Source organism: Niabella digestorum (assembly GCF_036409055.1).
Classification (GTDB): Bacteria; Bacteroidota; Bacteroidia; order Chitinophagales; family Chitinophagaceae; genus Niabella; species Niabella composti.
Genome location: NZ_JAZGLY010000001.1, coordinates 576714 through 627584, shown reverse-complemented (window position 1 = coordinate 627584; position 50871 = coordinate 576714). Strand labels below are relative to the sequence as shown.

Genomic DNA, 50871 nt, shown 5'->3' with positions numbered 1-50871 from the left:
TTGCCGGTCGTCAGCAGGAGCAAGCTCCCCTGTTACCCCTCGACTTGCATGTATTAGGCCTGCCGCTAGCGTTCATCCTGAGCCAGGATCAAACTCTCCGTTGTAAATCTCTTCTGATCTGATTTAACACCAGACCAATTATTTTCGCTTTGACCTACCTGGTCCAAACTGTTACATTTGAACTCGGTGCTATTGTTTCCAACCTTTCAAAGAACTTCACAAATGACAGAACTATAAAGCTCAGCATCTGTCTTCTTGCCGATATCAGTGGACTTGAACCACCAGCGCGCCTATAACGCTATATCTAAAATTGAACTAACTTGAAGAACTTCGGTAACCCTCTCAGTCACCCCCTCCGAATCGGGGTTGCAAAAGTATAACCTTTTTGCAAACCACCAAACTTTTTAAGAAAAAAATTATCTCAAATATCGTCTAAAGAACTGTGCTCGTTTTTTAAAAGCGGACTGCAAAGATACGTTGATTTTTAGCTAATAAAAAAATTATTTTTAAAAATAACTGCTCATAAGAATGAAGTGTAGATCGCTATTTATATCACTTCTTCCAGCGGCATCTTTGCTTCTTTAAACTATTGGTATGCTCAGAGAACTATGCGTTTTTCAAAACGCGGGTGCAAATATACGAGCCTTTTTGAAGGCACAAAGTTTTTATGCTGTTTTTTTCAAAAAAATAAAAAGAGATGATTGTAATCATGCTTATAGAATACAAATTATTGCCTTAACCACATGGGCTTAAGCTTTAGTATCTTCTTATACACCGGGCAGCTTTCATCATGGGCACCTTTTAGATAACCAATGCTCAGCAGAAACTCATTTACGATTTCACCACCCGTGAAGCGAAATGTCTTTTTAAATAACCTCACCCACTCTTCTTTGGTTTTGGGATGATGATACTCGAGCCAGCTTTGAAACGAACCGTACTCTTGTTGCAAGGCCAGAATGGTTTGGGCATTCTCGATGGCGGCATTAATCTTTAATCTATTGCGAATAATACCTGCATCTGCCAAAAGACGTTCTCTATCTGCATCGGTGTAAGCTGCCACCTTTTTAATATTGAAATTGCTGTAAGCTTTACGAAAAGCTGCTTCCTTTTTTAAAATTGTTTCCCAACTCAATCCGGCCTGATTGATTTCCATAATCAGTCTGCCGAATAATTCATTATCGTCATGAATGGGATATCCATAATGATGGTCATGATAGTGTTGATGCAGTGCTTTCCTTTCCGCCGGCTGCATTTTTTCTATAGCTGTACAATACGACATATTGATGATCGAATAGCGTTGGTAATAAAACAAATTGCTGAAACGCGTTCCTAATCCAAAGCATACGGATAATACACTTGCACCAATGTCAAACCATGAGCAGGTGTATCAAAGTAAGCCCGGGTGCAGTCCTTTGCTTCGATGATCGCACGAAACTCATCCAATGTTATAATGGAGCGGCCCACTTTGAGCATAGTAGCCGTTAATGCACGTACCATTCCCCGTAAAAAGCGATTGGCTGCTACTTCGTACACGATACGATCGCCATCCGTAAACCAGTGGCTGCTAATAATATCACAGATAAAGGTTTTTACCTGGGTATTGCGTTTTGAAAACGAAGTAAAGTCACTATACTCCTTTATAATAGCCGCTGCAGCTTTTAGTTTTTCAATATCCAGTGTGTAAGGATAATAATATGCAACGTCTTGCAGAAATGGGTTTTTAAACTGATAGATGCTGTACTGATAGCGCCGCCCGGTAGCATCAAATCTGCAGTGCGCCTCATCGTGCACCTTAAATACATTGGTAACCACTATATCATCGGGAAGTATCGCATTCAAGTTGTAAATCCATCTATGCTCGAAATAATCTTCCCAATCGAAATGATAAAAGTTTTGTCGGGCATGTACACCTGCATCGGTACGTGAGGAACCCGTTAGTTTTATTTCATCTGGTTGCAGCCGAAAGAAGATACGAAAAGCTCTTTCGATCTCTCCCTGAATAGTGGGCGCATTATGCTGAGTTTGGGATCCCTTATAAAGTGTTCCCCTGTATGCAACTTCAAGAAAGTAACGCAAACCCTAAACTTTTAAACTAACGATTAAAACCTAATTCTCCTTAACCTTATTGCAGCAAACTATTGAATTTTTCGATATAAGATGGCTCTTTGATTTCGGATGCTAGTGAAGCAAAATTTTCCCGATCCGCTACATAAGGATACGCCGCGGCATAAAAATTATACTTACCAGCATTAGAAAGGAACATACTGCTCAGATATTTGATCTGTGCGGTAGTATAGCATTTGGCTTTGAAAGCCTTTACAGCCTGAGCTATCATGCTGTCATCGTTAGTTTCCGCAGCCATCACACGACGCAGTTTCAAGAAATCGTCTTCGCCGGCAACGGCTTTACAAGCTGCGTTGGTAGGCTTGACAACTTCTGGTTGGGCAGCTACCTCTGTTTGAGGAGCAGGTTGATTTGCTGTCGCCGACAATACATTTCCCGCATTGGGGGCTTCCTGAGCCGGTGCCTTATTCTCGGTATTTTCTGAAGAAGGAGCTTGTGTATTGGCTGCAGACGTTCCCTGCGAGGTGGCCGGTGCAGGAATAAATATGGTAATAGGATCTACTTTTCCAAATTCATCGCGATCATCATACACCAATGTCACACCTTCGCCAGAAGATACCGGAGCCGAGGGTAGCCCCACATTTGAGGTTTGTTCTTCGGCAGGCTTTGCCTCTACAACTACAGGAGCTTCTTCAGGCTCCTCTTTGGGTTTCTCCAACAAACTAGGATCATTGGCTGCCTGAGATAAAATTTTTGTAAAGTCCGATACATCTTCCGCTAGTTCTGATTGCTTTTCATGTGCGGTAGACACTGGTGGTGTTTGATTGGCGACAGGTGTAGTGGTAGGCGTTGTAGTGGACGGCCTTGTAGGAGGGACCTGCTGAGCGGGCCTTCTACCTTTAATAGCCGCTTCGGCTTCCTCGCCTGTTAGGGCTTTTTGCACCGCCATGGTTTGGAGATCAAACAGTCCCCATCCTTCTTCGCCATAATCCTTAATCAAATAACCTTTGTCCTTGGAGTCGATACGGAAATTGAATGCCTGCTCTGGGGTTTTACCTTCGGGAAAACCTACAATAAGTTTATAATCACCATCGCGGAGCTGAGGCAGAATTAAATATCCGGAAGCGTTTGCTGTTATTTTCTGACCATTAATTCTGATATAGAAAGGCTGTGCCGGCTCTATTTGCAGGTATACGAAATAATTCGATTGTACCTGATACCCCTGCCCTGAGGACCACACAAATGACAAAACCAATAAAGCCAATAAAATAAATCGCCTGTTCATGAGTTTTTATTTCCTTGGGGCAAATTTAGCTAATAGTTAATTAGTAATTGGGCTCAATATTAAGATTAACAACTTCATTAAGATTGATCCCAAAAGCTTACCAGCTGCCTCCGGCACCGCCGCCGCCAAAGCTTCCTCCCCCAAAGCCTCCGAAGCCTCTGCCACCACCCGACCAGCCACCACCTCCGGACCAGCCTCTACCCCCGCCCGACCAGTCTTGGGGAAAGATAATGGGGCCACCCCAGTCGTCGCGATATCCTCTGCGAGAAACATATCCCCCGCCACCACCGCCTTTGCGACTGATAATAACGAGTATAATAAAGAGAATAAAGGCTACAAACAAAAGCCCGAGGATACTACCACCGCCTTTATTGGCTCGATAGTTAGCAGGAGCTTTGTACTTTCCTGCGGCAGCCTGCATGATTTCGGTAGTAGCAATATCTAAGCCCCTATAATAATTGCCTGCTTTAAAATGCGGCAGCAAAGTATGTTGCACAATTTGATCAGCGACCAAATCAGTTACCGAACTTTCCAGTCCGTATCCTGTAGCTATAAATACACCACGCTGTCCACCCTTCTCTCCGGTATTTACCAGAATCACAATACCATTGCTAAACTCTTTTTGGCCACCAACACCCCATTTGCGCCCCAATGCAATGGCGAATTCATCGCGCGAATATCCTTTCAGATCATCTACAATTACTATGGCAATCTGATTAGACGTACTATCATCATAAGCCACTAGTTTATCCTCCAGCGCCTGCACCTGATCTTTTGTTAAAAAATGACCGGTAAAATCATTCACCAATCGGGGAGGATTAGGCACCGGGGGGAGCACAGCATCTATTTGCGCTTGAACAAAAAGAGTAAAAAACAGACTGATGTATAGTAATAAGAATTTCTTCATTGATATTATTAGTGAAACGATATTGCCGGCCCTTTTACCGGAATCAGTACGTTGATGATGTGCATTAATGCCCAAATACAATTTCATCGGGCAGCTCATTATGATCAGTCTCTTTGTCGTAAGGGAAGAACTTGCGCAACCCCTCTCCTATTTCGTGTACATATTCACAAATACCCTCTACAAAATTTTCTTTATTGAAATATTGAAGGATGCGGTTGACAAGATTTTCCCAATACTCACGCCCTGTTTTTTTGTAGATACCTTCATCACCAAATATTGCCATTTGATGATCTTTTACGGCAATGTACAACAGTACGGCATTGCGATCCTTTGTCTGATCCATTTTCAGGCTGAAAAAAATTTCAGCAGCACGGTCGAGAGGATTCACATATCTACAGTGTCGTTCTATATATACTCGTATTTCGCCGCTAGTACGAGTTTCTGCCTGACGGATTGCGTTCACTACCTGCTCTTTCTCTGCATCTGTCAGGAAGTTGGCGGGCTTCTTATTTAAGAACGAGAACATTAAAGCTTAAAATTTTATTTCAACATTTTTATCGGCTCCGGCATCGGCCTGAAAACCTTGCTTTTCCTTAAATCCGAAAATTTTGGCTACAATGTTTTTAGGAAAGCTACGCACAGCCTGATTATAATCGGCTACTGCAGCATTAAAATCTGCACGCGCTACCTTTATCCTGCGCTCATTGCCTTCCAGTTGGGTTTGCAGTCCTCTGTACGCATCGGTACCTTTGAGTACCGGATATCTCTCCACCGTAGCAATAAGCCGGTTGGTATACATAGCCAGTTCATCCTGTACTTGCGTCTGCTGTTTATAGGTATCAGCATTAATCTCTGTTACTGAAACAGAGAGTGCTTTACTCCGGGCTTCGGCGATTTTGGTAAGCGTTTCCTGCTCAAAACCAGATATCCCTTTTACTGTATTGACAAGATTAGGGGTAAGATCGAGTCTACGCTGATAAGTGTTTTGCACCTCAGCCCACATCTGCTCCATTTTTTCCTCTTTCGCTACCAAAGAATTATAGGCCACCGCGGTGTAAAGCACCAGTAATACAATCAATACACCGAAGAGTACACCCGATAGTTTTTTCTGCTGCATCACTAATCAAAATTAAACTCAACTTTTGGAGCTTGATCTGCACCCGGATCAGCCTTGAAAGGTTCTTTTGCTCTAAAACCAAAGATACCTCCCAAGATGTTCATTGGGAAGGAACGCACTTTAGTATTATATACGTTTATTGCACTATTAAAAGCATTACGAGAAGCTCTAATATCGTTTTCGATACTTTCCAATTGTCCCTGCAATTGCAGGAAATTTTGGTTAGCCTTTAGCTCAGGATAACTTTCTACCACTGCCAGCAATCTGCTGAGCGCACTACTTACTTCGCCCTGCGCAGCTTGAAATTTTTCCAGATTTTCAGGAGTCAGCTGGTCAGCAGAGATATTTACCGAGGTAGCTTTGGAACGTGCCTCCACTACTCTAGTTAATGTTTCTTGTTCAAACTTAGCGGCACCTTTTACCGTATTCACTAGGTTCCCTACCAAATCATTCCGTCTTTGATAATCAGACTGTACGTTTGCCCATGCTTTTTTCACGGCTTCATCCTGTTGTACAAGACTATTATATCCGTTACAACCCATAAAGCCAAAGATGACCAATACTATCAGTACAATAAGTCCTAATCCTTTTTTCATGTTTTCGGTTTTAATGTTAACAAAACAAATTTAACATAATTCATTTATGTAGGAGACGAATTCCTAATATATTCGGTAAAACAGTTTTTTGAATCGGTAAAGCCTTGAAGAATGGGATGTTTTTCAATAAAACTAAGCATATACACCAGTTGCTTACACTCATTAAATGGGTTTGAGCATGATTTTTCCCCTGATACCATTTATCAACATTAAAAACATCAGGTACCAGCACTCGGTTACGCTACCCAAAATATCTAGTTAAGTTACTCTTTACTCCCGATACTATTTGTGGTAAAATCTTTTGATTAATAAATAAGAGCAACGGAGTTGCTGTGCATCAGCAAATAGTGTTCCGGTACAAATATTTAATCTGTAGAATGTAGCATTATGCCTACTCTTTTAAGTCCATCTTTATTTCTTTATTTTCTTCTTAACAGCCTTTGAAGGAGATGGCTCTAACAAAGGATTGGATACTATAAAGGGCTTGGGCTTAGTAGCATTGCGACTTTTTTCAATTTCCACTTCGTTGATGATCATCGATTGGGGAGCAATAATACTTAAATCAGCATAGTTCCTTAACATGGTCTTATCCGATGCTACAATAAATCGTCTTAAGGATCTTATATTTAATGGCAGTACTTCACATTCGTTAATCATCTCTTCTTCGCCTGTAGCTACATTAACCCTATAAATCTCTGTATCGTTTCCATAACGGCGAAGTCCCTTAATGATGTAAGCATAAGGCAGCCCTTCTTCTTTGGCCAGTTGCAATAATCGGCTTTTCATAGAATCCGCGGGAGCGATGCTATCGGAAGTAAGTCGTAGTACCCCGGGAGAATACGTATTACTGCCAAACACTGATGCCGAAAATCCCTGAGAAACCGGAAACTTATGCGTAGGAGTACGCCCATTGAGCAGTGATCTCAACACACCATGCTGAATGAGCACCAGCGAATCTGGAGGTCTCACCCCTTCATTATCTACTTCATAAGCGCCTGTTGTTTTTTTGCCTTCAAATACTTTTAAAGAAGGTATAGCAGTTACTGTAAGCGCCGAAGCAACCAGTTTCTGTCCGAGTTTTTCCTCATAGTCTACATCAGGCATACCATACCCTATTATAGGTTTTCTTTTTACTTGCAAGTTAGAAGTAAAGCAACTTTGAATAATACCATGAACAGCATCTCCCTCTAAAAGTACCGGACCGATATACGAGCCTTCGAAGGGTTTTGCTTTTTGCTTATTGCGCAGGGTTGAGATAAGTTGTTTTACAGCTGTTTCCAGTGAGTCAAATGATGGAAGCTCATGAATATTCTTTACAATTAGCGAGTACGTGTGGCTAATGCTGCTACCATCTTCCTGCATTAAAGCGCCGTAAGCTGTAAAAGTCACATGCCCCTTGGGTTTTCTAATAGTAGTTCCTTCGCTGGTAACTAGGTACTCTTCCGCACTATTCATCGAAAGGCGGCAGTAAGATGTAGTAATATCAGCATGTTCATTAAACAAAGTAGACAATCGCTTTAAACGCTCTTTCCATTTATCGGTATCGATTACGATAGGTGTTGCTGCACCAAAATCTTGCGTCAGTGGTGTGATGATGGACAAATCGTCCAAGGCCAGCTCCTTAGGATCTACATTTACTCTTTTCAAAGAAGACATAAAGGCAGTATACTGACGGGCATTATTCTTATATGCTTTATCGGTTTCGAGCCATATCAACCTTCTGTACTCATCAGCATCTTCTTCATGGGGTAATAATACTGAGTATACGTCGTTAATCATGTAATCGAAATTGCGATGATAATCTCCCACCCGTAGTTTCACTGCAAATACTTTTCTGTTTACGGGCTCACTTACAGTTGAAGTAATAATACCACGCTCAGCATTTAGCTCCAGGTTGTAATGATTACTGAGGTTGTACGCAATGAAAAACGGCCTCTCCAGGTCTGGCAACTTTAGTCTTTTAATATTACGCTGCAGCTCCTCATGCAATACTTTTACATAGAAATTATCTTGCAAAGGCTGGGCCGATGCGTACATAACAGCCACCAGTAACATCAGCATTATCCAGCCTGTCTTCGTTTTCATGTTCATTAATTATAATTTCTTTCAGAATACTAATACAGCTTCGTTATTACTCATGATCCAAGTCGGGGCGAGGTAATACCGGCGGCCTCTCGGATGATTTACTCTTCTTCTGTGTTTCGATAAGGTCTACAAATATGGCCGGAGAAGATGCCGATACCGGTACCCAGCCTGAGCCCGCCCCACAGGAGCCGTTGAAGGTATCCATTTCCTTACTGCAGGCGGCAATGCGCATAAACATAGAAAGCGGTGTACCAATCAAGTCTACACCTCTTACCAACTCATCTGGTCTTCCATCTGCATATACTCGATACACCTCCGTAGGAATAACATTAAACGCATTGGGTGTTGTTCTGCCTACATTAGTAAAGCCCCCCTGCACATCAGCAAAATAATAACCGAAAGGTTTACCCTGTTTCTTACACTCCTCGATGAGCATGCTTCTCAGGTCTGCTTCAGTTTTATCTGTTTTACCTGTAACAATAAGATTGCTTTGTCTGCTTTCGGGAATACCACCCGGTGCCGTACGGGCATGACCATTACTACCCGACACGCCATTGATGGGCGTTCGCGTCATCAGAAAATTTTTAAGAATACCATTTTCTACTACATCTACTTTTTGTCCCATTACACCTTCATCATCGAAACGATAATAGCCGTTTACATCCACTCCGTTCACCTGCTTTGCAGTGGGGTCCATGGTAATGCTTAGAAAAGAAGGTAGCACTTCGGTGCCAATTTTATTTTTGAAGGTTTGGCCATCATGCTCATTCTTCATGCGCTTGCCTTCGAGGCGATGGCCGAAAATTTCATGAAAGAAAACACCTGAGGCGCGGCCAGAAAGAATAGCCGGTCCTACATAGGGGTCGGCCAGCGGGGCAGTACGCAGCTTGCTAAGCTTTTCACTGATGATTACTGCATCCGCAATAATACTGTCTCTCGAAGGTAACCTCGCGGGCTCAAATGCGAAATATAGCTTCGTTAATGGCAATTCCATGCCGTCATCCGCCTTAGTGTTACCAAAAATATACAACCATACACCAGTGGCGTTCTCAATAATCTCCGAGCCATCGGTATCTACAAAATATTTGCGCGTGATTTTAAACTCATAATTACAACTGCCCGTCAGCAAATCCGGATTTTGTTTAAATACCTTCGTAATGGCTTTCAGATCTTCGGCAACACGTAACAAATCAGGTTTTAATGCCGCATAGTGCACCGGAGGGTCGTAATAAACTTCTTTCTTAGCGGCCGAGAAATCTGCAGCCGTATCTTCTTCTGCTACTCTTACACGTTTATTGGTAAGCAGCTGTTCATAAATCTGAGCTGCATTCTTATAAGCAGCATCGGTATTTTTCCAGATAGCCAATTTGATTAATGCTTCATCATCTACCAAAGCTAGCCGGCCCGATGTATTGCCAAACTGCATATTATGCGTATTATCCAACTGATACGTACCCAATCGCACCGAAGGCGTAAATACACGCACACGACTGGAATCAATAGCATTCACTACACCGAAAGTGGCACTTACCCGATAAGTAGTGATATCATCTACTCTGTAGCTAATGTAGTAAACATTGGAATCGGCATTTCTTAACTGCTCATATTCGCGTTGAAGTTCTGATTTCAGAATCTGCAAAAGCTTATCCTGGGCGTTTCCGGTAATAGAGAACAATATAACACCAACAAGCAGAAAGATACGGGTTGCACTTTTTATCATATTATAAAGATAAATGCAGACGCACAACAGTACACGCGAACTTTCATAATAGTTCGCTAATATTTAAAGCATTAGAATACCATTAAGGAAGCTGCTATATGCACTACAGTTGAACGGAGCGTCGCAAATACGATGCTATAGGTTCCCCAGCTGATACCAATAAGAGCGATTATTTGGGATTTACATAATTCTGCACATCGTCGGCAGTGATGGTTTTACCACTAAGAATTACCAGACGTTCTACAACGTTGCGCAATTCGCGAATATTTCCGGTCCAGTTGTATTCCTTCAATAGCTTCATAGCGGCATTATCGATGCTTTTTTTCGCAATACCGTAGTCGGAGCAAATGTCCTCAAGGAACTTGTCGACAAGCTGTGGAATATCATCGCGCCGTTCATTTAAAGATGGTACATGAATTAGGATCACGCTTAAACGGTGGTATAAATCCAACCTGAAGTTTTTCTCTTCAACCTCTTTTAATAAGTCTTTATTGGTGGCAGCAATTACGCGTACATCTACGTTGATATCCTTATCGGCACCTACCCTTGTAATTTTTCCTTCCTGCAGGGCACGGAGTACTTTGGCCTGTGCGCTCAGGCTCATGTCGCCTATTTCGTCCAGAAAAAGCGTACCGCCATTAGCCTGTTCAAACTTTCCGATACGCTGCTTTACTGCAGAGGTAAAGGAACCCTTCTCGTGACCAAAAAGTTCGGACTCGATAAGGTCTGTAGGAATCGCTGCACAGTTTACTTCCACCAGTGGTTGATTGCATCGATGACTTTTTTCGTGTAGCCAACGGGCAACCAGCTCTTTACCTACACCGTTTTCGCCGGTAATCAATACACGTGCTTCAGTGGGAGCAACTTTTTCTATAGTTTCCTTGATTTTACGGATAGGTTCTGAGTCGCCGATAATTTCCTGAACACCCGAAATTTTTTTTCGAAGTACTTTGGTTTCGGTAACCAGATTCTTTTTGTCCAGAGCGTTTTTGATGGTAATCAGCAGGCGGTTCAAATCCGGGGGTTTGGAGATAAAGTCAAAAGCTCCTTTTTTCACCGCCTCCACAGCCGTTTCGATAGTTCCGTGACCGGAAATCATGATAACGGGGATATCCGGGGCGAATTCCATCACTTTGTTGAGGAATTCAATCCCATCCATTTTGGGCATTTTGATATCGCACAAAATGGCATCAAACTTATTGTTTTCTTTAAGAATTTTTAGCCCCTGTTCGCCATCAGCAGCCTCATGGGTTTTGTAGCCTTCGTAAGAAAGGATTTCTACCAGTGTTTTTCTGATAGCTGCTTCATCATCGATGACTAATATTGTGTGGCCGTTATCTGTTTTTGTTCTGTGAGGCACTATATATACCGGAATTTAAGTGTTTACGTTTAATGTTTTCGGAGCTCACACCGCTCTCTACTCTGCACAAAGAACAGCAACCGACAAGGCAGCACATAAAAGCGGGTTTTAAAGCTTTGTTGCATGCGCATCTTTGTTTCTTTAAAACCCGCTTGAGGGTTTGTTAATTATTTTTTCAAATACATTACTTCCTTCACCAGCTTTACCGTGCGTTCCACGCTAGGCAATGCGGCAGCTACCAAGTTAGGTGCATAGTGCAATGGTGCGTCGGCAGCAGTAATACGACGAATAGGTGCATCCAGATAATCGAATGCATCTTTCTGAACATTGTAAGATATTTCTGAAGAAACAGAACCAAAAGGCCATTGTTCTTCTACAATCACCAATCGATTCGTTTTCTTAATGCTGTTAATTATAGTAGGAATATCCAGCGGACGAATGGTACGCAAATCAATCACTTCGGCGCTGATACCTTCTTTTTCCAGTTCAGCTGCTGCACCCAACGCTACTTTCATCATCTTGTTGTAGGAAATGATAGTAACATCGGTGCCTTCTCTTTTTATATCGGCCTTACCTAACTCGATGTAGTATTCTTCTTCAGGTACTTCCATTTTATCCCCGTACATCAGCTCACTTTCCATAAACATCACGGGGTCTTCTTCGTAACGGATAGCCTGTTTTAATAATCCTTTTGCATCGTAGGGGTTGCTTGGCGATACCACTTTAATGCCGGGAATGTTGGCATACAGAGCTTCAAAAGCGGTACTGTGTTGTGCCCCCAACTGTCCGGCCGAACCATTTCCACCGCGAAAAACGATAGGACAGGAAATCTGTCCGCCGCTCATCGCCAGCATTTTCGAAGCGGTATTCAGAATCTGGTCCAGCGCCAGTACAGCAAAGTTCCAAGTCATGAACTCTACGATAGGTCTGAGACCGTTTTGAGCTGCGCCCACACCTACGGCAGCAAAACCTAATTCAGAGATAGGCGTATCAATCACTCTTTTTGGACCAAATTCGGCCAGCATGCCCTGGCTCACTTTATAAGCTCCATTATACTCAGCCACTTCCTCCCCCATCAAAAACACTCTCTCATCCCTTCTCATTTCCTCACTCATCGCCTCTCTTAAAGCTTCCCTAAATGCTATTACTCTTGCCATATTTTATTAGTTATTTCTCTTAAAGTGGGCAAATTTAAACGTAAAATGTAGAATATTCAATATAAAATATAAAATTATTAATAAAAGCATGCTGTTATCTTTGTGCTATGCAATCTCATTTCCCCCTTATCATTATTGGTGGCGGACCTATAGGCATGGCCTGCGCCATTGAAGCACAAAAAAATAATATTGATTACGTGATCTTGGAAAAAGGGTGCTTGGTAAACTCTCTGTATCATTACCCTGTGAATATGACCTTTTTTTCGACCTCTGAACGATTAGAAATTGGCAATGTTCCCTTTGTATCCAATAACCCCAAACCTACCCGAAACGAGGCTCTGGAATACTACCGAAGGGTAGCTCAAACCTACCAGCTCAATACGCACTTATTTGAAGAAGTGTTAAAAATTGAGAAAGCTGCGGCTGTGGGGCCAAGGTTCGTCGTTCATACCTCCAAGGCTACTTATACTAGCAACTATATCATCATCGCCACCGGTTTTTATGATATTCCTTATTTGCTGAATATACCGGGAGAAAACCTGAGCAAGGTGACGCACTATTACAAAGATCCTCATTTTTATGCCTTTCAGGATGTAGTAGTGGTAGGAGCGATGAACTCAGCCGTGGATGCCGCTCTAGAAACTTTCCGCAAAGGTGCTCGTGTTACTATGGTTATAAGGGGAGGCAAAATCGGTTCCCGTGTAAAATATTGGGTACGACCCGATATTGAAAACCGCATTAAGGAAGGTTCTATTAAAGCTTATTTTCATGCTACTTTAAAAGAAATTCGCGAACACGAAGTGGATATCAACACTCCAGAAGGTGTGGTGACTATTAAAAATGATTGGGTTATTGCTGCAACAGGGTATCAGCCCAACCTGAAATTTCTGGAGGATATCGGTATTGAACTCAGCAAAGATGAAGTGCGTGCCCCTACCATCAATCCTGATACACATGAAACCAATGTTGCGGGAGTGTATCTGGCGGGAGTAGTTTGCGGCGGTATGAACACACACCGATTGTTTATCGAAAACTCCAGAGAACATGCAGTATTAATTCTGAAAGACATAGCTACTAAACAAAAAACGGCATAAACTCCCCTTTACAGAAACGGTGATTCATGACCCAAGAAAACAACATTAAAACGGTACAACTTCGCCGGCATAAAGCCATTGCTACCGGATTATTCATCTTAATGGTAGTTATATATGCCGTAACGACGTGGGTTTTACACCGACAAGAGCTTGCTTGGTTGCACTATGTAAGAGCCTTTGCCGAAGCTGCCATGGTGGGGGCTTTGGCCGACTGGTTCGCAGTAACAGCACTTTTTCACCATCCGCTCGGGATTCCTATTCCTCACACCAATCTTATTGAAACGCGCAAAAAGAGCATTGGAGATAATCTGGGAGGATTTATTGTTACAAATTTTTTAAACAGTGAAACTGTAAGACCCTACATCCAAAAGCTAGACATCAATGCATTGCTCCTCCCCTGGCTTAAGAATGCAAAAAATACAGAACTGCTGGTAGCAGAAGTATCTAAAATTCTAAAAAATATTGTTACCCGCGCCGATGATGTACTGGTATCTGGCTTTATTACCCGCAAATCCAAAGACCTGCTCAACGATATTCGATTGAATGAGGTGCTTGCATCGGGATTAAGCATTCTTATAGACAGAGGCGATCATCTGCGTATTTTGGACTACCTGGCCGAGAAGCTGCGTGTTTACATACTCAATAATGAAGAGATGGTACGCGAAAGAGTAAAGAAAGAAAGCCACTTTTTAATCCCGGGATTTGTAGACAATCTAATTGCAGCAAAAATAACTAGTGGGCTGGCGAGCTATCTAGCCGAAATCAAAGAGGATACCCACCATAAAATCAAAAGCGATATTACCGGACACCTACAGGCCTTTATTGAAGATGTACGGAGCAACCCCAAATGGCAACAAGAGCTAGAGGGCATTAAAGAAAATATACTAAAAGGAGATAAAGTACAGCAATATGCCCACTCTATATGGAAGCAAATCCAGAGTGCTATTATCAACGATCTGGAAAACACAGACTCGCATATTCGACGTTATTTCAGCAAAACAATCCAAGATATGATGGAAGACCTGCAACAAGACCCACAAATGCAGGAGAAAATCAATCGCTGGGTGCGTTATAATATCTACAAAGCTATTTTAAGAAATGCATCAAAAGTAGGAATGCTTATTAGCAACACGGTGGGTAACTGGCAAGGAAAAGAACTTAGCAATAAACTCGAGCTGGAAGTGGGTAAAGATTTGCAATTTATACGCATCAATGGTACACTGGTAGGAGGCTTAGTAGGCTTGCTGATTTATACCATTACACAACTTATTCAAAATAGTTAAACTATCTAATTTTTATTTTCATGCATATACAGATAACATTTAACAATATATCCGACACTATTAAAGAATTACTGATTGCAGAATTGGCCGATATAGCCGAAGGTTTTGAAGAAACGGATACCGACCTGCATGCCTTTTTTATGAAAGAAAAATACGATCGCGAAGCGGTTACCTCTCTGGCAGCATTGCATAATATCACTTTTACAGAAAATGAGATTGCACCTCAAAACTGGAATGCACTGTGGGAATCCAATTTTGAACCAGTGATTGTAGAGAACTTCGTAGGAGTACGTGCTTTCTTTCATGCACCGATTCCTGATGTACAGCATGAAATCATCATTACACCCAAAATGAGTTTCGGCACCGGACATCATGCCACCACCTATCTCATGATTCAGCAAATGCAGCAGATAGACTTTAAGGGTAAAACAGTATTTGATTTCGGAACGGGAACAGGCATTCTGGCAATTCTGGCAGCTAAGTTGGGTGCCCAACAGATAACCGCCAACGATATTGACGAATGGAGTATACAGAATGCCCGCGAAAACTTCGAAGCTAATAATGTAACGGATATCAGGCTGGTGCACTCCGACTCCGGTATGATGGCCGAGCATTTTGATATTATTTTGGCAAATATTAACCGAAATGTGCTTTTAGAAAATATTTCACATCTTAGTAATCAATTGAATAACAATGGATTACTAATACTAAGTGGTATCCTTAGAGAAGATATTGCGATAATAGAGCAGTGTTGTAAAAACAACCATTTATCTTTGTCCGGTCAGGCTGAGAAGAGTAACTGGATGTGTTTGAGTTTTAAAAAATTATAACTTTAATGGCCTGTATATTTTCCTATACGGGATTATATATTATATTTACTCTTCGATTGCTCAAATAACGGACAGATAATGCAGGAAACATTATTAATCATTTTAGCCTATTGTCTTGGAAGTATCCCTACATCGGTATGGGTGAGCCGGGCCTTTTTCAACATCGATATTAGAGATTATGGTAGTGGTAATGCAGGTGCCACCAATACCTTTAGGGTACTGGGTCCCCGCTGGGGTACGTTTGTGATGATTTGTGATGTGCTAAAAGGTTTTCTTGCAGTAAAACTGTTTCTTCTATTGCCCCCATTTCATACTGAAATTGCAGAACTCAATATGCAACTCGCCTTAGGCGTTGCTGCTGTATTAGGACATATTTTTCCTATATGGGCTGATTTTAAAGGAGGAAAAGGTGTAGCCACTTTATTCGGGCTGGTAATTGCCATTTCGCCTTGGACTGCATTGGCCTGCTCCGGCGTATTTTTATTGGTTTTGTACCTTACCCGATTTGTATCTTTAAGTTCTATTTTGGCTAGCATTGCTTTTCCTATATTTATACTAGTTATTTTTAATGTAGAAAATCATGTGTACCGTGTGTTTGCGGTAGCTGTAGCATCGCTAGTTATTCTTACCCATCAGAAAAATATTAGTCGTATTATTAAAGGCGGAGAAAGCAAGGTACCCATTTTCAAACATCGCGATAGACGCAGGCAAAGAAATACCGAAGACTAACGAGTATTTTTTACAACCATACAAAATCCAGCACCGTCAATATTATCTTTGATTTGGTATAAAGATTGCATTCAAGTTTTAAAAGCAGTATTCATGATAAAGAAATTAGCAGGCTTGATAGCTATTGCAGCTATTGTTGTGGCATGTACCACTAATGCCATCACCGGTCGGAGCCAGTTCAAACTGCTCCCCGAGTCACAGTTGCAACAGATGGCTGTTGGCGAATATCAATCTTTTCTTTCCAGCAATAAAGTTATTCCAGCCACCTCTACTAACAGAGACGCAGAAATGGTAAGTCGCGTAGGACAAAGAATTGTGAATGCCGTTACAACATTCTTTAAGCAGAATAATATGGCTCAGGAGCTTGAGGGGTATCAATGGGAAATTAAATTGGTGCAGAGCAACGAAGCCAATGCCTGGTGTATGCCTGGCGGTAAAATTGTAGTGTATACCGGACTATTACCCATTACCCAGAATGAAGCGGCCCTAGCCAATGTAATGGGACATGAGGTATCGCATGCGCTTTTTGGACACACTAATGAAAGAATGAGTCAGGCTATAGCTGCCCAATATGGGGGAAGTATTCTGGATGCCTTTATGGCCAACAAATCTTCGGCAGCTATGCGCAACATCTTTGGGTCGGCGGTAGGTATGGGTTCGCAGCTGGGTATACTGGCTTTTGGCAGAAAACAGGAGTTGGAGGCAGACCGCTACGGTATGATTTGGGCAGCGATGGCAGGATATAATCCAGAGGAAGCCATTGGACTGTGGGAAAGAATGCAAGCATACGCCGGTGGAGGGGGCACTCCCGAGTTTTTGAGCACCCACCCGGGGCCAGAAAGAAGAATTGAGCAGCTTAGAAAATACCTCCCCGAGGCTATGAAATATTACAGACCTGTAAGTAAATAGATATTATACTTTACAATAATACAAAACCCGTTGGTTATAAAAAACTGACGGGTTTTTTGTTAAATATACCTTTCATAAGGCGGTTTTGAGTTAAATTTGCAAATATTTTCAAAACCCATATATAATCCGGATAGCTTGATATCTGGTATTTGTTAATAAATCCCACAAGTTCTATGACTCAATCTGTTTTCGAAAAACTACAGTACGCAGACGAAAAGAATCTTTTAATTCAGGGTTTACCCTCCTCCATTGAGAAACAATTTAGTAAATTATCATTCGCAAAAAACATGACTCCGTTGTTAAGGGCAAGAAAGCTCGATTTTGCCTTAATTTTTGCTGTGAATGAAAACCAACTCAATGGTATTTTGAGTGATGTAATGCCCTCATTAAAAGAAGATACTAAGTTTTGGGTAGCGTATCCTAAAACAAGTTCTAAGATCGTAACCGATCTGAACCGTGAAAGGAGCTGGACCAAACTTACGGAAAAAGGGTATGTAGGTACTGAAAATGTTGAGCTAGACCATGTTTGGACAGCAACAAAATTCGAGAAGTGCCAGTCGGCCCAAAAAACCGCTAGCGCTGCTAAAGAAAAGAAGAAACAAGTGCAGATGGCCTAAAACAGTTTTATAGAAAATAAAGCCCGTTATATTAAATATCGGGTTTTTTTTATGTATACGGCACAGTTATTGTATCTTTTGCGTAAAATCTCTCTTATGAAAAAAGTATTTTTATTATTGACAGGGTTTTGTGTGGCGAGTCTTGTTTCTCAAGCGCAGACACAAAAGGGTTATTACCTCATTGGTGGCAATATTGCCAGTGTAGGAGGTAATACCAACGAAAAAAGCTTTAACCTAAAAATTGAACCGAAAGCTGCTTGGTTTATTCAAGATGATTTAGCAATTGGTGGACAGGTGAGCTTTGGCCTAGATGCCGGACGAGGCAGAGGGCCTGCCATCAATTACTTTGTAGGCCCTATGGCCCGTTATTATTTCGGAGAACAACAAGTAAACACTCCCAAACAAACCCGCCTTTTTGCAGAAGCAAATGCCGGTCTGGGAGGTACTAATGGTGGGGGACGCTCTACCAACGGATTTGAAGCCGGTCTCGGCCCAGGTTTGGCTTTCTTTGTAAACGAAAATATTGCTCTGGAACTATTGGCAAAGGGTAATATTACTACAGGAGGTGGAACCCATGGTGTAGCGTTTAAACCACATCTTGGATTAGGCTTCCAGATTTACTTACCTACTTCGAAACTAAAAGATATCAGAGACAATATTAAGAAGTAAAGCTTAGTATGACTTCCATATAAAAGACGGTGCTGTACAACACCGTCTTTTTTATTTTTTTAGGACAGGCTTGCTACCGCCTTATCGCCATACATTTGGTCCTTATACTTTAAGGATGGAGATGGAATAAATTTTCCAATTCCTAACTGCTCCCATTTAGCATCTACCGCCGCAATGGTTTTATCGTCAGCTACAATAATATTGGGCCAATCTCTTTCAAAACCATCCCATTCTTTTGTTTTAATGGTTCCATCCAATCCTAAGATAGCCGTGTATTTTCCTGCTATACCCTTCTTGTTGAGATAATGATCTCGCTTAGGATCCAGATTATTGCAAAAACGCCATAATGCAGTGGGCAAATCCATTGCATTAACGGTATGCTCCACATACAAAATCATTTTAATGCCGTTGAGCATTTCCAGTTTGCTCAATGCTTCATGCAGTTCTTTGATATGCCCTCTTCTGTTTTTCTCTACAGAAATTATGAGGCAGGGGATATCGTGTTGTAATAGGTTGCTATTACAATATTTAATTTCCGGAAAACTTGTCTTTAGCGCTTCGATATTAATTGCTTTAGGAGAGGGCACATCAATATAAGAATCATCTTTCTCCTCGTCGTATTTGAAAGTACCGTCTATACACATTTTACCTCCAAATCCCAGCTTACTACAACTGTGATCAAGAACATCCATAGGACCTTGAGAGAAATAGATATCGGTAGCCGGATTTAAATTTCTGAACACTTCTCGCGCAATATTCTTATAATCCGTAATGGCCGTTCCCGACTGAGATGTAACAACTAGGATTTTATTAAACATCATTTGTCCGGCCCCCCACATGGCATTCATCACCTTGTTGCCTTGGCCGGCATAATCCTTTTTAATTTCTGCAATTACCAGATTATGAAATACGCCCTCCACCGGCATGTCCATATCAGTAATCTCCGGTACCAAAGTCATTTTTATAGGAGCCAAAAATATACGCTCGGTGGCCTTACCCAACCAGGCATCCTCCTGAGGAGGGATTCCTACTATCGTCGCCGGATATACGGCATTTTTTCTATGCGTAATAGCAGTAACATGAAATCGGGGATACCAATCAGGCAAAGAATAATATCCTGTATGATCTCCAAAGGGGCCTTCCCAAATCATTTCTTCATTAGGATCTACATACCCTTCAATGACAATATCGGCATCTGCCGGCACTTCAATTTCGGGCTGGGTAATACATTTTACCAGTTCCACTTTTTTCTTACGTAGAAAACCGGCCAGCATGTATTCATCAACATTTTCGGGTAGCGGTGCTGTAGCCGAATAAGCATATACGGGATCGCCTCCCAACGCAACTGCTACAGGCATTTTTTTGCCTAGCTTTTTATACTCATTAAAATGCTTCGCAGAAACCTTATGCTTGTGCCAGTGCATTGCCGTAAGCTGCGGACCAAAAACCTGCATACGATACATACCCACATTTCGCACGCCGGTATGAGGCTCCTTAGTATTGATAATAGGCAGTGTGATAAAAGGTCCTCCATCCTGCGGCCAACAAGTAATTACAGGCAGACGGGTAAGATCGGGAAGCCCCATCCATCTTTCGCCGGTAGGCAATGGTCTCTCCGTAAGAATCACTTCTTGACATTCGCCCCTGCCCTTCCTCACCTTGGGCATCCAAGAGGCAAACTCACTCAGCTTGGGCAATAACTTCAGCTTATCAAGAATATTTTCTTTTGGCGAGGACAATAACTTAAACAAGTCCTCAATATCGCGGGCCACATCATCCAAATGCTTTACTCCCAATGCCAAACACATGCGCTTCTCACTGCCATAGGCATTCATGAGTACTGGAAAATCATAACCTGTATTTTCAAATAGCAATGCTTTTCCTCCTCCCGGTTCCTTACTCATCCTGTCTGTTATCTCTGCCATTTCCAGGTGAGGATCGACATAAGTTTTGATTCTGATGAGTTCCCCTTCTTTTTCCAATACTCTAATAAATTCCTGCAGATTTCTATATGCCATGGCGATAGTTTAATTACTATTAACGATGTACGCGCGCAAGTTAAAATAATACAGTGGCAATAAAATGATAAATCTGTAGTAATTTATTTTACGCTACATTCAAGGGTTACAGTAATACTGGCTGTTTTATTTTTGGATGTAGTATTGAAGGCGCCGCCATAACTATAATCTTCATTGCTGTTCTGCCCCGTAATCTGAAATACCCCCATGGTAGCCTTGCTAACGCCCGTAATAGTGCCATTGGTATTCTTAGCGATAATTTCAGCGCGCTTCCGAGCATCTTCAGCAGCTTTATCCAGCAAATCGAGCTTGAGGTCGGCAAGTTTTGTATAGAAATATAAGGGTTCTGGAGAGTTAAGTTCGATTCCTGTTTCGATAAGACCTGTGATCTCCCTTGCCATGGCTTCTACTTTAGCAACATCGCTGGACTCTACTTTTATATTTTGTGTAAGGTTGTACCCGGTAAAACGATAACCTGTAACCTTTCCCTCATCACTGTATTGATATTCAAACTGACGATCAATTTTTATTGAAGAAAAAATCATTTCTTCCGGCTTAATGCCTTTGCTTATCAGATAATTTTTAACGTTCTCTTCATCCTTTTTTATCAAAGCATAAGCGCCCTTTAAATCATAGGCATTACGGCTATAACTACCGTTCCACACTATCAAATCGCTAGTAAAATCTGTTCCCGCACTGCCTGTAACTTTTATGGTCTGACTTGTCTTAAACTTGTACTTGTATGCACCGGCAATAGCAAGAGCTCCTATAACAATGGCTAGAGCTATTAATGCAGTTCCTATAAAATTTAAACCCCAAAAACTTCTTGTGCCAGAAGGTGTGTCCATATAAAAGATTTTACAACTGCCTTATTTTGATATTTTTGAAGTAGGCTTTATTACCGTGATCCTGTAGGGCTATATGTCCTTTTTTAGCTATACCATAATCAGGATAATCCTTCCATTTGCCCGTGTTCTTTTTATGATACCATTCCTCGGTCCAAGCTTCAAATGCTACTATCTTCTCTCCATTTAGCCAGTGCTCTACTTTACCTTTATTAAATATAATTTTACTGTGGTTCCACTCTCCTACAGGCTTTAATTTTTTATTAGGCCCTGCCACATGCATGGCATAGTCAGCTCCAGTTTGTTGCCATTCTTCCAGCTTGCCCGGATAATTTACATCATCTATAATCTGATACTCCGGTCCCGTTTCATAGGGTCCTTTGTATTTTTTGTCTTCAATAACATGATACATCACACCACTGTTACTTCCTTTATCTATCTTCCATTCCCATTCCAGCTCGAAGTTCTCATATCGTTTATCGGTTACAATATCTCCACCGGTATCATGCTTTGCTGCTCCTAGACATACCAATGCTCCATCTATGATTGTCCAGTTCGTAATGGGCGCATTCCCTTTATTATATCCATGCCATCCATTAAGGGTTTTACCATCAAAAAGAACTTCCCATTTTCCGGTTTTAGAGACTTTAGGAGAACAGGAAAATAATATAATTGCAAAAAGCAAGTTTAATAACAATAATTTTGTTTTCATATACAATTTACAAATCTTTCAAATTATAAAAAAGTTGCGGTACTGAGTTTTCGCTGCAGCCACCGCAACTGATTCACTATCACTAATGTGATGTTAGACTGAGTTAGACTCTTTTCATCTTCACCGGATCCCACTGTATAGGTCGTTTCTCACGCAGGCTGTCATTACATAATAATGCTGGAGCGGCAGCTCTGAAGCCGAATACGGCATCCTCCACAACCGAAGTATTATTACGAATAGCGGTGAAAAAGTTTACCATATGATCGTAGGGACCACCTTTGTATCCTTCTTCTGCCTTATAAGTCATAACAGAAGGGGGTAGAATACGTTTACGAGGTTCGTTAGCATTACTTTTTTTCTGTTTTTTCAGGAAGGGATCTCCGGAATCGGAATAATTGTTTCGCTTGAGCGTTACATCATCCCAAGTCACATCCATAGCCCCTTCGCTTCCTACCAGCCGCAGGAAGGTAGTGCCACTCGTGCCGTCAACAAAGTTGCAACGCAATGAAAGATTAAATGCCGGATGCTTATCCGTTTTAGGATAATCAAAAGCGCCCAGTTGCACATCAGGACATTCACGACCATCATGCCAGAAGCGTAAGCCACCGGTAGAATACACTCTCTCCGGTCCTAAGGAATCAGTAATAAAGTGCAAACTAGAGAATAGGTGCACGTACAAATCGCCGGCCATACCGGTTCCATAATCATTATAATTTCTCCAGCGGAAGAAACGCAGCGGATCAAAGGGGCGTTTTGTAGTATTGCTTATATAAGTTTCCCAATCCACGGTTTGTTCCGAAGCGTCTTCTGGAATAGGATATTGCCATACAGCAACAGGATCACGGCGTGCCCAGAAACCTTCGGCATAATTCAATTCTCCAATAGCGCCCTGTTTCAGCAGCTCTTTAGCTTTTTCATTTCCTAGAGAAGATACTCCCTGACTTCCCACTTCAAACACTTTTCCGGTTTTCTTTTGTGCAGCAATCACTTCAGGTCCTTCATCTATGGAGTGCACCATAGGCTTTTCGCAATACACATGTTTACCGGCATTCATAGCATCAATCGATATTTGTTTATGCCAGTGATCCGGTGTGGCAATGATGACAGCATCAACATCCTTGCGATTTAAAACTTCTTTATAACTTTTAGTTATAAAGAGATCATTGCCCCATCTTTTTTTGGCACTTTCCAGTCGGCCTGTGTACAAATCGCAAACGGCAACAATCTTTACTCCGGGTACCATGAGCGCTGTATTCATGTCGTTTACACCCATGCTCCCTGCCCCTATGAGGGCTACATTTACATTATCATTGGCTGCAAAAGTTTGATTACGTGTAAGACCAATTATTTTTCTTGTTTCGGTTGAAGAGGCACTCAGATATCGGCTTGCCGCCAGCGCACCGGAGGACAATACCAGTTTTTTGAGGAAGGATCGACGTGCGTGTTCTTTGCTTGCGCTCATAATTTTAAATGAATTTTATTAATGAAAGAAAATGCTACGCTTTTCAAATATAATGAAAGCAAAATCAACTAAAATTAAGAATTAATCGTAAATAAACGATAGATCGGTAGCTTTCATATACAATTTCTTACCTACCAGTCTATGGCTTCCATCTCCAAACAATATAGCTCAGCATACAACAAATAACTAAAAAGCCGACTGATATGCATCAGCCGGCTTTTTAAAAAACTTTCGGTAAGATAGAATTACACTTTATTAGCGCCTTCCACCAAAACTGTCACATTATTATTTAATACTTCTACAAATCCTCCTTGTATATCATAATATGTGGCAGTACCATTGAGCGAACCTTCCAGCACTTTTAGCCTACCTTTGGTAAGCGCTGCTATCAAAGGAGCGTGCTTATCCAACACCTCAAAAGAACCGGTTACACCGGGCAGCTGCACTCCATATGCATCGCCACTGTAAATGCTACCTTCCGGGGTTAATATATTCAGTTTCATCTTTAAGAATCACTAATTCAATGAATGTTTCGGATACCTCTTTTATTAGCCGGTATATTAAGCGTTGCCGGATAATAATTTTTTACCTTTTTCGATAGCCTCATCGATAGTACCTACGAGGTTAAACGCAGCCTCAGGATATTCATCCACTTCACCATCCATGATCATATTAAAACCACGGATAGTCTCGTCGATAGGTACTAGCACCCCTTTCAATCCGGTAAATGCCTCCGCTACATGGAACGGCTGAGAAAGGAAACGCTGTACTTTACGAGCACGAGCAACAATCATTTTATCCTCATCGCTCAGTTCATCCATACCCAAGATCGCAATAATATCTTGAAGTTCTTTATAGCGCTGCAAAATACTTTTCACTCTGTTGGCACAATTGTAGTGTGCTTCACCCACAATTTGAGGAGTAAGGATACGAGAAGTAGAATCCAGAGGATCCACAGCCGGGTAAATACCTAAGTCGGCAATTTTACGGCTTAATACGGTTGTTGCATCCAGGTGAGCAAAGGTTGTTGCTGGCGCAGGGTCGGTAAGGTCATCCGCTGGTACGTATACCGCCTGTACCGATGTAATAGAACCATTTTTAGTAGAAGTGATTCGCTCCTGCATCAATCCCATTTCTGTAGCCAAGGTTGGTTGATAACCCACAGCAGATGGCATACGACCTAACAGGGCCGATACCTCAGAGCCCGCCTGAGTGAAACGGAAAATGTTATCCACGAAGAACAGAATGTCTCTTCCTTTTCCTTCGCCATCACCATCACGGAAATACTCGGCAATAGTCAGACCACTCAAAGCAACACGAGCACGAGCTCCCGGAGGTTCGTTCATTTGTCCGAATACGAAGGTTGCTTTAGAATCAGACAATTCTTCAAAATTTACTTTGCTCAGATCCCAGCCACCTTCTTCCAAGCTCTTCTTAAAGTCCTCACCATATTTCATAATACCGGCCTCGATCATTTCACGCATTAAGTCATTACCTTCACGGGTTCTTTCACCCACACCGGCAAATACTGAAAGACCAGAATAGGCTTTAGCAATATTATTAATCAGCTCTTGAATCAATACTGTTTTACCCACACCAGCACCACCGAACAAACCGATCTTACCACCTTTCGCATATGGCTCAATCAGGTCGATTACTTTAATACCTGTATATAATACTTCCGCAGTGGTACTCAGATTCTCAAATGCAGGCGGCATGGCATGTATAGGGCGCCCATTTTCTTTTGGTACCGCTGGAAGTCCATCAATCGGATCTCCGGTTACGTTAAACAAGCGACCTTTAATTTTATCACCGGTAGGCATAGTAATAGGTCTTCCGGTATCGCGTACTTCTGTACCACGCACCAAGCCTTCTGTTCCATCCATCGCAATAGTACGAACAGTATCTTCACCTAGGTGCTGCTGTACTTCCAGTACCAGCGTGTCGCCATTATCTTTTGTAAGTTCTAACGCATTATAAATTTCGGGGAGCGAATCGTCGAATTGCACATCAATTACGGCTCCGATAACTTGCTTAATTTTACCAACCTTTGCCATATTTTAATTAGTGTGGTTATTTTTGTGGGTGCAAAAGTAAGGTTTCTAAGTGGATTATTTTGCAGAACCGTTATAAATTATTCACATTAAATATAAGTTGCCCCCTTCTGCCCGGTAAAATCATCTTCTGCACACATTATCTATAATAAAATATACTAATACCTATTGTTTCTGTAGCAATTCCCCTTATTTTTACGCTAAGTTTTAAGTGTCCATGAATATTAAGCTACTGCTTGGAATTGTACTAACTGCTACATTAGGGGTTCTCTCCTGCCAATCATCGTCTAAAAAAGAAAAAACAGTCAAAGAAGAAAAGCCAGTAACCAAAGTAGATGTTACTATAGACACCACCAATGCTTTCAATTCGCTTTTTATTGACAGTTTTGTGGTAAAAGATATTTTACATCAGCTTGACCTGGGTGATACACTTACCAATCGGATAAGAAGCTTTTACAATAGCCGCAATTACCAATATGCTTGGTTTTCAGAGGAAGGCCTACCTGAGCATACAATCTCCTTCTGGAATTTACTTAAAAACTATCTTAACTATTCCAAAGATTCAGCGGTATATGATTCCTGGGTTACAGAAAAAATGGAAAAATTGATTACCGCCGGTAATGTCAGGCCCAAAAACGACTCTTTATACCAAAATCTCGAAGTGTTACTTACCAAATACTTTTATATATATGCCGATCATGCCTATGCAGACGATCCCACTTTCAATATAAAATCTTTGGAATGGTACATACCTAAAAAGAAACTTACGCTGGAGGCCATGCTGGACTCCGCGCTAAGCCATAGCGGACAATATGCTGATGAATATGCTCCGCATAATCCGCAGTACATTAAACTTCGCAATCAGCTTATCAAGTACAAGCGCATTAAAGACAGCGGTGGATGGCCAATAGTGAACAGCAAAGTAGAGGTAATGAAAAAAGGTTATACAGACATCGCCGTAGGGATGCTCAAAAAACGCTTAAAAGCCGAGGGTTTTCTCGACACACCCGATAGTGCTATAACAAATGTATATGACGACGAACTGGTAACCGCCGTAAATGCCATAAAAAAGACTTATGGCTATAAGCCCGACGGGACTGCCGGACAAACCTTCCTAAAAGACGTAAACGTTCCTGTAGAAGAACGTATACAGCAAATTCTTATCAACATGGAACGTATGCGCTGGCTACCGAGTGATACTAAAAAAGAATATGGCCGCTCCATTATGGTCAATATACCAGAATTTCGTCTTCACGTTTACGAGAATGGCAAACCCGCGTGGAATATGGACGTAGTGGTGGGTAAAGAAGGTAATAACACTACTGTCTTCACCGGAAGACTCAGCACTATCGTGTTTAGCCCTTATTGGAACATCCCTCCAAGCATCGTTAAAAACGAGATGAACGGTAAGCCTAGTGCTGCTTACTTGCAAAAACATCATATGGAAATTGTAAAAGGTCAGGTAAGGCAAAAACCTGGCCCTTGGAACTCTTTGGGATTAGTAAAATTTCTGTTTCCCAATAGCTATAATATCTATTTCCACGACTCGCCGGCTAAAAGCCTTTTTAATCGCGATAAAAGAAGCTTCAGTCACGGCTGTATCCGTCTGAAAGAACCTACTAAGTTGGCTGTGTATATTTTAGATGACTCCGTTAGGTACAATACAAAGAAGGTGGACAGTTTGATGCGCACTTATAAAGAAAAATACGTAAAGGTAAAAAATCCTGTACCCGTGCTGATTACTTACTTCACCGCTTGGGTGAATGATAGTAGTGTATTGAATTTTCGAGAAGACATTTACGGACACGACGCTATTGTTGCTCAGAAAATGTTCCTGAACAGTGTAGGCACGAGCTATACACGCAAAAAAGCGATTGCAGATAGTTTGCAACGCGCGAAAGACATGGCAAAACTAAAAGAACAACAAAGAAAAGATTCTCTGAATCGAACTCTGCGCAGAGACTCAACCATAAAAATGGAGGATACCCTAAAAAAGACGAAGAATATTGCCGACTCGACCATATGATGACGCGGCTCCCTATTTTTGCAAAATGAATCTGATTGAAGTTACTACACCGGCACAGGTAAAAGAGTTTATTCAGGTAAATGTTCTTATCAACAGAGAAGATCCTAATTATATCCGCCCTTTAGATAAAGATATCTATGATGTTTTTGATAAGGAAAAGAACAAAGCTTTTCGCTTTGGGGAAGCTAAGCGATGGATTTTAAAGGACAATCAGGGCAATTTAATTGGCCGCATAGCAGCATTTGTCAATAAGAAATATAAAAACAAAGGCGACGATATTCCTGTAGGGGGTATCGGGTTTTTCGATTGTATTAATAATCAGGAGGCGGCCAATATGCTTTTTGATATTGCCAAAAACTGGCTAACCGAAAAAGGTATGGAAGCAATGGACGGCCCTATCAATTTTGGTGAAAGAGATACTTGGTGGGGTTTACTGGTGGAAGGTTTTGAACCACCTCTTTACCGAATGAACTATAATCAACCTTATTATAAAAATCTCTTCGAGACCTACGGATTCAAGCCTTTTTTTAATCAAATCTGCTTCGGACTACAAGTTAAAAACCGTCTGCATGAAAAATTCTATGAGCGCCATGCTGCCATATCTAAAGACCCTAATTTTTCTGCAGATAATATCAAAATCAGCAATCTGGCTAAGTACGCAAAAGATTTTACCGTTGTTTACAACAAAGCATGGGCAGGTCATGGTGGCATGAAGCAAATTGAAGAGCGTACTGTGCTTAAAATGTTTCAATCTATGAAAGCCGTAATGGATGAACGAATCAGCTGGATTGCCTATTACAAGAGCGAACCTATTGGTATATGGATTAATCTGCCCGACCTGAACCAATGGTTCAAATATCTGAATGGAAAATTTGGATTGCTGGACAAACTGAAATTCTTATGGTATAAGAAAACAAAACGCTGCACCAAATTCGTAGGGCTTGTATTTGGTATAGTACCGGAATTTCAAGGTAAAGGCGTGGATGCCTATCTAATCGTAGAAGGCTGTAAGCTGATGCAAAGACTGAAGATAGAAAACGGACAATACATTGTGGGCAAACCTATCTACGACAAATACGAAATGCAATGGATTGGCGAGTTTAATCCCAAAATGATTAATGTAGCAGAATCACTGGGTACACAACGCACTCGTAAACTAACAACATACAGATTTTTGTTCGATAGGGAAAAAGAATTTAAACCGCACCCTATTCTACACTAAATATAAAAGTGTATTTTTAGAATCATTCAAGCATACAAACAAAAAACCATTCCGAGAATTCGGAATGGTTTTAATATTCTTTGATGAGTATGAATTAAATAATTTTTTCTACTTGCATGTAGTTCAGTTCTACAGGAGTAGAGCGGCCAAATATTTTTACAATCACTTTTAGCTTTTTCTTCTCGTCATTCACTTCTTCAATCACGCCATTGAAGTCGTTAAACGGTCCCTCCACAATCTTAATAGTTTCGCCTACAATGTAAGGTTCTACCATATTAACGCCGCCGGCCTCATTCATTTCATCCATGCGGCCAAGCATTTTATTTACCTCTGCTTTTCTTAATGCAATAGGGTTTTCTTTTCCGAGAAAATGAATAACACTGTTAGTACCTACTACCATATCCCTTAAATCATCGCTCATCTTTCCATCCACCACTTCGATCATTACATATCCGGGGTAGTAGTTACGTTCCCTCATCACTTTCTTCCCGTTCTGCACTTTATATACTTTTTCTACAGGAAGAAACACCTGTTTTACCACATTGCTAAAAGGACTGCGCGCGATTTCTTTATCAAGATACTCTTTCACCTTGCGCTCCTTACCGCTCACCACACGCAACACATACCATTTGGTATCTTGTTGTGGAGTTTCCGCAGCAGTATTTCCAACAGTATTTCCTTCCATTGTTAGCTATATAAAATTTTGTACAATAAATTTAGGCCACCGCCCGCAATAAAATCCATTACCCACACAATCAGGGTGATAATAATTGTGGCCACCAGTACAATCATGGTAGATTGCTGTAACTGTGCCCAAGTGGGCCAAGTTACTTTTTCAGCCAGCTCTTTGTAGCTGTTCTTTATATAATTTCCAAATTTGCTCATCGCTTAGGGATTAAAATTCATACACCCTACTCCGTCTCTGCAAAGGTACGAAGTAAATATATGAATTTGTGGCACGGGTACAAGGATTCGAACCCTGATCAACGGTTTTGGAGACCGCTATTCTACCATTGAACTATACCCGTATAAATGTCAAGCTTTAAAAGCTTGACAATATTTTATTATAAAAAGAGCTTTCTTTTAAAAACAAAGTACCTGGAGATACCCCAAGTACTTTGCAAATTTATTTCAAACCTGCCCAAATACTCCCTTTATAGGGAAATGGGGGCTCTGATTACTTAATGATCTCAGTTACTTGACCAGCACCTACTGTACGTCCACCTTCGCGGATAGCGAATTTCAGACCTTTTTCCATCGCAATAGGCTGGATCAGTTTAACTGTGATAGAAGTGTTATCACCAGGCATAACCATTTCAGTTCCCTCAGGAAGAGCAACTTCACCGGTTACGTCAGTTGTACGGAAGTAGAACTGAGGACGATACTTGTTGAAGAACGGAGTGTGACGACCACCTTCGTCTTTGCTCAGTACGTATACTTCAGCTTTGAATTCTGTATGCGGAGTGATAGAGCCTGGTTTACAGATTACCATACCACGACGGATCTGAGTTTTCTCGATACCGCGCAGCAGCAGACCTGCGTTATCACCAGCTTCACCTTCTTCCAAGATTTTACGGAACATTTCCACACCAGTTACTGTAGAAGTCAGCGGTTTTTCCATCAAACCTACGATTTCAACAGGATCACCCACTTTAACTCGACCTCTTTCGATACGTCCTGTAGCTACAGTACCACGACCAGTGATAGAGAATACGTCTTCTACAGACATCAGGAACGGTAAGTCAACCGGACGAGGAGGCAGAGGAATCCAGTTATCTACTGCATCCATCAGTTCGTTAATGGCGTTAACCCATTTTTCTTCACCAGCCAAAGCACCGGTTGCAGAACCTTTAATGATAGGAGTGTTATCCCCGTCGAAGTTACGTTTGTTCAGTTCTTCACGGATTTCCATTTCCACCAGATCCAACAGTTCAGGATCATCCACCAAATCCACTTTATTCAAGAACACCACCATTTTAGGTACACCTACTTGTGCAGCCAGCAGAATGTGCTCTTTTGTTTGAGGCATAGGACCATCGGTAGCAGCCACAACCAGGATAGCACCATCCATTTGAGCAGCACCAGTAATCATATTTTTCACGTAGTCAGCGTGACCGGGACAATCCACGTGTGCATAGTGACGAGTAGCTGTTTGATATTCCACGTGAGCGGTATTGATAGTAATACCTCTTTCTTTTTCTTCAGGAGCTCCGTCAATATCATCATATTTTCTTGCCTCAGCAAATCCTTGTTTAGAAAGGATAGAAGTAATAGCTGCGGTCAAAGTAGTTTTACCATGGTCAACGTGACCAATAGTACCAATGTTAACGTGGGGTTTCTCCCTCTTAAAGGTCTCTTTTGACATTGTTATCTGTTTTAAAGTTGTTTTTGTATTTATGAGTTTTCCCGAAAATATTTTCGGGAGCAAATTAATACATTATTAGTTTCCAAATCTCATTAGCTCCAGCATGCAGCGCCGCAGCCACTCACTGCCCTAACGCTCATCTCAAACTAATAGCGGAGCCGTTGATGAGAATTGAACTCACGACCTCTTCCTTACCAAGGAAGTGCTCTACCACTGAGCTACAACGGCGTGTCAGTGGCAGTTGATCGCGAGTTGACTGCTTATCGCCCGCCAACTCCCCACTCTCATCTGCCATCTACCAAGTAAAAGAGCGGGAGACGAGGCTCGAACTCGCTACCTGAAGCTTGGAAGGCTACCGCTCTACCAAATGAGCTACTCCCGCCTATAAATCAGTAAAAGTTTTAAATAGTTCTCAAAGAACTGTGGGCAAGGATGGATTCGAACCACCGAACTCCGAAGAGGACAGATTTACAGTCTGTTGCCGTTGACCACTTGGCTACTTACCCATTTTTGAGAGAGCCGAAGAAGGGGATCGAACCCATGACCTACTGATTACAAATCAGTTGCTCTACCAGCTGAGCTACTTCGGCTTAAATAACTATCTAAAAGAACTTAAAACCACTGATAACTCTCACTTGCACAAGCAATTCAACTACCACTTTCGATTTTGGGAAGGCAAAGGTAAGGGAAAAATTGAAAGTTCAAAAACCTTTTGCAAGATTTTTTTTCAAAAAAATAAGAACAATTTGGACACTCTATTTTTTGCATAAAAAAGCCCCGTTTTTTAGAACGAGGCTGGATAATTATTTGTGTATTTAAGCAATCATTTTTTCTTTACGTCTCTTCACTTGGTTGACGAGTGAATCAAATGCGTTTTCAAACGACTGTTCGAAGGATTTACTGGAGCACTTCACAAAAAAACTATGACGCGGCACATGTACCTTAATCTCCACAATCTTGTCCTTAATGTGATGCACCACATTATCCAGCTTTAAAAACACGTCAGAGGCTATGATGCGGTCGTGAAAAGTATTTAACTTTTGCATCTTACGCTTAACAAGGTCAAGCAACTTCCGGTCCGCATCAAAATTTACCGTTTGAATGTTCACATTCATAGCTATATATTTAAAAGTGAATAATTCATACTATCAAAGAACTGGTTCGTAATAAAGTTAATGAAAAAAGGGGCGAGTTGCAAAAAATAAATGCTAAAGTTTTCTATATAATTTTAGGCCTTGGGATGGGCATTGCGGTAGATCTCTTTGAGCTTTTCGATGGTATTGTGCGTATACACCTGAGTAGCCGCCAAACTGGCGTGACCCAGTAGTTCTTTTACGGCATTTAACTCGGCTCCTTTGTTGACAAGATGGGTGGCAAAAGTATGACGCAATACATGCGGACTTTTCTTATCTAGTGTAGGAATTTGGCTTAGCTGTTTTTTCACCAACAGATAGGCGTATTTAGGGTACATTTTCTTTCCTTTTTCCGTTACTAGCAACTCTTCGGCATATTCCGCAAACTCCTTCCGTTTTAAATCCATATATCGCTGAATCGAATCCAGGATTTCGGATGCAAGTGGAATACTACGCTCCTTATTACCCTTACCCAACACTTTTACCTGCCGACGACTAAAATCGATCTGCCGTTCCTTCAGATTGATGAGCTCGCTAAGACGCATGCCGGTGGCATAAAACAAATGTACCAGCATGTACCCGTTAAGTGATTTCCAGTCTTCGGTGCTCATTTTTAAAGCATGCGTCAGTTGATGCAGATCTTCTTCTTTGACGAATGCAGGCAACCGTTTATTGACTTTGGGTGTAACTACCTTGGTGGTCGGGTTAGACCGTATGTTTCCCAACTTAAGATGAAACTTAAAGAAGGATTTTAAAGCCGATATCTTACGATTGATGCTTTTGGAAGATAATCCTCCCTCCTTTAGCTCGGCTAACCAGCTGCGGATATGCTGATAACTAACCTCAAAAAGCGGTAATTCACCGAATGTACTTAGCAAAAACACAGAGAATTCGCTTAGGTCTCCTTCATAGGCGATAATGGTATGCTGAGAGTACCTTTTCTCAAATTTCAGGTGGCTGATAAAAGTGCTGATATGTTCATTAAAATGCAGCAACATAAAAAAGTCCCGCAATAATATGCGGGACTGCAATTTATCCAAATTTCGTTCAATTCAATGCTTATTTCACTTCAATTTTGCCGCTAGCAATCTGCTGCTTGTAAATCGCCTTCAGAATCTGGTTACGACGCTTTACAGATGGCTTTGTAAAGTGCTGACGCTCACGAAGTTCAAGCAGGATTTTTGATTTTTCAAACTTTTTCTTGTACTTCTTTAACGCCTTGTCTATGTTTTCGCAGTCTTTTGAATCGATAATTAGCATAATGTATATACCTCCTTTGGTAAAAATTTTAAGGCTGCAAAGATAATATTTTACTTTTAACAAACAAATATTTTGGCCAGAATCCTATTTAATAGAAATTAGCACCATGTTTACAGGAATTGTTGAAGCAGTGGGTATCGTCAAACACATTACCCCCAGAGGCTCCGGCATTACATTTACCGTAGAAAGTGCAATTTCTTCTGAATTAAAGCCCGACCAAAGTGTCAGCCATAACGGCGTATGTCTTACCGTAGAGGAAGTCGCAGGCAATATACATACTGTAACTGCCATTGAAGAAACGTTAAAAAAAACCAATCTGGGAGCACTCAAAGAAAAAGACATTGTAAATCTAGAGCGCTGTATGCTCATGAACGGCCGCCTCGATGGCCATATCGTACAGGGACATGTAGACAGTACTGCCCGATGCATATCTATTACCGAAAAAAACGGCAGTCACGAATATATCTTCAGCTTTGACAAAAAGTTTGCTCCGCTCGTCATTGAAAAAGGTTCGGCTTGCGTGAACGGAATTAGCCTTACTGTATTTGATGTAGGTGAAGATACTTTCAAGGTTGCTATTATACCCTATACTTATGAACATACCAATATCCGATTGGTCAAAGAGGGCGATAGCGTAAACATTGAGTTTGATGTGATCGGGAAATATATTTTGCGCCACCAACAACTAAGCGAAAAATAACACCTCTTTAAATTATCCGTAAAGATTATCCCCTAGACACTTAACTTTGCATCACTCAATTATAAACGTATAATATGCAGTTACAAACTGTTGATACTTTTGATACGCTTTCTCCTGAGGAATTTAAGAGCAAATATTACAACGCAGGCAAGCCGGTAGTCATTAAAGACCTTTCTAAAAAATGGCCGGCTTATAACAAATGGAACTGGGATTTCTTTATCAAGATTGTAGGAGATAAAGAAGTTGGGGTGTACAACAACGTAAAGAGCGACTCTTATACGCCCATCAACACTGCCGACGGATATATGAAGTTTGGCGAATACCTACAACTGGTGCAAAAAGGCCCCGTAGACCTACGCATCTTCCTATTTAATATTTTCCAGCATGCACCACAAATTGTCAGTGATTTTACATGGCCCGATGAATACATGAGCGGTTTTGTAAAGCGATTCCCAATGCTTTTTGTAGGTGGAGAAGGTGCCGTAACCCATATGCACTTCGATATCGACATGAGCCATATACTGCACACCCAATTTGTAGGACGCAAAAGAGTATTACTTTTCCCATTTGAAGAACAGTACAAACTTTATCGCAAACCCTGGGAAGTATTGAGTCTGGCCGATTATACCCGGTACTACGAAAATTTCGATTATGAGAACTTCCCTGCAGTAAAACTTGCCAAAGGGTATGAGGTAATTCTCGAGCACGGCGACACGCTGTTCATGCCGGCCGGTTACTGGCATCACATGGAATACCTAGATGCAGGTTTTGCCATGAGCCTGCGTGCATTACAGAAAAGCCTTATCGGAAAACTGCGTGGCGTGTGGAATCTGTTCGGTATGCGAAACATTGATACCCTCATGAAAAAAACCGCTCCCAAATGGTGGTACGAAAAAAAGCGAGCCTTGGTGTACCAAAAAGCTAATGAAGCATTGTCACTTGCAAAATAAAAGTACTACTCTTTAAAAATAATAAAGCCTCGGTGTCCGAGGCTTTATTATTTTATGTATTCCAGATTTTCCAACTTAGTTCGGCCTGCCCTACCAGCATTTCATATCCGTTCTTGATAGTAGCCCCTCGCTCCTCTCCTTGCTGCAGAAAAAGCGTTTTGGCTGGATTGTAAACCAGATCGTACAAATAGTGCCGCTCGGTAAGATATTCATAAGGAATAGCCGGTGCCGTATCCACTTTGGGGAAACTGCCTAGCGGCGTAGTATTAATAATGAGGGGATACTCTTCCATAATTTCCCGGGAAAGTTCTTCATAAACCAAACCGCTACCCGAACTGCGAGACACATAGGTGAATGGTATACCTAAACCGCGCAGCACATGTACTACAGCCTTGGCTGCACCCCCTGTTCCCAGTACCAATGCCTTGTTGTGATGCGGTTGCAACTGTTGCAATAACGACTCCCTAAAAGCGGGCGCATCGGTATTGAAGCCGGTAAGTTTCCCATCTTTTATTTTGATACAGTTACACGCACCTATGGCTTTTGCCTCTTCATCTATGGCGTGCAAATAGGGCAATACCTGCTCTTTGTAAGGAATGGTAACGTTCAACCCTTCCAAATTGGAATGCCGCAACAGCAAATCCGACAGTTGATGAATCTCTTCCAATGGAAATAACTCATACATCGAATCGGCAATACCTTCCTTCTCGAACTTTTCGGTAAAGTATTTTTTGGAAAAAGATTGTGCTAACGGCATGCCGATAAGCCCAAATAACCGCATTACGATGTTTTTTTATCGAGATAAAAATAGAAACTATCCCCACGCAAGCCGATGCGCATAGCTTCCAATGCTACCACTTCATTAGGCGGAATATTTCCTAGATTGACATTGCAACCTATCAGTTCGAGGAAGTACAGCTGCTGTTCTTTCTGAGGCGCTTCCCAGATAATACGCTCAGAAGGAATCTGTGTTAAGATTTCCTGCACCAAACCCTCTCTTACTTCTCCGCTTCCGCGGTAGATTCCCACATTACCTCCTTCTCTGGCCTCCGCAATAACATAGGAAGAACCGGCTTCCAACTCTGCCTTCATCAATTCGATCCATTTGTAAGGAGGAATAATATGAGTGGCATCTTTGCTACCTACCTCACTCAATACGGTCCCATATTGGGTGAGTTTTTCAATATAACTACACTTCTCAGCATGAGGAATTACAATAGAACCATCACTTACTTCCATGTAATCAATTCCAAAATTTTTACAGGTAGCAATATAATCCTCAAACTGATTTCTGATTACATATGCTTCAAACAAGGTACCCCCGAAATACACGGCCATGCCATGCGATTTGTACAAAGCTATTTTTTCTTCGAGATGGGGAGTAACGACTGCTGTACCGAACCCCAGTTTTACTAAATCTACATGCGGAGCCGCAACGCTCATAAAGTTTCTTGCTTCTTCAAGGCTTAAGCCTTTATCCATCACCATTGTAAGACCGGATTTTCGGGGTTGCTTATTTCTTTCCGGTAATTGAGTCAGATTAAACTTCATCCCTGGTTAAATTAGTATAGCGGCAAATGTATTATATATTACTCAAAAATGAGTGCATAACTAGGGCCCACTTTATCATATCAGCTATAAAAAATCTATCGCCGATATAATAAATACCTTTCAATATCAATTGCCTTTTTTACGTTTCTTATATTTCAGTATAAGATCTGCCACCTGTTGGTGTTGTAAAATAGATGGCTCTACTTGCAATATTTTCTTTAATTGTAAAGGAGATTGAATTAATGCTTCTTCCAGATAAATTAAGGCTTGTTTTTTCTTACCCAACGCCAGATGAATCAGCGCTTTGAAGTATAGAAAAATAGGTTTCCCTCCGGTCATAATTAATGCCTGCTCGGTTTGATCCAATGCTTGTTCGTAGTAATAGGCACAATACAAACAGCGAATTAATGCTTCCCAACCTTTGGAGGACTTGGGTTTTAAACGTACCACATGGGTAAAGTATTGAATAGCTTCCTTGGTATAGCCCAATAACATTTTGCACTGGCCCATCAAAATGTGGTACTCTGCCTTATTCTGCTTCATTTTCAACACTACTTCCAGCTGCTTCACACACTGTTCATATTTATTTTCCTGAAAGTAAGTGTAGGCAATTTTATAAAGCAGATGGCTTACCTCTGGATTGAGATGATAAGCCTTACGATAGTAGAATCTTGCCTGCGCGTAGTTTTTCATTTTCTCATAACAATAGCCCATCGCCTCATAAATCACATCCTCGGGCTTTGACAGCTCCACTACTTTTTCAAGATACTCAATGGCATCTTTATACTTGCGCAGTCGGATGTATGCATCTCCAATATTGCGGTATGCATAATCCATTTTTTCATCTATGGCCAATGCATACTGATAGGCATCAATAGCTTTCTCATAAAGCTTGATGCCCTGATAAGCGGCCCCCAGGTTAAACCAAGCCAGTTCGTTGTACGGAGATTCGTCGATAATTTTTTTATGCAACTCAATGCTTTCGGCATTGCGGCCGGTATAATCGGTCCAGAAGCAAATTTTATAAAGTGCTTCCTCATTATTAGGATCCTGCAGCAATATTTCCTTTAGGCAGTCAAATACCTTATCAAAGTCTTCGTAATCATCATAAACATCGGCTAATTCAAACAGCAAATCAATTCTCTCCTCTCCTTCAAAATGTTGTAAAGCTTCGTTAAGCAAAGTTACCGCCTCTTCCTGCCGATCCAGAGCCAGAAGAGCTTCCGTTTTAAGTATAAAATGATCTATATGATTCTTATCGAAGATATAAGCCTGATCCAACAGCTCCAGTGCCTCCTGGTAGCGTTGCTTATTCATTAAAAGATCGGCTTTTTTAATAAGAAAGCTTGCAGAATAAGGGAACTGTTCAATGGCGATTTCTACCGCCTGGTATGCTTTTATATATTGTTCCTGCGATTCGAAGTACTCAATAAGCTTTTCAAAAGCTTCTTCCTCAAGGTAAGAAACTGCCTTCCCTTTTCGCAAATTGTCATATTGCTGCAACAATTCTTCCAGCTCGTCTCTCTCCTCGTCGTAAAATTCCTTCATACAAAGTCTTTTTAATTACACACTAAATCAAGTCCACAATAAATGTATAACATTACAACAACTTGATAACGGGTTAGTTTTCCTCAAATGTGAAAAACTTGGACTACTTAAAAAAATGTTAACAAAATCCTAAAGTTAAGTGTATATTATGGTAAAAATATGTATCTTTGTAGTGTGCGATATTTTAATAACTGTAAAATTATGCTAAAGGCATTATTTTTTAACGTAGCGTTTATATTTTCCTTTTCGGTTGTTGCCATAGCCGCAGAGGAAGTATATGCTGATACCTATGGAAAAGAAAAACCAAAAGGTTATACCATAGGAAGTAAGAAAGAAAAACTGAACCAATCCTTTACTCTGCGCTCTGGCATGTATTTCAAGGGTGAAAACATCATTGATGTTCCCTCTGAAATTAGTAAGAATAGCAGCTTTAACTGGGCTAATAACATTACATTTCAGAAAAGCCAGAACAGCTATGTATTGCCCCACAAGAAAAAAGCTATTCTGAACAAACTTACATTCAATCCTAACGAAGTTTTAAGGAATTATTCAGCGAAGTAATTTTAAATCTTATTAAAAAATCCCGCTGATCAGCGGGATTTTTTTATCATGTTTTAACACATTTATTTTCCAGAAGGATTTTGCTTCCTGAATTCTGTATAAGACATTACCCTATACCCTGTTTTGGGAATATCAAATTTTGCCATGGGTACGGTTGAAAACTCTATGTTAGAAACGGTAAAGGTTACCTTTGTGCCACTTCTTGTAGCATCATACTGCATGGCCAAGCCCGGAAGATTTTTATTGATATACTGAAAATCGGCATTTAAGGGTAAGAGGTCTTTGGTAAAGTACACCGTAAACGTAGTACCATCCGAAAGCTTACCAATCGCTTTCTGGCACTTATAACCCGCTATAGTTTTGAATTCGTTTTCTATCTTATAAGTAACACTCTCGTATTTCTTATTATACACCTTCCACTCCTCGGGAGTGTAAGTAATCATGAATTTCTTATTTCCATAATCTCTGATGTTTACTGCCGATCCGTCCTTGGCGTCAAATATTGTAGAATGGGATCCCAGTGAACTGATAAAATCAGACCGGTTCAGATTGCCCTTTACATAAATAATATTAGTAGAACCATCCAGCATATCAGCAGCTTGAGGCGTCTCGTTGGAGGTGTTGATCACTACATCGTAGTAAATTACGGCTTCGGTAAGCCGTTTTTGGGCAAATGTATATTGCGCGGTGAGTAGCAGCAGTATTAAAAGTTTCATTTTCATATCTAACCTTATTCAGTATTTGTATTAGACGATACAAGATAAAAAATTAGTTGCTTACAAAAAATCCGGGCTGTCAATAACCCGGATTTTTAAACTATTTTCTTTTCTGCTGTTGCTCTCGTAATTGGCGTTGTTGCTCCTGCATTTGCTCTAGCCTTTCTTGCCATTTCGACTTGACTTTAGGCTTTTTCCTGTTCTCTTCAATCTTGGCCAATATTTTATTATGATCGATAATATAGTTCTGAATAACGAACTGTAATATCAATGTAATAATGTTAGATACGGTATAATACCAGGTGAGCGCCGATGGAAGCTTGTTGAAGATAAACAATAGAAATACAGGCATAATATAAGGCATGTATTTCATCATCGGATTGCTTTGGTCCGGAGTTAGACTCATGCTGTATAAAGAGATAAGCAAACTGGTTACCACTGCCGCGATAGTAAATAAGCTAAGGTGACTACCTAACAGCGGTATATTGAATCCAAATTTAATAGGATCGTCATATGCCGATAAATCGTTTGCCCATAAAAAGTCTACAGCACGCAGATCTACATTAGAACTGAAGAAGCTATACAAAGCAAAGAATATAGGAATTTGCAACAATGCCGGCACACAACCTCCTAATGGATTTACCCCTGCCTCTCTAAATAGCTTCATTTGCTCCATACTCATCGCCTGTTGGTCATCGCCAAATTTTTCCTTCAGCTTGGCAATTTCCGGTCGCAGGGCTTTCATTTTAGCGCCACTGAGATAGCTACTATAGGTAAGTGGCGAAATAAGTAACCGTATTACTAAGGTCAATAAGGCGATGATAATACCATAACTTCCTACAAATCCCTTGAAGAAATTAAAAATGGGGATAATGATAAACTGGTTAATCGGCCTCACAAAAGCGTATACACCTTGGCCCAAGTTAATCAGCTTACTTAAACCTCCTCCCTCACGTTTCAATATATTGTAATCTGCTGGACCATAGAAGATGCTTAATGGCACAGTAGCTTGAGCGCCGGCATTTACGGCCAACTGCATATTAGCAGTAGAGCGCACTACCACATGGCCTGTATCGCTAGGCATGGTCCAATCCATTCGTCCTTTCGCAAACTTGTCTTTTGCAATAAGGAAAGTATTAAAGAAACGTTGTCTTACACCAATCCACTCAACCGTTTCATCAAAACCCACGCTGTTGGTACGACCTATGGAATGGTAGTCAAAGCTACCGTTTTCCATATAACCTATCTGTGTATTTTGTTTTTCAAATTCCAGATCGGCTTCCTGCTGAGCAGCTTCATACTGCCAGGTCAGATTAAGTTTTCCATCAGTAAGTAGACTACGGGGTTGTGATAGTAAAATATTGAAATCAACTTTATAGCTGTTAGGATAAATGATATACTGATGCGTAATATAATTGCGTGTGCTGGCACTATCGCCTCCGTTTAGTTCAAAGGTTACAATTTGCGAACCGGATGGTCCCTGCTCTACCTTACCTCCACTAAAATACAGCTCGTTGGTAAGCATACTTTGATTCGGAGCAGTATTGATAGTATAAATCAATTGATCGAAGTCGGATGCTGCCAATTGTACCGGCTGGTTGTTAGCTGTATTTTTGAAGTTTTTCAGCTCCACATATTTAGGTTGGCCACCTTTATTAGTAAATGCAATTTTAAACACACTGTTTTCCGCTACTACGAGTTCTTCTTCTCCCGCAACAGCCTGCTGAAAAATACCAGCTCTGGTTGCGTACCATTGCGCCTGAATATTAGCAGCATCAGAAGATGCTGCAGCAGTGTCCACCTGCGGACGCATGGCCCTCTCAATCGAGTCCTTAATTGCTTGCTCCCTTTGTATTGCAGCGTATTGCTTGGAGTTGTAATAGAAATAAAAGAAAAAGAGTAACGCTAAAAGTGCAAACCCTATGACGGTGTTACGATCAAACTTCATTATAAGCTTACATTTTTTGCCCGAAGAACTCCTTCGGGGAGGCGCAAAGATAAGCATTGTGGCGACACTGAGCAATATATACTTAGCTTATATATCCTACAAATGCTTCTTTTACACCAGAAATGTATATTGGCCTTACACATATATTATTATCATAGTGGACACGGCATTTCTACAAAACAAAATAAAAAATCCGGCCTCCCAGCCGGATTTAATATTCTTTGATAATTATCAGCTAATTAGCGTCTTGAGAATTCATATACGATATAAATCGTTTTCCCTTCGAATAGAACAGGGCTACGCAGTGTAAAGCTGTTTCCTTCAAAAGAAGTGACTTCTAGTGAGTAACCCTCGAGGATATCCTTAGAGTCTTTTTTCCTTACACCATCCATCTTTTTAAAGTTGAATAAAGTGGCTCCTCCGTTTACGCGCTGCGACCACAAAATCTGGCGGGCACCTGACGGGCACTCACCATTGTTTATGGTATAAGAACCGTAGCCATTGCTAGGCAAATACCAGGTACTACCTCTAAAACAGTTTAAATCTGCATCGTCAAATGCAGTTATGTTCAATTTTCCTTCAGCTCCCTCTACTCTTACAGAGATAATTTCCCAATTACCTACAAAATCTTTTCTGGGAGCAATTGCACTTTTACTGGTTGAACAAGCGCTCAACCCTAAGATCACCACAAATAGGGACAATCTTAAAAACTGTAGTTTGTTCATACGATTAAAATTATAGTTATATGAGCAACAATTGTAATGCCAAAATTACTTAAAAACAATCCTCTATTATTCTCCGAATAAAGTTTTGAGCTTCTCAGCCAAGGCATCTCCTCTTAAGTCTCTGGCGATAATTTTTCCTTCGGGATCTATCAGAAAGTTACGAGGAATGGCTGAAATGCGATATTTTACTGCTACCTCATTACCCCACCCTTTCAAATCGCTTACATGTGTCCATTTTAACCCATCGTTTTTAATTGCATCGAGCCAGTCATCACGGTCCTCATCCAGCGAAACACCAAGAATTGTAAAGTTTTTATCCTTATACTTCTCGAAGACTTTTACTAGGAAAGGATTTTCTCTGCGACAAGGACCACACCAGCTGGCCCAGAAATCTACCAATACATACTTACCTCTGAACTGTGCTAGAGATACCATATTTCCGGCAGTATCGGTTTGTGAAAAATCCAACGCCGTCTCTCCTACTGCATTAAAACGAGCATCCTCAATTGCTTTCTTCAATTGCTGGCCCAGTACATTATTTAAAGCCTCCTCTTTTAGGCTTTTCGCGCGTTTTTCGAGCAGACTTGTATTATCCGTAATACCAATGATTGATAAAATAGCCAATGTACTCACAGGAGAAGCCGGATACTTGGCAATAAAAGCATCAACAGCATTTTGAATATCATCAAGTGCGTCTTGCAATTTCTTATTGCCCACAAGCGTACCATCCTGACTCTGCAACTCCATCACCAGCGCATTTAAGTTTTTAAACTTGGGAGCAAAAGTATTTTGATAATCTATAAAAGAGTTTTGTATCGATGAACCGGTGTATTCCCATTCATCAGGTGATTGCTGTAAAGAACCTGTAAGTTTTACGTCCTCATTGCCAACAAACAAAGCTGTTCTGGTGGAATCGCCTATACTTAACCCGATTATCGATGGTTCTGCAAGCGATGCAGATAAAGTAAAAGCTTCGGATTTTGAGAACGTTTCAGCCAAAGGTGTCCCAGGGTTCTGAAGATCTACCAATACAATCTTAGTGCTATCAGGTAATCCTTTCAACATTCCTGACAAGCTAAGCTTTTGTGCCCAAGATAGCACAGGCAACCACAGGGACAGAATACAAATAATAATCCTCATTAATTTTTATTTAAAATTTGCGATAGAAACGTGCTCAACCACTCTTTAAAATTAACACGATAGGCGCAATAATAAAATTCATGGTTGCAGTACGCGATGTCTTACTTAATTGATAATGCTTTGCACAAAACTCTTTGTAATCACCTCGGGCGACTGAGCATGCTGAATAAACTTGATGTATGCCGAACCTATAATGGCCCCATTGGCATATTGGCAGGCCTTATTAAACGACTGTTTGTCTTTAATACCAAAACCTACCATAATCGGGTTCCTCAATTTATAACTCTGTAACTTTTGCAAATATTTTGCCACTTGCTCAAAATCTTTTTCACCTCCGGTGGTAGAGGACGAAGACACGGCATAGAGAAACCCACTACTTAAGCTGTCGAGTTTTCTAACACGCTCTTCCGAAGTTTCGGGAGTTACCAGAAAAATAAAATCCAACTGATACTTTTCAATAATAGAGCGGTACACTCCTTCAAACTCATGAGGTGGCATATCCGGCAAAATGAGTCCGTCTACTCCTACTGCAGCTGCATCGGCACAGAATTTTTCAAAGCCGTACTGCAGTACCGGGTTCATATAGCCCATCAGCACCACAGGTATGTCATTACCAATACCTCCCTCTTCCGGTGCCTTACGCATGTCCTTTAACTGCTGAAACAGTACCCGCATATTCATACCGTTGGCGATAGCCACCGTACTGCTATTCTGAATGGTAACACCATCGGCTAGTGGGTCGCTGTAAGGCATCCCCAACTCAATGATGTCGGCACCGCTTTCTTGCAAAGCCTTCATCACGGGTAATGTACTATCCAACTTGGGGAAGCCGGCAGTACAATAAATATTCAGTACATGATTGTTCTTACGCTCAAATAATTGCTTTATTCTGCTCATCAATATAATTGCATTTATAATTTTCTTCTAAGATGATCCTTTACATGCTGCAACCATTCTTCTTTTAATATGCTGAGCACAATGGTATCTCTTCTTCTTCCATGCATAGCTCTATTACTGCGCAATACGCCTTCTACTGTACACCCAAAGCTCTTCATAGCCGCTATACTTTTTTCATTGGTATTATCAGCCTCAAACTGTACACGCACAGCGCCTATATTCTCAAAAGCGAATTGTAACAATAGATATTTGGCATGCTTATTCAAACCAGTACCTTGAAACTCCTTGCCATACCATGTATTACCTATGCTCAGCACGTTATGCACCGGAAATATATCATAATACCTCGTAGAACCGACATAAGCGTTCTTGATTTTGTCAAATACGATAAAGGAATAATGCAATCCGTTTACTCTAGCCTGCACTGCCTGTTCTACATAATATTTCATTCCATGATCTACCGGTGCTGAGCCTATAGGAAAATACTTCCACAGATCGGGTTCCTGTTCATAAAAAATATTCAAATGCGCATCGTCACCTAATTGCAGCGGCCTCAATAGTACACGCTCATCCTCTAAAATATAATCCTTGGCAAAATCAATATTCATGGTATCCGAACTGTGCATTCCTTTCTCTCTAAAAAGTGTTTAGCTTGTGGCCATCACTCTCATATAAGTATCCATATCCTTATCTCCACGACCACTAAGGCATATCACAACATTATCCTCTTTCGCAAATTGCACTTTATTCAATGCAGCCAACGCATGGGCACTTTCCAAGGCAGGAATAATACCTTCCAGACGCGCTAATTCGAAAGCTGCATCCAATGCTTCCTGATCGGTTGCACTCAAAAACTTACCCCTCCCGGTGGCGTGTAAATTCGCATGTAGCGGTCCGATACCGGGATAATCCAGTCCGGCAGAAATACTATGAGGTTCTACTACCTGACCGTCTTCGGTCTGCATTACATAACTTTTGCTACCATGCAGAATACCTGGACGGCCCAATTGAGTCGTTGCAGCACTTTTACCAGAATGTACTCCACAACCTGCTGCTTCTACAGCGATGATATCTACTGAAGGTTCATCTAGAAAATGATAGAAAGTACCTGCGGCATTACTTCCACCTCCTACGCAAGCAATAACGGCCTTAGGTAACTCCGTACCTGTTTTCTCTTTCAGCTGTGTACGAATCTCACTGCTGATAACACTCTGAAAGCGGGCCACCATATCCGGATAAGGATGAGGTCCCACTACACTTCCTATAATATAAAACGTTTCTTCGGGATGATTAATCCAATCACGAATGGCTTCATTCGTAGCATCTTTTAAAGTGCGGCTGCCGCTGGTAGCTGGTACCACCGTAGCTCCTAGCATTTTCATACGAGCCACATTGGGGGCCTGACGCTCAATGTCTTTTTCACCCATATACACAATACACTGCAGTCCTTTCAGCGCACACACTGTTGCCGTGGCCACACCATGCTGTCCGGCCCCAGTCTCGGCTATAATGCGCTTTTTACCCAAACGCTCTGCCACCAATATCTGGCCTATAGTATTGTTCACTTTATGGGCTCCTGTATGACAGAGGTCTTCACGCTTCAAATAAATATTAGTATTATACTTCTGTGATAAACGAGATGCATAATACAAGGGAGTTTCACGTCCGGCATAATCCTTCAGCAAACCCTTATATTCTTCTTGAAAAGAAGCACTATGGATAATTTCGAGATAATTGACACGAAGCTCTTCCACATTGGGATATAGCATTTCCGGAATATAAGCACCGCCAAATTCGCCGTAGTAACCCAGCTCGTTGGGTTCTTTATAACTTGATTGCATTATTGTCAAATACGTTTTAGGGGCTGTAAAGATAAGGAAACTGTACGCCATTATTGCCTCAGCACAAACAGGACGCTTAAGAGTGTAAACGAAAATATTATCGACGTCTTCTTACAATATAATCCTACCGATGTGCTATATAAAAAGCTTAACGGGTATATTTTCCTCTTTTTGCACGCAGATATTTAGATCGAATTACATCCTGCACATTTATGCCGGATATTTTGCTTTCCAGCCAGCTGATAACATCCAAATAGGCAAAAGCTCGAGCTTCTAGGCGATTTTCCTGATACTTCTTCAGCTTAGCCAATAGCTTCTCAAACTCAGGCCTGATGGTCTTTTCATTGAACTTCAATGCACGCCTTAAGAAGGCAAAGATTTCTTCCTCCACTTTACTCAAATTCTGCATCTTAGCCATATAACGATATACGGATTTAATCAGATACTCCAGCAGATTATAGTTTTTCAACTCGTAATGCGCAATAAGATGCAACAGTCTAGAATAGCACTGTAAGTCAGTCCGTAAATCATCTCTCTGATTGATAATTCTGTTCAGATAGTCTATGGCCTTACTGTTATCGCCACTGCCAAAATACAGACAGGCGATTTTGTAGTAGAACACCATCACTCTATGACGATCGAGGTATTTCCCATACTTCACCAGCATCTCCTCCAGGAAAGGCACCATTTTCAACCCTTTTTGGAAAGTTCCTTCCAGAAAATGCAGATTGATTACTGCCGTGTACAAATACACATACGTTACAATGCGGTTGTTATCGATATTCTGCACTAAACTGCTCTGCGCAAATTTTTTAAACTTCTTGATGGTGGCAGCCAGCTTATCGTGATTTAGCAGATTAAAATGTGCTGCCATCAAATTGTGCATTCCCTTGGCATACATAATTGTTTCTGCCTCTATCATTTTGGGGTTTTGCTCAAAGAGATCTACCCATTTTTGGCTGTATCGATAATACATCAGAAAATCGAGTCGGATATAGGCATACCAAACATAACTCTGATATAGATAAGCCTTTTCATAAAAACTGTCTCCAATATCCGTTTTAAGATGCAAGTCCATGAAAGCCTGCACCACTTTCATGTCTTTTTCATTACGGGCATGACCATTTTGTATATACCAGCCATATAGTTGTAAAGTAAGGTTGGACAAACTATTGATGCTGCTGATGGTAGTATTGACCTTCTGCGACTCATCAGTTAGTTCATCAGCCTTTGTAGTAAGACTGCGCGTGATATATAAAGCTTCTATTTTCTTTTCGAAGAAGAGCGCCTGTTGTAAGTACGTAAGTTGATAATGCGTACGTGCCATGTCCTTAATTTTTTCCAGCATTTTCAAGGTCTGATGATACAAACCTTTATTATACAAGATGCGGGCAAAATCCAGCATTTCATGTAATTGCTGGTCAATGTTGCGATCTTCTTTGAGTACCCTCAGGCTACTTAATATCTGACGATATAATAATGCTTTGGTATTAGACAGTTGCGCTTTACTCACACTGGGCACCTTTTTAAGCAGCAAAGCTTCATCGTATTCCTGCATCTTGTCCAAGGCATCAAATAGCTGTATACTCTTGAAGCTTTCCGAACCGGAATTCCTTTTCACAAAAAGCTTCAAATTTCTCTTTTCTGATTTCTGAAGAGACTTTACTAATTGAAACAACGTATCTGTACTTCTACTGGGCATTGTAATTTTTACACTTGTTATAGATTGAAAATCAATAAGATATCAAAGAATAACAAAATTTATATGGCGTAAATCCTTTTTAATTGGGTTTCCTGCACAATATAGGAATGTTTACTTTTATTGACAGCTATTTATAAAGGCTGAATAGCTGTGCTAAAATTCTGAAATTTTATTCATTTATAATGCTTTAAAATTTATGGCACAAGACAAAGTATTTATTTTCGACACAACCCTCAGAGATGGAGAACAGGTTCCAGGATGCAAACTTAATACCGAAGAAAAGATTAAGCTTGCCTTAAAGCTGGAGGCTTTAGGTGTAGATATTATCGAAGCTGGTTTTCCAATCTCCAGCCCGGGGGATTTTAAATCTGTGGAAGAAATCTCAAAAGCCATAAAAAACGCTACAGTAGCCGGTCTAAGCCGTGCAGTACAAAAAGATATTGAAGTAGCCGCAGAAGCATTAAAACCTGCCGTTAGACCTCGTATTCACACAGGTATAGGAGCTTCAGACAATCATATCAAATACAAATTTAACTCCACTAGAGAAAACATATTGGAACGGGCCGTAGCTGCTGTAAAACTGGCGCGCAATCTGGTACCTGATGTAGAGTTTTATGCCGAAGATGCTGGCCGTGCCGACATTCAGTTTTTAGCACAGCTCACCGAAGCGGTAATTGCAGCCGGCGCCACAGTGGTAAATATTCCAGATACTACCGGATTCTGCCTGCCGCATCAGTATCAGGAAAAAATAGCCTACTTGATCAACAATGTTCCCAATATCGATAAAGCTATTTTATCCTGTCATTGTCATAACGATTTGGGACTTGCAACAGCCAACTCCATCGCCGGTGCCATGGCGGGGGCACGCCAGATCGAATGTACCATCAACGGAATTGGAGAAAGGGCCGGTAATACTTCTCTGGAAGAAGTAGTGATGATTATCAAAAAACATCCCGAGCTGAACCTCTATACCAATATCGACACTACTAAATTATTACCGATGAGTCGTCTTGTCTCAGAAACCATGCGTATGGTCGTCCAGCCTAACAAGGCCGTCGTCGGTGACAATGCATTCTCTCACTCTTCAGGAATACATCAAGACGGCTTCTTAAAAGAAGCTTCCACTTATGAAATCATTTCTCCTGATGAAGTAGGTGCCGATACATCGCGTATTGTGCTTACAGCCCGCAGCGGACGCAGTGCATTGGCTTACCGATTTAAGAATCTAGGATATAATTTCGACCGCAATCAGGTAGATGAACTTTATCAGCAATTCTTACGCATTGCTGATGAAAAGAAAGAAGTAGAAGATGCAGACCTCATTGTAATTGCGGATAAAATGAAAGCACTTGCCGAATAATCATCGCAAAATCATTACTATAATCAGCAGCAATATTGTCTGCCACTACCTGTTGCAGTACAAGCAAAACTGAACACGTAGTTAGCCTTTAACATAATTACAAGCGGATCATACATACTTTTAGAACATTATTTATTTTATGAGCGAACTAAATAAATACTCGAAAACCATTACGCAAGACCCTACACAGCCTGCCGCGCAGGCTCAACTATATGCCTTAGGATTAACAGAAGAAGACCTTAAAAAAGCCCAAGTGGGTGTCGTAAGCATGGGGTACGATGGTAATCCCTGTAATATGCACCTGAATGAGCTGGCAGCAGAAGTAAAAAAAGGAGTTTGGGAAAACGACCTCGTAGGTTTGATATTTAATACAATCGGCGTCAGTGATGGAATGAGTAACGGTACCGACGGGATGCGTTATTCGCTGGTAAGCCGTGATATTATTGCCGACTCCATCGAAACCGTTTGTGGAGCTCAGTATTATGATGGATTGATTGCTATTCCCGGATGCGACAAAAACATGCCCGGTTCCCTAATGGCCATGGGGCGCTTGAACCGCCCAGCCATCATGGTATATGGAGGAACCATTGCCCCCGGTCATTATAAAGGTCAGGATCTAAACATTGTTTCGGCTTTTGAAGCATTGGGCCAAAAAATAGCCGGAACGCTTGACGAAAACGACTTTAAAGAAATTGTAAAAAGAAGCTGTCCGGGTGCTGGAGCTTGTGGAGGTATGTATACGGCTAATACAATGGCTTCTGCAATCGAAGCAATGGGTATGAGCCTTCCTTATTCCAGTAGTAATCCGGCTTTAAGTGAAGAAAAAAGGCGCGAGTGTAGAGAAGCCGGTAAATACATCCGCATCTTACTGGAAAAAGATATCAAGCCTCGCGATATCATGACTCGTAAGGCTTTTGAAAATGCGATTACCATTGTAATTGCATTGGGAGGAAGCACCAACGCCGTATTACACCTGCTGGCCATGGCAAAAAGCGTTAACGTGCCCTTGACACAGGATGATTTTCAGAAAATCAGTGATAAAACACCAGTGCTGGCAGATTTCAAACCCAGTGGTAAATACCTGATGCAGGATTTACATAAAATCGGCGGAATACCAGCCGTGATGAAATATTTAATGAAGAACGGATTTATCGATGGTAGTTGTCTTACCGTTACCGGTAAAACCATTGCAGAGAACTTGGAAAATGTTCCAGACTTGGATTTTGACTCGCAAGATATCGTAATGCCGCTCGATAAACCCATCAAGAAAACAGGACATTTACAAATCTTATACGGAAACCTCGCCGAAAAAGGTAGTGTAGCAAAGATCAGTGGTAAAGAAGGAGAACGCTTTGAAGGAACTGCTCGTGTATTCGACGGGGAAAAGAAATTAATTGAAGGCATTGCCAATGGCAGAGTAAAACCCGGAGATGTCGTCGTCATCAAAAACGAAGGCCCTAAAGGTGCTCCTGGTATGCCCGAAATGCTAAAACCTACAAGTGCGATTATCGGAGCAGGATTAGGAAAATCAGTAGCGCTTATTACTGATGGACGATTTAGTGGGGGTACGCATGGGTTTGTGGTAGGTCACGTAACTCCGGAAGCTTATGAAGGCGGTTTAATCGCATTCGTACAAGATGATGATATTATTGAAATTGATGCTGTCAATAATAAAATCACGTTAAAAGTCCCGGATGAGGAAATAGCAAGGCG

General features: G+C 41.1%; 48 protein-coding genes, 5 tRNA genes and 1 rRNA gene (1 of these 54 cut by a window edge). 14 read left to right on the top strand and 40 right to left on the bottom strand.

What is annotated here, in order from left to right; translation table 11 throughout:
- The 12 genes from V2H41_RS02705 to V2H41_RS02650 form a co-directional block, all read right to left on the bottom strand.
- A 16S ribosomal RNA gene (locus V2H41_RS02705) occupies nt 1–104 on the bottom strand; the annotation flags it as partial.
- Nucleotides 105–727: 623 nt separating this feature from the next.
- Nucleotides 728–1279, bottom strand: a complete 552-nt coding sequence (locus V2H41_RS02700; RefSeq protein WP_330973575.1) for a DNA-3-methyladenine glycosylase I — start codon at nt 1277–1279, stop codon at nt 728–730.
- Between the two features lie 50 nt (nt 1280–1329).
- Complete coding sequence (truA, locus tag V2H41_RS02695; protein WP_330973574.1) at nt 1330–2076, bottom strand: tRNA pseudouridine(38-40) synthase TruA; 747 nt, start codon at nt 2074–2076, stop codon at nt 1330–1332.
- Nucleotides 2077–2122: 46 nt separating this feature from the next.
- A complete protein-coding gene (locus V2H41_RS02690) occupies nt 2123–3349 on the bottom strand; it encodes a DUF4476 domain-containing protein (RefSeq protein ID WP_330973573.1) in 1227 nt (408 codons plus the stop codon).
- Nucleotides 3350–3446: 97 nt separating this feature from the next.
- On the bottom strand, nt 3447–4343 hold the full coding sequence (locus V2H41_RS02685) for a TPM domain-containing protein (protein ID WP_330973572.1): 897 nt from the start codon (nt 4341–4343) through the stop codon (nt 3447–3449).
- The gene (locus V2H41_RS02680) at nt 4321–4782 is read right to left on the bottom strand and encodes a TPM domain-containing protein (RefSeq protein ID WP_330973571.1); all 462 of its coding nucleotides are present in this window, start codon (nt 4780–4782) and stop codon (nt 4321–4323) included. Before V2H41_RS02680 ends, V2H41_RS02685 begins: the two co-directional genes overlap by 23 nt.
- Before the next feature lie 6 nt (nt 4783–4788).
- Complete coding sequence (locus V2H41_RS02675; protein WP_330973570.1) at nt 4789–5373, bottom strand: LemA family protein; 585 nt, start codon at nt 5371–5373, stop codon at nt 4789–4791.
- A 2-nt stretch (nt 5374–5375) separates the two neighbouring features.
- Nucleotides 5376–5969: a LemA family protein gene (locus tag V2H41_RS02670; RefSeq protein ID WP_330973569.1), complete on the bottom strand. Its 594-nt coding sequence runs from the start codon at nt 5967–5969 to the stop codon at nt 5376–5378.
- 411 nt (nt 5970–6380) lie between these two features.
- Entirely contained in the window at nt 6381–8054 is a 1674-nt protein-coding gene (locus tag V2H41_RS02665) for a metallopeptidase TldD-related protein (RefSeq protein WP_330973568.1), read from the bottom strand.
- 46 nt (nt 8055–8100) lie between these two features.
- A complete protein-coding gene (locus tag V2H41_RS02660; protein WP_330973567.1) occupies nt 8101–9774 on the bottom strand; it encodes a TldD/PmbA family protein in 1674 nt (557 codons plus the stop codon).
- Nucleotides 9775–9943: 169 nt separating this feature from the next.
- Complete coding sequence (locus tag V2H41_RS02655) at nt 9944–11134, bottom strand: sigma-54-dependent transcriptional regulator (RefSeq protein WP_330973566.1); 1191 nt, start codon at nt 11132–11134, stop codon at nt 9944–9946.
- 167 nt (nt 11135–11301) lie between these two features.
- The gene (locus V2H41_RS02650) at nt 11302–12291 is read right to left on the bottom strand and encodes a pyruvate dehydrogenase complex E1 component subunit beta (RefSeq protein ID WP_330973565.1); all 990 of its coding nucleotides are present in this window, start codon (nt 12289–12291) and stop codon (nt 11302–11304) included.
- Between the two features lie 107 nt (nt 12292–12398).
- On the opposite strand from V2H41_RS02650, the gene V2H41_RS02645 reads away from it, so the two are divergent.
- From V2H41_RS02645 to V2H41_RS02615, 7 genes are all read left to right on the top strand, one after another.
- Nucleotides 12399–13385: a YpdA family putative bacillithiol disulfide reductase gene (locus tag V2H41_RS02645; RefSeq protein ID WP_330973564.1), complete on the top strand. Its 987-nt coding sequence runs from the start codon at nt 12399–12401 to the stop codon at nt 13383–13385.
- A gap of 26 nt (nt 13386–13411) precedes the next feature.
- On the top strand, nt 13412–14668 hold the full coding sequence (locus tag V2H41_RS02640; RefSeq protein WP_330973563.1) for a DUF445 domain-containing protein: 1257 nt from the start codon (nt 13412–13414) through the stop codon (nt 14666–14668).
- Nucleotides 14669–14688: 20 nt separating this feature from the next.
- A complete protein-coding gene (gene prmA, locus V2H41_RS02635) occupies nt 14689–15498 on the top strand; it encodes a 50S ribosomal protein L11 methyltransferase (RefSeq protein ID WP_330973562.1) in 810 nt (269 codons plus the stop codon).
- Between the two features lie 78 nt (nt 15499–15576).
- Nucleotides 15577–16227: a glycerol-3-phosphate 1-O-acyltransferase PlsY gene (gene plsY / locus V2H41_RS02630; protein WP_330973561.1), complete on the top strand. Its 651-nt coding sequence runs from the start codon at nt 15577–15579 to the stop codon at nt 16225–16227.
- 93 nt (nt 16228–16320) lie between these two features.
- The gene (locus tag V2H41_RS02625; protein ID WP_330973560.1) at nt 16321–17136 is read left to right on the top strand and encodes a M48 family metallopeptidase; all 816 of its coding nucleotides are present in this window, start codon (nt 16321–16323) and stop codon (nt 17134–17136) included.
- 173 nt (nt 17137–17309) lie between these two features.
- Nucleotides 17310–17753: a hypothetical protein gene (locus V2H41_RS02620; protein ID WP_330973559.1), complete on the top strand. Its 444-nt coding sequence runs from the start codon at nt 17310–17312 to the stop codon at nt 17751–17753.
- 96 nt (nt 17754–17849) lie between these two features.
- Entirely contained in the window at nt 17850–18422 is a 573-nt protein-coding gene (locus V2H41_RS02615; RefSeq protein WP_330973558.1) for a hypothetical protein, read from the top strand.
- 59 nt (nt 18423–18481) lie between these two features.
- Here the strand turns inward: V2H41_RS02615 and V2H41_RS02610 are convergent, their stop codons facing one another.
- From V2H41_RS02610 to atpD, 6 genes are all read right to left on the bottom strand, one after another.
- On the bottom strand, nt 18482–20440 hold the full coding sequence (locus V2H41_RS02610; RefSeq protein WP_330973557.1) for a menaquinone biosynthesis decarboxylase: 1959 nt from the start codon (nt 20438–20440) through the stop codon (nt 18482–18484).
- A gap of 83 nt (nt 20441–20523) precedes the next feature.
- Nucleotides 20524–21288 carry an SIMPL domain-containing protein gene (locus tag V2H41_RS02605; RefSeq protein WP_330973556.1) on the bottom strand — a complete coding sequence of 255 codons (765 nt, stop codon included), beginning with the start codon at nt 21286–21288 and terminating at the stop codon, nt 20524–20526.
- Between the two features lie 10 nt (nt 21289–21298).
- Nucleotides 21299–21997 (bottom strand): 3-keto-disaccharide hydrolase, encoded by a 699-nt coding sequence (locus V2H41_RS02600; protein WP_330973555.1) that lies wholly within the window; start codon nt 21995–21997, stop codon nt 21299–21301.
- A gap of 103 nt (nt 21998–22100) precedes the next feature.
- Complete coding sequence (locus V2H41_RS02595) at nt 22101–23459, bottom strand: Gfo/Idh/MocA family protein (RefSeq protein WP_330973554.1); 1359 nt, start codon at nt 23457–23459, stop codon at nt 22101–22103.
- Between the two features lie 245 nt (nt 23460–23704).
- Nucleotides 23705–23962, bottom strand: coding sequence for an ATP synthase F1 subunit epsilon (gene atpC, locus V2H41_RS02590; RefSeq protein ID WP_330973553.1), 258 nt, complete (start codon nt 23960–23962; stop codon nt 23705–23707).
- A gap of 57 nt (nt 23963–24019) precedes the next feature.
- Complete coding sequence (gene atpD, locus V2H41_RS02585) at nt 24020–25516, bottom strand: F0F1 ATP synthase subunit beta (protein ID WP_330973552.1); 1497 nt, start codon at nt 25514–25516, stop codon at nt 24020–24022.
- Between the two features lie 214 nt (nt 25517–25730).
- Here atpD and V2H41_RS02580 point away from each other — a divergent pair, with 214 nt between their 5' ends.
- Both V2H41_RS02580 and V2H41_RS02575 read left to right on the top strand, forming a co-directional pair.
- A complete protein-coding gene (locus tag V2H41_RS02580; RefSeq protein ID WP_330973551.1) occupies nt 25731–27539 on the top strand; it encodes a L,D-transpeptidase family protein in 1809 nt (602 codons plus the stop codon).
- Between the two features lie 25 nt (nt 27540–27564).
- Entirely contained in the window at nt 27565–28761 is a 1197-nt protein-coding gene (locus tag V2H41_RS02575) for a hypothetical protein (RefSeq protein WP_330973550.1), read from the top strand.
- Nucleotides 28762–28855: 94 nt separating this feature from the next.
- Here V2H41_RS02575 and nusG read toward each other — a convergent pair whose 3' ends face one another.
- From nusG to rpsU, 11 genes are all read right to left on the bottom strand, one after another.
- On the bottom strand, nt 28856–29446 hold the full coding sequence (gene nusG / locus V2H41_RS02570; protein WP_330973549.1) for a transcription termination/antitermination protein NusG: 591 nt from the start codon (nt 29444–29446) through the stop codon (nt 28856–28858).
- A gap of 2 nt (nt 29447–29448) precedes the next feature.
- Nucleotides 29449–29646, bottom strand: coding sequence for a preprotein translocase subunit SecE (gene secE, locus V2H41_RS02565; protein WP_330973548.1), 198 nt, complete (start codon nt 29644–29646; stop codon nt 29449–29451).
- A 69-nt stretch (nt 29647–29715) separates the two neighbouring features.
- A tRNA-Trp gene (locus V2H41_RS02560) sits at nt 29716–29789 on the bottom strand.
- 149 nt (nt 29790–29938) lie between these two features.
- Nucleotides 29939–31126: an elongation factor Tu gene (tuf, locus tag V2H41_RS02555; protein ID WP_330973547.1), complete on the bottom strand. Its 1188-nt coding sequence runs from the start codon at nt 31124–31126 to the stop codon at nt 29939–29941.
- 156 nt (nt 31127–31282) lie between these two features.
- Nucleotides 31283–31354: transfer RNA gene (locus V2H41_RS02550), tRNA-Thr, on the bottom strand.
- 81 nt (nt 31355–31435) lie between these two features.
- A tRNA-Gly gene (locus V2H41_RS02545) sits at nt 31436–31508 on the bottom strand.
- A 41-nt stretch (nt 31509–31549) separates the two neighbouring features.
- Nucleotides 31550–31632: transfer RNA gene (locus tag V2H41_RS02540), tRNA-Tyr, on the bottom strand.
- 11 nt (nt 31633–31643) lie between these two features.
- A tRNA-Thr gene (locus tag V2H41_RS02535) sits at nt 31644–31716 on the bottom strand.
- Between the two features lie 225 nt (nt 31717–31941).
- The gene (locus tag V2H41_RS02530) at nt 31942–32241 is read right to left on the bottom strand and encodes an HPF/RaiA family ribosome-associated protein (RefSeq protein ID WP_330973546.1); all 300 of its coding nucleotides are present in this window, start codon (nt 32239–32241) and stop codon (nt 31942–31944) included.
- A gap of 113 nt (nt 32242–32354) precedes the next feature.
- Nucleotides 32355–33257, bottom strand: a complete 903-nt coding sequence (locus V2H41_RS02525; RefSeq protein WP_330973545.1) for a tyrosine-type recombinase/integrase — start codon at nt 33255–33257, stop codon at nt 32355–32357.
- A 61-nt stretch (nt 33258–33318) separates the two neighbouring features.
- A complete protein-coding gene (gene rpsU, locus V2H41_RS02520) occupies nt 33319–33519 on the bottom strand; it encodes a 30S ribosomal protein S21 (protein WP_330973544.1) in 201 nt (66 codons plus the stop codon).
- A 106-nt stretch (nt 33520–33625) separates the two neighbouring features.
- Between rpsU and V2H41_RS02515 the strand changes: the two genes are divergently transcribed.
- Complete coding sequence (locus tag V2H41_RS02515; protein WP_330973543.1) at nt 33626–34219, top strand: riboflavin synthase; 594 nt, start codon at nt 33626–33628, stop codon at nt 34217–34219.
- A 74-nt stretch (nt 34220–34293) separates the two neighbouring features.
- The gene (locus V2H41_RS02510) at nt 34294–35169 is read left to right on the top strand and encodes a cupin-like domain-containing protein (RefSeq protein WP_330973542.1); all 876 of its coding nucleotides are present in this window, start codon (nt 34294–34296) and stop codon (nt 35167–35169) included.
- A gap of 52 nt (nt 35170–35221) precedes the next feature.
- Here V2H41_RS02510 and V2H41_RS02505 read toward each other — a convergent pair whose 3' ends face one another.
- From V2H41_RS02505 to V2H41_RS02495, 3 genes are all read right to left on the bottom strand, one after another.
- Complete coding sequence (locus V2H41_RS02505; RefSeq protein ID WP_330973541.1) at nt 35222–35950, bottom strand: shikimate dehydrogenase family protein; 729 nt, start codon at nt 35948–35950, stop codon at nt 35222–35224.
- The gene (locus V2H41_RS02500) at nt 35950–36720 is read right to left on the bottom strand and encodes a phosphosulfolactate synthase (RefSeq protein WP_330973540.1); all 771 of its coding nucleotides are present in this window, start codon (nt 36718–36720) and stop codon (nt 35950–35952) included. The genes V2H41_RS02505 and V2H41_RS02500 overlap by 1 nt, the downstream gene beginning before the upstream one ends.
- 126 nt (nt 36721–36846) lie before the next feature.
- Nucleotides 36847–38268, bottom strand: a complete 1422-nt coding sequence (locus V2H41_RS02495) for a tetratricopeptide repeat protein (protein WP_330973539.1) — start codon at nt 38266–38268, stop codon at nt 36847–36849.
- 201 nt (nt 38269–38469) lie between these two features.
- Here V2H41_RS02495 and V2H41_RS02490 point away from each other — a divergent pair, with 201 nt between their 5' ends.
- Nucleotides 38470–38829: a hypothetical protein gene (locus tag V2H41_RS02490; RefSeq protein WP_330973538.1), complete on the top strand. Its 360-nt coding sequence runs from the start codon at nt 38470–38472 to the stop codon at nt 38827–38829.
- A 62-nt stretch (nt 38830–38891) separates the two neighbouring features.
- Here the strand turns inward: V2H41_RS02490 and V2H41_RS02485 are convergent, their stop codons facing one another.
- The 8 genes from V2H41_RS02485 to V2H41_RS02450 form a co-directional block, all read right to left on the bottom strand.
- Nucleotides 38892–39551, bottom strand: a complete 660-nt coding sequence (locus V2H41_RS02485; protein WP_330973537.1) for a hypothetical protein — start codon at nt 39549–39551, stop codon at nt 38892–38894.
- Nucleotides 39552–39645: 94 nt separating this feature from the next.
- Nucleotides 39646–41493 carry a membrane protein insertase YidC gene (gene yidC / locus V2H41_RS02480; RefSeq protein ID WP_330973536.1) on the bottom strand — a complete coding sequence of 616 codons (1848 nt, stop codon included), beginning with the start codon at nt 41491–41493 and terminating at the stop codon, nt 39646–39648.
- A gap of 239 nt (nt 41494–41732) precedes the next feature.
- A complete protein-coding gene (locus V2H41_RS02475; RefSeq protein WP_330973535.1) occupies nt 41733–42218 on the bottom strand; it encodes a hypothetical protein in 486 nt (161 codons plus the stop codon).
- A 66-nt stretch (nt 42219–42284) separates the two neighbouring features.
- Entirely contained in the window at nt 42285–43358 is a 1074-nt protein-coding gene (locus V2H41_RS02470) for a redoxin domain-containing protein (RefSeq protein ID WP_330973534.1), read from the bottom strand.
- Nucleotides 43359–43463: 105 nt separating this feature from the next.
- Nucleotides 43464–44255, bottom strand: a complete 792-nt coding sequence (gene trpA, locus V2H41_RS02465) for a tryptophan synthase subunit alpha (protein WP_330973533.1) — start codon at nt 44253–44255, stop codon at nt 43464–43466.
- Between the two features lie 14 nt (nt 44256–44269).
- Nucleotides 44270–44881 (bottom strand): GNAT family N-acetyltransferase, encoded by a 612-nt coding sequence (locus V2H41_RS02460; RefSeq protein WP_330973532.1) that lies wholly within the window; start codon nt 44879–44881, stop codon nt 44270–44272.
- Nucleotides 44882–44902: 21 nt separating this feature from the next.
- Complete coding sequence (gene trpB, locus V2H41_RS02455) at nt 44903–46096, bottom strand: tryptophan synthase subunit beta (protein WP_330973531.1); 1194 nt, start codon at nt 46094–46096, stop codon at nt 44903–44905.
- Between the two features lie 148 nt (nt 46097–46244).
- Nucleotides 46245–47717 (bottom strand): hypothetical protein, encoded by a 1473-nt coding sequence (locus tag V2H41_RS02450; RefSeq protein ID WP_330973530.1) that lies wholly within the window; start codon nt 47715–47717, stop codon nt 46245–46247.
- Nucleotides 47718–47994: 277 nt separating this feature from the next.
- Between V2H41_RS02450 and V2H41_RS02445 the strand changes: the two genes are divergently transcribed.
- On the top strand, nt 47995–49158 hold the full coding sequence (locus tag V2H41_RS02445; protein ID WP_330973529.1) for a 2-isopropylmalate synthase: 1164 nt from the start codon (nt 47995–47997) through the stop codon (nt 49156–49158).
- 139 nt (nt 49159–49297) lie between these two features.
- Nucleotides 49298–50871: the 5' portion of a dihydroxy-acid dehydratase gene (gene ilvD, locus V2H41_RS02440; RefSeq protein ID WP_330973528.1), read on the top strand. 109 nt of this gene lie beyond the right edge of the window; only the first 1574 of its 1683 coding nucleotides appear in the window; the start codon lies at nt 49298–49300; the stop codon falls past the right edge of the window.

Excerpts from the sequence above, each read along its gene's own strand:
- V2H41_RS02515 (WP_330973543.1), top strand. The coding sequence starts at position 33,626 with ATGTTTACAGGAATTGTTGAAGCAGTGGGTATCGTCAAACACATTACC.
- V2H41_RS02625 (WP_330973560.1), top strand. The coding sequence starts at position 16,321 with ATGATAAAGAAATTAGCAGGCTTGATAGCTATTGCAGCTATTGTTGTG.
- V2H41_RS02665 (WP_330973568.1), bottom strand. The coding sequence starts at position 8,054 with ATGAAAACGAAGACAGGCTGGATAATGCTGATGTTACTGGTGGCTGTT.
- V2H41_RS02620 (WP_330973559.1), top strand. The coding sequence starts at position 17,310 with ATGACTCAATCTGTTTTCGAAAAACTACAGTACGCAGACGAAAAGAAT.
- V2H41_RS02580 (WP_330973551.1), top strand. The coding sequence starts at position 25,731 with ATGAATATTAAGCTACTGCTTGGAATTGTACTAACTGCTACATTAGGG.
- V2H41_RS02675 (WP_330973570.1), bottom strand. The coding sequence starts at position 5,373 with ATGCAGCAGAAAAAACTATCGGGTGTACTCTTCGGTGTATTGATTGTA.
- nusG (WP_330973549.1), bottom strand. The coding sequence starts at position 29,446 with ATGGAAGGAAATACTGTTGGAAATACTGCTGCGGAAACTCCACAACAA.
- V2H41_RS02650 (WP_330973565.1), bottom strand. The coding sequence starts at position 12,291 with ATGGCAAGAGTAATAGCATTTAGGGAAGCTTTAAGAGAGGCGATGAGT.
- V2H41_RS02660 (WP_330973567.1), bottom strand. The coding sequence starts at position 9,774 with ATGATAAAAAGTGCAACCCGTATCTTTCTGCTTGTTGGTGTTATATTG.
- atpC (WP_330973553.1), bottom strand. The coding sequence starts at position 23,962 with ATGAAACTGAATATATTAACCCCGGAAGGTAGCATTTACAGTGGCGAT.
- V2H41_RS02610 (WP_330973557.1), bottom strand. The coding sequence starts at position 20,440 with ATGGCATATAGAAATCTGCAGGAATTTATTAGAGTATTGGAAAAAGAA.
- V2H41_RS02640 (WP_330973563.1), top strand. The coding sequence starts at position 13,412 with ATGACCCAAGAAAACAACATTAAAACGGTACAACTTCGCCGGCATAAA.
- V2H41_RS02700 (WP_330973575.1), bottom strand. The coding sequence starts at position 1,279 with ATGTCGTATTGTACAGCTATAGAAAAAATGCAGCCGGCGGAAAGGAAA.
- V2H41_RS02575 (WP_330973550.1), top strand. The coding sequence starts at position 27,565 with ATGAATCTGATTGAAGTTACTACACCGGCACAGGTAAAAGAGTTTATT.
- V2H41_RS02645 (WP_330973564.1), top strand. The coding sequence starts at position 12,399 with ATGCAATCTCATTTCCCCCTTATCATTATTGGTGGCGGACCTATAGGC.
- V2H41_RS02445 (WP_330973529.1), top strand. The coding sequence starts at position 47,995 with ATGGCACAAGACAAAGTATTTATTTTCGACACAACCCTCAGAGATGGA.
- V2H41_RS02680 (WP_330973571.1), bottom strand. The coding sequence starts at position 4,782 with ATGTTCTCGTTCTTAAATAAGAAGCCCGCCAACTTCCTGACAGATGCA.
- V2H41_RS02615 (WP_330973558.1), top strand. The coding sequence starts at position 17,850 with ATGAAAAAAGTATTTTTATTATTGACAGGGTTTTGTGTGGCGAGTCTT.
- V2H41_RS02530 (WP_330973546.1), bottom strand. The coding sequence starts at position 32,241 with ATGAATGTGAACATTCAAACGGTAAATTTTGATGCGGACCGGAAGTTG.
- rpsU (WP_330973544.1), bottom strand. The coding sequence starts at position 33,519 with ATGCTAATTATCGATTCAAAAGACTGCGAAAACATAGACAAGGCGTTA.
- V2H41_RS02670 (WP_330973569.1), bottom strand. The coding sequence starts at position 5,969 with ATGAAAAAAGGATTAGGACTTATTGTACTGATAGTATTGGTCATCTTT.
- V2H41_RS02460 (WP_330973532.1), bottom strand. The coding sequence starts at position 44,881 with ATGCACAGTTCGGATACCATGAATATTGATTTTGCCAAGGATTATATT.
- atpD (WP_330973552.1), bottom strand. The coding sequence starts at position 25,516 with ATGGCAAAGGTTGGTAAAATTAAGCAAGTTATCGGAGCCGTAATTGAT.
- plsY (WP_330973561.1), top strand. The coding sequence starts at position 15,577 with ATGCAGGAAACATTATTAATCATTTTAGCCTATTGTCTTGGAAGTATC.
- V2H41_RS02525 (WP_330973545.1), bottom strand. The coding sequence starts at position 33,257 with ATGTTGCTGCATTTTAATGAACATATCAGCACTTTTATCAGCCACCTG.
- V2H41_RS02470 (WP_330973534.1), bottom strand. The coding sequence starts at position 43,358 with ATGAGGATTATTATTTGTATTCTGTCCCTGTGGTTGCCTGTGCTATCT.
- V2H41_RS02595 (WP_330973554.1), bottom strand. The coding sequence starts at position 23,459 with ATGAGCGCAAGCAAAGAACACGCACGTCGATCCTTCCTCAAAAAACTG.
- V2H41_RS02495 (WP_330973539.1), bottom strand. The coding sequence starts at position 38,268 with ATGAAGGAATTTTACGACGAGGAGAGAGACGAGCTGGAAGAATTGTTG.
- V2H41_RS02505 (WP_330973541.1), bottom strand. The coding sequence starts at position 35,950 with ATGCGGTTATTTGGGCTTATCGGCATGCCGTTAGCACAATCTTTTTCC.
- V2H41_RS02490 (WP_330973538.1), top strand. The coding sequence starts at position 38,470 with ATGCTAAAGGCATTATTTTTTAACGTAGCGTTTATATTTTCCTTTTCG.
- V2H41_RS02475 (WP_330973535.1), bottom strand. The coding sequence starts at position 42,218 with ATGAACAAACTACAGTTTTTAAGATTGTCCCTATTTGTGGTGATCTTA.
- trpB (WP_330973531.1), bottom strand. The coding sequence starts at position 46,096 with ATGCAATCAAGTTATAAAGAACCCAACGAGCTGGGTTACTACGGCGAA.
- V2H41_RS02685 (WP_330973572.1), bottom strand. The coding sequence starts at position 4,343 with ATGAAATTGTATTTGGGCATTAATGCACATCATCAACGTACTGATTCC.
- yidC (WP_330973536.1), bottom strand. The coding sequence starts at position 41,493 with ATGAAGTTTGATCGTAACACCGTCATAGGGTTTGCACTTTTAGCGTTA.
- tuf (WP_330973547.1), bottom strand. The coding sequence starts at position 31,126 with ATGTCAAAAGAGACCTTTAAGAGGGAGAAACCCCACGTTAACATTGGT.
- secE (WP_330973548.1), bottom strand. The coding sequence starts at position 29,646 with ATGAGCAAATTTGGAAATTATATAAAGAACAGCTACAAAGAGCTGGCT.
- V2H41_RS02500 (WP_330973540.1), bottom strand. The coding sequence starts at position 36,720 with ATGAAGTTTAATCTGACTCAATTACCGGAAAGAAATAAGCAACCCCGA.
- V2H41_RS02690 (WP_330973573.1), bottom strand. The coding sequence starts at position 3,349 with ATGAACAGGCGATTTATTTTATTGGCTTTATTGGTTTTGTCATTTGTG.
- V2H41_RS02605 (WP_330973556.1), bottom strand. The coding sequence starts at position 21,288 with ATGGACACACCTTCTGGCACAAGAAGTTTTTGGGGTTTAAATTTTATA.
- V2H41_RS02485 (WP_330973537.1), bottom strand. The coding sequence starts at position 39,551 with ATGAAAATGAAACTTTTAATACTGCTGCTACTCACCGCGCAATATACA.
- V2H41_RS02510 (WP_330973542.1), top strand. The coding sequence starts at position 34,294 with ATGCAGTTACAAACTGTTGATACTTTTGATACGCTTTCTCCTGAGGAA.
- prmA (WP_330973562.1), top strand. The coding sequence starts at position 14,689 with ATGCATATACAGATAACATTTAACAATATATCCGACACTATTAAAGAA.
- V2H41_RS02600 (WP_330973555.1), bottom strand. The coding sequence starts at position 21,997 with ATGAAAACAAAATTATTGTTATTAAACTTGCTTTTTGCAATTATATTA.
- trpA (WP_330973533.1), bottom strand. The coding sequence starts at position 44,255 with ATGAGCAGAATAAAGCAATTATTTGAGCGTAAGAACAATCATGTACTG.